Below are 56,431 nucleotides of genomic sequence, written 5' to 3' on the forward strand. Positions count from 1 at the left end.
CATGACCAACTTCCTGCGCACCGCCAAGACCGCCATCGACGGCCAGGCTCCGGCCCTGCGTACCTGGACCAAGGACGTCAAGGCTGCCATGGAGCAGCTGCGCATTGACGCCGACTTCGCCCAGCGCAACGTCAACGAGGGCTTCTCCGGCGGTGAGAAGAAGCGCGTGGAGATCCTGCAGCTGGAACTCTTCAAGCCGAAGTTCGCCGTCCTGGACGAGACCGACTCGGGCCTGGACGTTGACGCACTCAAGGTTGTCTCCGAGGGTGTCAACCGCGCTCACGCCCAGGGCAACATGGGTACCCTGCTGATCACCCACTACACCCGAATCCTTCGCTACATCAAGCCTGACTTCGTACACGTGTTCGTGGACGGCCAGGTTGTTGAAGAGGGCGGTCCGGAGCTGGCCGACCGCCTTGAAGAAGAAGGCTACGACCGCTACGCCAAGGGCGCCGGTTCCGCCGTCGCCGCCCCCGTTGCGGCACCGGCCCAGTAAACAAAGGACACCTGCCATGACCGAAATCAACGCGGCCCGCACGAGCCTTGAGGACGTCGAAGAGGCGCTCAAGGACGTGATCGACCCCGAGCTCGGCGTCAACGTGGTGGACCTCGGCCTGCTCTACGGCCTGAAGTACTCCGACGACGACGGCGCGCTGCTGATCGACATGACCCTGACCACCGCCGCATGCCCGCTCACCGATGTGCTCGAGGAGCAGGTGGGCCAGGCCCTGGACGGCGTGGTGGATGACTGGCGCCTGAATTGGGTCTGGATGCCGCCATGGGGTCCGGAACGGATCACCGACGACGGCAAGGACCAGATGCGGGCCCTCGGCTTCAACATCTAAAACAGCCAAAGTACGACGACGGCCGGTTGCCTTCCCCGCGGAAGGCAACCGGCCGTCGTCGGCGTTTAAGCGTGGGAGCTAAAGGGCAGGCGCGCTGAACGTGTCGCACTGGTTGATGTCGCCGGTCTCGTACCCGGTGTAGAACCACCGCTGGCGCTGCTCGCTGGAGCCGTGGGTCCACGCTTCCGGGGTCACCCGTCCCGTGGCTGCCTCCTGGATCCGGTCATCGCCTACGGCGGACGCGGCGGACAGTGCGTCGTTGAGGTCCTGCTGGGTGAGGGCCTCCAGGAACGGCTGGCCGCCGGGTCCAGGCTGCGTTGAGGCGTGCTTCGCCCACAGCCCGGCGTAGCAGTCGGCCTGCAGTTCGACGCGAACCGCCCCGGACTCAGGGCCCTGCGGGTCCTGCTGCGCCTGGTCGAGGTTGCCCAGCACGTTCTGGATGTGGTGCCCGAACTCATGGGCCACCACGTACTCCTGCGCCAGCGGCCCGCCGGAGGAGCCGAAGCGGTTAACAAGTTCGGTGAAGAATCCGGGGTCGAAGTAGGCGGTGGTGTCGGCCGGGCAGTAGAAGGGGCCCACGGCGCTGGACGCAGTTCCGCAGCCGGTGTTGACAGCCTGATCGAAAATGACCGTCTCCGGCTGCGGGTACCGGACGTTGTACTGCTGCAGGTATGCCGGCCAGAAGGCGTTGAGGCTGTTTACCGTTCCGGTGATCCTGCAGTCGACACGTGCGTCGGCGTCGGCTCCGGTTTCGCAGGCGGGTGCCGTCCCCTCGGCCTGGGGCGGCTGCCCGGTGCCGGCCAGTCCTTCCAGCAACTGCGGGTTTACTCCCAGGAGCGCGGCGATGAGCAGGATGAGCCCGCCGCCGATGCCGCCGCCTACCTTCGCTCCGCGGCCCATGCCGCGTCTGTCCTGGACCTGTGATGGGTCCAGCTGCACGTTGTCATTGAAACTCATAGAGTCACATTACCCGCGGCCCCGCGGCTGAACCCGTGCCGGCCGGTAAAGTTGATCCGATGCCTTTCCTCAACCGTATCCAGCGCTGGGCCGAAGAACGGCCGCACGACACCGCCGTGGTGGTGGCCGGCCGCCGCCTGTCCTGGGCCGACCTCCGGCAGTCCGCAGCGGCGCTGGTACCGCATACGAAATCAGTAACGACGCTCTGCGAGGCCAATTCGGTGGAGTTTGCAGCACGGTTTGCTGCTGCGGTGGCGGGAGGGCGCCAGTGCGCCGTCCTCGACCCGGCGTGGCCAATCCAGCTGCAGGAGGACATCAGGCGGCGGGTTGAGGCCTCTGCGCAGCCGGCCGCGGTGTCCCCGGATGATGAGCTTGCCGACGGCGCGCCGGAGGCGGCCTTCCTGGTCGGCCTCACGTCCGGCACCACCTCCGTCCCAAAGGCCTTTACCCGGTCCCGGCGTTCCTGGCAGGAGTCATTCGAGGCTTCCATTGAATTCTTCGGGCTTCACCAGGACGACGTGACGCTGGCGCCGGGCCCGCTGGCCGCCAGCCTCAACCTCTACGCTTTGGCGGAATGCCTTTACGCCGGGTCCGAGTTCCAGACCCTTGAGAACTTCGACGTCGGCGACGTCCATGCGGCCATCACGCACGACCACGTGACCCGGCTGGTGCTGGTGCCAACCATGCTGAGGATGCTCAGCGAACGCGGACTGGCAGGCTGCGTGGACGCTTCAGGGGTCCGCACCATCATCTGTGCGGGCTCGAAGCTGGACGCGCGCACCCTCGAAGCTGCCCGCCGCTGGGCCCCCAACGCCACCATCTTCGAGTACTACGGCGCGTCCGAGCTCAGCTTTGTATCCGGGGCGGGCCTGCCGGCGCGGCAGCTGGCGGTGCTCGGCGGAACGGGGATCGGGCGCGCCTTTCCCGGCGTGAAGGTGCGGATTTTGGACGACTCGGGGCAGCCCCTGCCGGAGGGGGAAGCGGGGAACATCTGCGTCCGCAGCGCCATGGTCAGCAACGGCTACCTCTGGGGTGACGACGGTCAGGCCCTGAACTCCTTTGACGGCTGGTACACCGTGGGGGACCAGGGGTACCTCGCGGAGGGGGAGCTGCACATCCTGGGCCGCCGCTCGGACATGATCCTGACGTCCGGCAAGAACGTTTACCCGCACGAGGTTGAACTGGCACTGGCAGCTGTGCCCGGAGTGTCCGCTGCCGTTGCCGCCGGAATGCCTGACGACCTGCGCGGCCAGCGGGTGGTGGCCGGCGTGCTTCCCTCGCACGGTGCACTGACTGCAACCCAGCTACGGGCCGGACTTGAGGACATCCTTCCCCGGGACAAGAGGCCGCTTCAGTATTACCTGCTGTCGGAGCTTCCCGTCACGGAGCGCGGCAAGGTCAGCCGGAACCTGCTGCTGGAGTGGATTGGTTCCCGGGACCGGAGGGTAAGGGCCCTTGACGCCTGAGCTCCTCCCGGCCGGCCGGCAGCCCGTGATCATCGCCGCGCGGCGCACTCCTGTGTGCCGCACCAACGGCGTTTTGCGGAGCCTGCGGGCGCATGAACTGCTGGCGCCGGTGCTCCGGGAGTTGGTTGCTGTAGCCGGCCCCGAACCGGGAGCTGTGAGCGACGTGGTGATAGGCAACGCCGTGGGCGGCGGCGGCAACGTGGCGCGCCTTGCGCTGCTGGAAGCCGGGCTGCCGGTGACTGTTCCCGGGGTTACGGTGGACCGCCAGTGCGGCTCGGGCCTTGACGCCATCGTCCTCGCCTCCCGGCTGGTTGCCGCGGGCGGGGATCCCCTGTTTCTCGCCGGGGGAGTGGAGAGCACCAGCACGGCGCCCCTGCGTGCCCACCGCAATGACGGCGGCGTGCCGCAGTTCTACCGGCGCGCCCAGTTTGTGCCGCACAGCTTCGGTGACCCGGACATGGGCACCGCCGCGGAGACCGTGGCCCAGAAGTTCGGGATCAGCAGGGACAGGCAGGATGCCTTTGCCCTGCGCAGCCACCGCCTGGCCCTGGCCGCCGCCAAAGCGGGCCATTTCGACGACGAACTGGTTCCGCTGGTGACGGGCGCCGGGACTGTTGCCGGCGACGACGGCCCGCGCCGTGGCCTAAACGCTGGGGTCATGGCGCGGTTTCCGCCCGCCTTCGTGGGCGGGGGAACTGTCACCGCGGGGAACTCCTGCTTCGACGCGGACGCCGCCTCCGCCGTCGTCATCACTTCCCTGCAGCGCGCGCTGGGCATGGGTGCTGCTGACTGCCTGCTGGTGCGGGGCGCCGGGACGGCGGGAGTGGAGCCGGAGGTGCTGGGGGTCGGCGCCGCCGCCGCGGCACGGGACGTACTGGCTTCAGCGGAGTTGCCGGCCGATGCCCTGGCTTTGGTGGAATTCAATGAGGCCTTCGCGTCGCAAACGCTTGCGTGCCTTGACGGGCTGGATATTGACGCGGAGCGGGTGAACCTTGACGGCGGGGCGCTGGCTTTGGGCCACGCCTACGGAGCGTCCGGGGCTGTCCTGGTGACCCGCCTGCTGGCCCAGGCGCGCCGGGCGGGGACTCCGGGAAGCCTGGCGCTGGCCATGATCAGCAGCGCTGGCGGCATGGGGACGGCGGCGCTGCTGGAATACCAGCGGTTGTAGGCCGCCGTTCAGTTTTCCGCTTCGCCGAGCCCACGGGCGGCGAGCGCCTCACCTGTCTGGCGGGCGAAGGCCACCGAGGTGATGAACACCGGCAGGACCAACGCGCGGGGGTTGCGCTCCAGGCCCCTTGCCCTGGCTGAGTCCCGAACGTCGGCGAAGGTCCCGGCGATGTAGGGGATGCTGCGCAGCATGATGCCGATGGTCAGGGCGAAGCGCTCCGGGTCCGCGCCGAACCTCTTGAAGGGCGCGGCGGTCTTGACCACGCCGTCGAGGAGCCGCTGCACCGGGGTGGTGGCAGTCAGCAGCGATGCGGCCACCACGCAGACCGTGATGTTCAGGACAATCCTGGCCGCTGTTGGTGCGCCCAGCATCCACCACTGGAAAACTCCGATGACCAGCAGGACGGCCGCCAGCGGTCGGATGGCACCCCACAGCTTCTTCAGTCCGGTGCCGCTGAGGAGGAAAAGGCCGCTAAGGGCAGCGAGTACTGCTGCTGACATGCGCCAGTCCACGATGATGAACGAGGCCAGGCCGCAGCCGAAGACCAGCAGGAATTTCAGGGCCAGCGGTGCCCGGTGGATGAGCGAAGTCCCGGGTACGTAGTTGGCGAGCAGGAAGCCGTGGCCCCTCATCGCCGCGGCCTGGTCTGTGCGCCGTCCAGGCACAGTGCCCGGTATGCTGCCACGGCATCTGCGGGGGCGCCGTCAAAGGCAACCTGTCCCTGTTCGATGACCAGCACCCGGTCCATGTCCAGGGCCAACTCCAGGTCGTGAGTGGACATGATGACCTGCTGCTCCAGCCCGGTGAGCGTTGCGCGCAGGAGTTCGCGGTTGCGGAGGTCCAAAAGGGTGGACGGTTCATCCAGCACCAGTACTTGTGGATCCACTGCAAGAACTGCTGCCAGGGCCATCAGTTGCCGCTCCCCGCCGGACAGTTCGTAGATGCTCTGGTCCGCCAGGTGCAGCAGCCCCAGCCGGTCCAAAGCTGCTTCTGCCTGCCTGCGCCGCTCGGCGCCGTTCTTGACGATGCGGCGCAGGGACAGCTCCACGTCCTCCCGCCCGGTGGGCATGACCAGCTGGGACAGGGGATCGGTGAAGACAAAGCCGACATTCCGCCGGACTTTCCGCACGGCACGGACGGTGTCCTCGCCGTCGACCGTAACCCTGCCCGCGGTGGGCTGGACCAGCCCGTTGACCAGGCGCAGCAGGGTGGACTTCCCGGAGCCGTTGGCGCCGATGACGCCGATCCGCTTCTCGGAGAGCTGCAGGTTGATTCCGTCCAGGAGGACCTTAGGCTCGGGGGAGTGGTCCGTTTCGACGGCGACTGTCACGTGGTCAAAGGTTACGGCCGGCATGGCGGGGTGCTCTAGGCCGTGGCAGCGGGCTTGGGGGTGCTGCGGCGGGCGCGGCGCACCAGGATGTCCGGGAAGGCGCGGTGGAGGGCGACGGCGATGAGGGCAGCGAGGATGTTCTTGACGATGTCACCGGGGTAGAAGACAAGGTCGCTCAGGAAGGCCTGGCCAAGGGTGGCCTTTGTGTTAAGGGCGATGCCGGCGACGCCCAGTGAGTGCACCACAAGGATGCTGGTGGCCATGGCGGAGAGAAAGAACCAGAGAGCGCGTGCTTTGGTGGTCCGGCGGATCACTATGGTGGCGAGCCATCCGACGATGCCGGCGGCGATGGGGAAGGCGATAATGTAGCCGGCGGAGGGGCCTGCCAGGATGCCGAGGCCGCTGCGGCCCTGGCTGAAGATGGGGAGGCCTGCGAGGCCCAGCAGGACGTAGAGGCCGACGGCGGCGAAGCCCCTGCCCGGGCCGAGGACCAGGCCGGTGAGCATGACGGTCAGGGTCTGGAAGGTGATGGGGACGCCGAAGCCGTTGACCGCGAGGCCGGGGACCAGCGCGGCGCCGGCCACGAGGGCGGCGAAGACGGCGATGAGGCCAAGATCGGTGGCGTTCCAGCGGCGGCGGCCGGTTGGGGATGTTTTCTTGACGGCGGTGTCGGTGTTGCTCATGGGGTGTCCTGTCGGGTTTGTACAAGTGGAATCTAGGGTAGTTCCGACGCTACAGCCGTGCGAGCCGGCCCATTTTGTAGGGCGCCTACTAATGCAGGCCCCCGTTGCTGAGGGTTGGATACAATCTGCATCAGATTCTCCGTTACAGCGCAGCGGGGTTTTGCTGCCGCCGGTTGTGCTTCTTTCAGGCGGGCTCGGTCCAGTTCGCGGTAAACGGCGCAATCTGATGGGCGTCACGCACCGAGCGGGCGAGGGGGTCCAGTTTGGTGACAACGAAGGTGTCCCCGGCCCGGGATGCGCGGCGGTACTCATCCAGCAGATTTGGCGTCCGGCGTTATCAGGGCCGTGGAGGTGCCGTTGCCGGTCATCAAGTGCCGCTCCAGTCCTACGCCGTCCTCGCCGAAGAGCCATGCCCGCCGCAGCTCAAACAGGATGGCAAGGACCCTCGCGAAGGACTCCGGATCGCGCAGCCGGTGCCCCGCACGCGTTTCCTCGGGGCCGACGCGCAGCCCCATGTCCGGGCCCCGCAAGGTGGCCGTGGCGAGTTCGTCGCTGTGTGCGTCCGCTGCGTACAGGGCGGCGCTGGCGCCCACCCTGGACCTGAGGTTTGCCAGGGCATCAGCTTTGCACGGCTCCATCACGGACAGGTCCAGGACAGACCCCTCCACGATGAAGAACAGCCCGTGCTCACGTGCGATGTCCCTGGTGGTGGCGGTTACTGCCGCCACTACGTCCGCCGCGGCTGGACGGGTGTGGATGGACACGGCCACAGGTTTCCGTGCAAGCCAGAAGCCCTTCTGAAATCCCGCCGCTTCCTTGAGCGCAACGCTGACTTTCTGCAGGACCGCTTCAGTTGCCCAGTGGCTGTACGTGTGCGAACTCCATGTCCGACTCAGCGCCTTGCGAGCCAATCAGGTGCACTTCGCCGGCAGCCGGGACACGGCGGCCAGGTCACGGAGGAAGCGCCCGGAGATGACGGCGGTATGGGTGTTGGGCAGCGGAGTCGGCCATGCTTTGGTTCAACGGCGTTGGCATTCGCACCCCTCAAAGCCGGAAAGGCAGTCGCAAGATGTCGGCGGCGACCGGGTGGTGCCCTCACCGATATCCCAAAAGGACCCCGGCGGGACGCTTGTCATGGTCCGCCCGGGCAGTTTCCCCTGAATGTCCCAATGATTGCCGCGGTGTTTGGTCCGCACGCGGAAAAGGACGACGGCGGCCCGTAATCGTCGTCGCCCTTTCGATGCCCTGGGCAGCGTCAATATGCGGATCCGGAGAGACGACCCTTAATTCCCAGCACCAGCGCTAAGTCACGGCATTAAACCGCAGCATCACTGCACGGAAACGGCGCCGCAACCTCTCGGGCCTAGGCTCGAAGCGAGGACGAGACTAGGAGGACCTGATCATGACGGCAGACAGGGACTGAATCTCGGTCATGCACGGAACTTTCACCAGGAACCCAGATTGAAGTTTGGCACCATGGACGGCTTATTTACCACGGGCGGGTCAGCGCGCCCATTCCATCCATGGCTATGTCTTGGATCATCGACGGACGAAACGGGACCCGCAAACTCCTCGACATCGAAGCACTGGACGTCATCCCGCTCCCCGGCCCACCCCTTGCAGCAGAGCAAGAGCGACGCCCCACGCCGGCGGCCTGATTCCCGCGGCGGCCCCCGACGTGGCCCACCATGCCAACAAAGCATCCAAGCGGAAGCAAATCACGGATGTGGGGAGCGTTTCTGCAGCCCTTCCGCTGGCGCAGAAGCGACCCACACTTTTGTGCACAAAGTTTGATTTCTTTATCGGCGGAAGTCAGGTCATGGTTTCTCTAATCTCACTGGCGGTACTTCTTGAGCCGCAGGATCTCAAACCCGCAGTCCTGTCCCCCCGGAGAATCAAAGCCGCGGACGTGCCGAGACTTGCAGATCTTTATCTGCATGCCTACGCCGACGGGACCTACAATCCGAACACAGAAAAAGCAGCCGACAGGATCAGGGCCATCTTCGAAGGTGCCCGCGGTGCCCCCATTCCCGAAGCATCCTTCTTAACGGCTGACGCAGACGGGAACATCATCGCAGCCATCGTCACCACGAACAGAGTACTCGGAGATCACGGGTCGGAAACCGCCTTCGTAGCAGAACTTTTCACCCACCCCGATCACCGCCGCAAGGGCCTCGCCGAACGACTCCTCAAGCACGCCATGCACGCCCTGCACCGTGCGGGACACAGAACCCTGGCCGTGACCGTAAATATCGACAACGCCGCCGCCCTCGCCCTCTACCTGTCCCGAGACTTTCGCCGCCTCACCCAACCTGCCGAAAACAACTAAGTCAGGTTTTTTCGATGGGGGACGCAAATCGGGGTTCATCTTTCGCCAGTTCCCTCCGGAGGGTGGGAGGGCCATTATTAGGAATACAGGGCCGTGTGATTTGTGTCGGAGGCTGCCATGATGTATGACCTGCCGTGCAGGACACGGATGGCAACTTGAGCATGCCGACGACGGGAAGGTTTACAGGCGGTGTCGGCGCTGCGACAAGGATGAGAACCAACGCGGCTAAGGTAAAGGAGGAGGATGATGGTTGATCCAGTGGGCGACATCATCGGGGACTATCGGGCGTTCACCGCCCAGCAGCGCGACCGCCTGCTCGTGCGAGGCATCGACATCGCGTCGTACGAGCTGAGCCACCTCGCCGTCCGCGTGCCTGAGTGGGACCAGTATGTCCACCTGCGGACCCTGCTCGAACGCCACGCCATCGCCAATATGGAGAACGTTTGGAATGGGCGACCGATGTCCATGCTCCTTCTCGCGGAGCCACTCCGCGTCCTCGATGACCAAGTGATCCCGCTCATCGAGCTCATCCCGCCCGTTCACCAGCGCGTTTACAAGATGGGCATGGAGCACTTCGGCGTGGTCGTCGGAGAGGAGGTCGACGCGTTCTCCCGCCGGCATCGCGATGCGCTGACCGGCCAGCAGTTCCAAAGTCAGTGGAACGAGCCGTATTACATCCTGTTTGAGGACTTTACTCACGTGAAGTTCCACCGGCGCCCGCTGCGCGCGGTGGTTGAATTGCAAGGCGGGACGTTCAACGGTATTCACCATGTTGACGGCTGGATCCCGCAGAGACTGATCACGGCGACTGGCCCGAACCCTCTCCCGCAGTGAATGGAGCCGGTGTTGGGAGGGCGGGGCGTTACTAGTCGCCCGTCGGGGAACCATCACAAACGACCGTTTCTGGGTGCTCATGTAGCGGCGGCGCGGTGCTCCGGATCTGGCTGCTGGTTCGGCCTGGCGCCGGACGGTAGTCGACACCGCGAATGCCGGACACGTGGTGGCATATCCGTGAGGGGGAGGGTTTTACGGTGGCGTGCGTGAACGATGGCGGCGATTTCGATGCGGCGACGCTCTGGTGCAGTCGCTGCGTGTCCGCGATGGGTCAACCGGGCTCGGCGCCCTGACGGCGCCCGAGGAGTTGGTCACCCCGCTGCGGGAAGCGCTACGCCGTGGAGGGCCTCCACAACGGGGGCGAGCTCTGGCTGTTCTCGCGCCTCGTTCAGTACGCGTTCGAGAGTCTGGTCGTGGATCGGTCGGGCCCGCTCATACAGCGTGCGTCCCGATGGGGTGAGCTCGGTGTAGATGCCTCGCCGGTCGTCGGCGCAGAGCACGCGATTGAGCAGTCCACGGGCTTCGAGGCGGTTCACCAGGCGCGTGGTCGCGCTCGGGCTGAGCGCGGTGGCGCGGGCGAGCTGCTGCATCCGCATGTGCCAGCCATCCTGGCGGTCAAGCGCGTCGAGCACCGTGTACTCCACGACCGAGAGGCCTGCGTCTGCCCCGAGACTGCGTTCAAGCTCTGATTCGATCAGCCCGTGCAGCGCGGCCAGCGTTCGCCAGCCCCGCGCTCGAATCTCGACAGCGTCGTCGGCGATACCCATGGTGAACCTCCTCAAGAATGCTTGCTTGCGCTTTCTAATTGCGCATGCAAGCATTTACCCAGCGCCGCAAAAGAACGCGTGTGCAACTACTTTCACTACTTTAGCAGGAAGGCTCAGTATGTCTATCGGTTTGATCGCCCTCGCCATCGCGAGCTTCGGGATCGGACTCACGGAGTTCGTCATTATGGGCTTGCTTCCCGAAGTCGCCACCGACTTCGGTGTCACGGAGGCCACGGCCGGCTGGCTGATTTCCGGTTATGCCCTGGCCGTGGTCGTCGGAGCGTTGTTCCTGACTGCCGCCACCACGCGCCTGCCCAGGAAGTACGTCTTGCTGGGTCTGCTCGTCCTGTTCATCGTCGGCAATGTGCTCACGGCGATGGCATTGGGGTACGGTCTGGCAATGATCGGACGCATCATCGCCGCCCTCTGCCACGGCGCGTTCTTCGGCATCGGCTCGGTCGTCGCTGCGAACCTGGTTGCGTCGGAGAAGAAGGCCGGCGCCATCGCCATCATGTTCACAGGCCTGACTGCTGCGAACGTACTCGGTGTGCCGTTCGGCACCTTCCTCGGCCAGCAGCTCGGATGGCGCTCGACCTTCTGGGCCATAACGGTTATCGGCGTGATCGCCTTCATCGGCGTTGCGGCGCTGGTGCCGAATCTGCACAGCTCGGAAGAAAAGATTAGCCTCCGCAGTGAACTGGGGGCGCTCCGCTCGGGGCAGGTCTGGCTGTCGCTGTCGGTCACTGTCCTCGCGTACGGCGGCATGTTCGGCGCCTTCACCTACATTGCCTACACTCTCACCGAGGTCAGCGGCTTCGCTACCACTGCCGTGCCGTGGCTGCTGGTGCTCTTCGGCGCCGGCCTGGTCGTGGGCAACTGGCTCGGCGGGCGCCTCGCCGACCGATCGATCGACGCCACGCTGATCTTCTTCATCGCCGCTCTCGTGGTCGTCCTGGCGCTGTTCGGCCTCCTGGCCGGTTCCGGCATCGCCACGATCGTGGCCCTGTTCCTGATGGGCGGGTTCGGGTTTGGAACGGTCCCGGGCCTGCAGAGCCGCATCATGAACTATGCAGGTCAGGCGCCCACCCTCGCGTCGGGTGCAAACATCGGCGCTTTCAACGTGGGCAACGCACTTGGCGCATGGGCAGGCGGCGTCGGCATCGCCGCGGGTCTGGGCTACACCTCTCCCATCTGGATCGGCGCGGTCATCACCGCTGCCGCCCTCGTCTTCATGGTGATAGCGGCCGCCACCGCCCGCACCCCCGCCGAGGATGCCGCGACCAGTGGCACGCAGCCGGTCACCACCCCCACCGCCGTGCGGTGATGGGCAGCGGCCAGGACTCGGCCCTCGCTCGTGCCCGCGGTGATTTCCGCGGGAGCGGCGAGGGGATGGCGCTCGGCATCGAACTGCCGCTCGACAACGACTTCGCCGATGAGCGACAGTCCGCTCGTGCGGCCGCCGCCAACCCGCATGACGCGTGCGGGATTCCTGATCTGGAGCGGCACCGTGAGCGCGCCGAGCTCGTCGACCGGCTCGGGTTCCGGGCCATCTGGATGCGCGAGGCGCCCTGTGGTTCCCGCAGACGTTCGGCGATGCCGGTCAGGTGTTCGATCCGGCTCTGACCGATGTCGAAAGAAAACACCTCGTAGACCTCTCCGTGGCCAAGCGCCGCACAATGCTCAATGACCTCGTGACTCCACTCCGGAAACTGGTCCAAGATCAGCTGTTGCACAATTTCCACGCTGATATCGAGCTCGTCGTGGTGCATCGTCATGTAAACGACACTACTGTGCTCTCCTGCCCGTAAGCCGGTGGCTCAAGGGACGCCGCTGCGCCCGATTGGGGATCCCCTTACGGGACAGCCCAAGCGGTGTCCTTGTTGGGCTGGCACCGGCACCCGGGACTCCGGAAAGATCAGCGGCAACAAACACCGACCCAGGCGCTACGACCGCAGGCTTCTCCGGGCCTTTTAACTTTCCGGGCTTTCCGCGCTGAGGTCCTGTTCCGCCTCGCGCGGCTATTACGACCGCAAGCGGGTGGAAGGAAAATCCCATATCCAGGCGATGCTGTCTCTTGCCCGGCGCCGGCTCAATGTCCTCTGAGCCATGCTCCGAGACGGCCCCACCTATACCTCCGCCCCCTCGACGGCACCGCCGCTGGCGGCCAGAAGTAGTCCAGCTTGCTCGCCCGCAGGAGGGCTTCCTGCTGGTTACTGGTTAAAGGGCGTTGAGCGGCAGCGGCTCCAGCCGACGAGGTGCGCTGTGTCTTCTGAGTGTCCTTCGCGCGGGCGTGCTTGGCTGCGGCCAGTTTTCTGCCAGAAACCCGTAGCACCGACCTCGATTGACAAGACCATACCGCAGCTGGCCTCGCTGGACAGTTCCGGGCTGCCAATCAAAAACAGCAGAAAGGGCGGCGGATGCAAAATTGCATCCGCCGCCCCTTGAGCTCCAGCGATTACCGTTGAGGAGGCAGTGCCAGAGTTGGCGACAGCAGCATCGCGGTAGCGGTGACCGCGACAGCGCCCTGAATCCTACTCATCTGTTTCTCCTTTGAAAGAGGGGCCGCAGCGCGCCACCATAAGAAAGGGCGGCGGGGATCGACGGGTGTCACCGGGAGGTGTAAGCGTTTCCAATCTTTGCGTCTAGTAGCCATTGCTGATGCTTCACACCGGATGCAGAAGCCGAGCAAGAGCCCGTAATATCACCTCTACGGGGCAATCTAGGACTATAGAAACGTTTACAATGACGTGAGTGATGCAAAGAGGTGCATGATTGCATGGCATTCTTGCAGTTGGGGTGACCACCTAACTGCCTGTTTCCTTCTACGCCGGAGTCGCTGTTCCAGTACCGTGAAGTCACGGGAAGCCACACCGACGGCCCCTGCGGCGGACCGTGACGCACCGAGATCAGGAAAGATGACTGTGACAGGCATAAAAGAAGTTGCTGCCCGCGCTGGCGTTTCAGTGGGAACCGCTTCCCGTGCGCTCAGTGGCAACGGCTCGGTGGCAGCCGGCACGCGTCAGCGGGTACTGACTGCCGCCCAGCAACTCAACTTCGTCCGTTCCTATAATGCCTCCAGCCTGGTGACAGGGCGCAGCCGCATCATTGGCGTTATCGTGCCGTCAGTCGACCGCTGGTATTTTGCCAAAGTGGTGGCAGGAATCGCCGAGGAACTTATTACCGTCGGATACGATCTGGCCCTGTACAACATTTTCGGTGACCGAGACAATCAAGATGCTGTACTCGAAGACTTCCTGATGCGACAGCGACTGGACGCAGTGGTCCCGGTTTCGCTTGAACTGAAGCCCGAAGAGTTGACGCGCATGCTCTCAATTCGCCGCCCCGTAGTGGGTATCGGCGGGCCGATGCCAGGCGTACCCACGATCGGGATGGACCATTTCGCTGCAGGGTCCCTTGCTACCGCACACCTTCTCGGACTAGGGCACGAGCGGATTGCCCATGTGAGCGGGGGCATCGATCCCTACCGGGATTTCAAACTTACCGACCAGCGCCAGGCAGGCTTCGAGAACGAGATGAAAAGAGCGGGGGCATCTGTTCGACCAGAATGGATCATAGCTTCCGACTTCACACTGCAGGATGCCTACAACAAGGCGCGAAGCCTCCTTGCTATGCCAGAGCGTCCCACCGCTGTCTTTGCCGCCTCCGACGAAATGGCGATCGGCGTCATACTTGCTGCACGCGACCTCGGTTTACAGGTGCCACATGACCTTTCTGTAGTCGGCATAGACGGACACGAGCTCGGCGAAACCTTCGGCCTGACCACCATCCAACAGTTCCCCCGGCAACAAGGACAACAAGCGGCACGAAAGCTTTTGCAAAAGCTAGCCAAGAAGACTGTGCCCTTCGCAGAGGGAAACGAAACCGGGGGCAATGATATGCCCACCACAGGAGAGTCCCTACCGCCGGACAGCCTCCACGAGCTACTAGACACCAAATTCGTTGTCCGTAACAGCACAGCTGTTCCACGGTCCAGGGCCCGGGACCTCGAGCGCCAGTAAGGCGTCATATGCAATAGGGATCCTGCAGCCCCGGAACTCTCACTAACCGGCCTCCATATTCCCTCTTGGTAGACCAGTGCACAGAACAGGAAGCGAAACTATGACAATTCAGCAACTTATGCGGGATGAAAAGTTGATAGCAGACTTTGTGGTCGCAACCCTTGAAGAGCGCGATTTTGAACTAGACAGAGCCCTCTCCGCAGCCCAATCTCTAGCCTCCATGGATGCCCGGCTAGGGGTTCTAGTGACTCGGCATGACTTCTGGAGGTTCTCGGTGGCACTTACCGCAGACGTTCCATACGGACAGATCCGAGAATGCGACTACGCCTGACCACGCAGGTCCAGAGTTGCCTGGTTGGCCTTCGCTGACCAGCCTGCAGAGATGAGGCCCCCGTCTGAGAAAAATACAGCTTTTCAAGACACTGCCACCGTGGGTCAGGACGCCAAGCTGCAGCTCGATGCACTCGTGAGCGCGGGGGGTTCAAATGCGTGATGTTTTCGCCGATGTTGCGTCCGGAAGCAGGACAGCGGTCGAGCGGCCCGGGATGAAGTAGCTTCTGGACTATGTGGAGCCAGGCGACACAGTCGTAGTACGGCGGATCGACCGGCTCGGCCGGTCACTGATAGATGTCCTTAGTAATATCGTGAATTTGCTTCGGGAACGTGGCGTCCAACTGAGGTCAGTCTCGGATGGCATCGACCCTGCGACAAGGTCGGGCCGGCTGACGTTGAACATGCTGGCGACCGTGGCGGAGTACGAGCGGGAGTTGATCGTCGAGCGAGTCAATGCCGGGATCGCCGCTGCACGAAAGGGCGGAACCAGGTTCGGCCGGCCGCTCTCGGATCCCGTCGTGATAGCTGACAAGCTTCGGGTCCTGCCCGAAGCGCGGGCCAAGGGCCGCACCGCGGAGGAGGCTGCACGCTCCTGACATTCTGCACATCGATCACGGCTCCGACTTCACCAACCACCACCTTGAACGCACCGCCGTCGCGCTGCATATCCGGACAACCCATTCCACCGTCGGCTGGCCACAGGGCCGCGGCAAGATCGGGCGCTTTTTCGGCACAAGCGCTTTTTCGGCACACTCAACACCGAGGTCCTTGCGGCCTTGCCGGGGTGCCTTGGTCCCGGAAGCCGCTCCTGCCTGCGAGAGCACTCGCTCCTTGGTTAGCGTCCTACGCCGGGAGCGTTCAGACTGTCCTAGTGAAGTGGACGCGCGTGAAGGACTGGCTGATCGGTGCCGGTGCAATGGTTCTCGTTCTGGGGACCTCGGTTGTGATCCTCTGGTGGGTGCTAAGCGACCCCGCCAGCGGGGGAGAGGCAAGGCCGGCGCCAACGGCGCGAGCAGAGCCCACACCGGGAAGACAACCTCCCGCCGACCTGCCCGAGGGTGCGGTGTGGCTCGCCGACCTTGCGCTCGACGCCGGCACAGTGTTGGCAGAGGGATCTCTCCTCCGCGACGTCCGGGCCGTTGGGCAGGACGTAACCACCGGCCCGGACGGGCTGCTGGCCGCGCGGCTCACCGTGGACGCGACCGTGCCCTTCGATGTTGTTGCGGGTGAGCTGGGTGACGGGGCCGTGGTCCGCGCCGCCGATGGCGGTCAGGCCACGGTGGTCCGCACCGTCGAGGCCCTGGGGCGCGAGCTCCGGGTCACCGCCACCGGTACTGTCGAGGTGGAGGACGGCAGTCTGGTTGTTGAGCCGCGCTCAATCGATATTGGCGGGCCAAACTTTCTCTCCCAAGCCAATGCCGCCCTTGTCCGCAACTTCGTCACCATCGAGCACGAGATCGATGGCCTGCCCGAGGGCCTCGTGCTGCAGGACGTCAAAGTCCAGGACGACGGCTTCCGTGCCAACCTCCAAGGCGAGAACGTCAGGCTCACCCCGTGAACCCGTCCTTCTCCGTCGTCATCCCTGCAAGGACGACGCAGGCCCCTGGGCCGGTGCCTCGAAGCACTCAAAGCCCAAACGGTCGCTCCGCTGGAAATCATCGTGGTGGACAACACTCGTCTGACGACAGTGCCCGCGTGGCCGGAGGGCAGGGTACCCGGTACTAAGCGAGACAGAAGCCGGGATCGCTGCCGCTGCTTCCACCGGCCACGACGCGGCCCTAGGTGGCGTGATAGTCCGCTGCGACGCGGACACGGTTCCCTGGGCGACTGGCTGGAAGGCATCGCCCACCGCTTCACCCTCGAATCCGACCTGGCGCTCCTGAGCGGGCCGGGTGACTTTTACGACGCCGGGCCGGTCCGAGCATGGCTCGCCGGACTCGGCTACATGCAGGCCTACTTCGTGTTCATGGGCGCCGCCATCAGCCACTGGCCGCCCTTCGGCTCGAACTGCGCCTTCCGGCGCGCGGACTGGGAAGGGGCCTGCCAGCGGATTCACCGCCACGACCCAGACGTGCACGACGACGCCGACCTCGGCTTCGGCCTCGGCCCCACCCAACGCACCGCTTACGACCACCGACTGCGGGTGGGCATTTCGGCCCGTTCCCTTGCAGGAGGGGCCGCCGGCCGCCGTCGGGCATCGTACCCGGGATGACCACCCGGGAAAGAATTACTGAGCGGCGGGCCCAAACCGTTCGGGATAGAGCAGCGGCAGCTGCAGCGTCAGCCACGGACTGAAGGCCCACGGGGCCGCAGCGACGGCAGCGGTGATCTTGAGTGGATCCACCCACTGCCACTCCATCACCTCGTCATCGCGGGGATTCAGAGGGGAAGCGGCGCGGGCAGTGTAAACAGGGCAGATCTCGTTCTCAACCACTCCCGAGGCATCAACCGCCCGATAGCGGAAGTCGGGCAGGCGGAGCTCCACGCGGTCCAGGCGAAGCCCAAGCTCGTACGCTGCCCGGCGTGTCACGGCATCTTCTGTTGCCTCGCCCGGGCAGGGGTGGCCGCAGAAGGAGTTGGTCCAGACGCCGGGCCACGTCCGCTTTGACAGGGCGCGGCGGGTGATGAGGAGGCGGCCTTCGTCGTCGTACACATGCGTCGAAAAGGCCAGATGCAGGGGCGTGGAGGTGGAGTGAACGGTCGCCTTGTCCTCGGTGCCGACAGGGGTTCCGTCGTCGGCCGCCAAGACAACCAGCTCTGCGCCGCGGTTCATTTCCCTCCAATGGTGAGCCCACTTTTACTTTACCTATGGACAAGGAGACCACATTGGCGGGTTCGACTGACAACCAGCTGGTGAACTATGTCCTGACCTCCTTTTTCGCCCGGTCAAAGGCCGGGCCGCAGCGATGCACCCCGACTACCATGACCCGTGGGAGCACCTTAAAGCCTCCACCGTGGGTGGGAAGCGCTTCCGCCCCCGTCTGGTCCGCAATGCCGCCATAACCAAGGGAAGCAGTCCTGAACGTGCTGCCGAACACACGGAAATGTCGGTTGGCGTGATTGCCGGTGATCGCGCGCTCTCAAACGCCCATCGACTCATGGGTGAGGTGGACGTTGACCTCCTCACCCGGCAGCGGCTGGGTGAGGTTCTGGACAAAAGCTGCTTTGCCTCCGCTGTCGGCGAACTGCTTGACGTGCTTGCCCCCTCGTCCCCAGGCCCCAGCCTGTTGCCGAGGTGCTCCCGTAGCGCAGCTGAAAACTGCCCTGTACTCCTTCGAGGCGCCGCTGCTGGCCGGCGCGGTCCTTGCCGGCACGGCCGCTGCATTGGCATCGCCTATCAGGTCGCCGACGACCTTACCGGTGTTTACGGCGATGAATCCCGGACCGGCAAAGCCGGCTGGGGCGACCTGCGCGAGGGCAAGCGCACCGCCTTCATCTCCCACGCGGCGGCCGAGCTGCAGTGGCCAAGGATCGCCGAGCTGCTGTCCGGCCCGGAGCTTACGGCGCGGCCGTCCGCTGACGTCTCTCGTTCCGTCTGCCGGCCGGCAGGGGAGCTGGCCCCGAGGTTGAATCAGTTGGCTTTCAGGTTGAGATCGCAGCGATACGGAGAGAAACGGGCTGTTGCCGCGGATATGGTGGCAGGCATGGAAGCAGTCTTGAAATTTGCGCGGCGCTGGGGTCCGCTGGTGGCGGCCTTGATCTTCTTTTCGTTATGGTGCGTGGCTGAGGCCGGCAGGATGGGTGAGTCCTGGCTGACCTGGTCCGGGCGGTGGCCGCTGGTGTTGATGACACTGGCTATTGCCACAGCCTCGTGGAAACCTTTGGTGTCCCTGGGGCTCACCGCAGCGCTTCTCTTCGGCCAGCTGAGTTTCTCCCTCCCGCCGATGGCTGCCAACCATTGGGCCATCTATCTGGGCTCCTTCATCGCTCTCGGGTTCATTCTTTGGACCGCAGCACCACGGATGCGTTACATCGCGGGCGGCGCGAATCTCGTCTTCGTGGCACTCATGACTGTCCTGATGCTCTCCTGGAGATACAGCGGAGGCGTCGGATGGTTCGTGCCAATGCATTTTGGTGACAGGCCAATGTTCATGAGGTACGGCTGGCAGCTGTTCGCACTGCTCCTGGTCATCGCAGCCGCCTGCGCCGCCGTTGGTCTTCTCCTGGCTCTGTATCAGGAGCGAGGCAGCCTGTCCCGGGCCCGGGAGCTGGCCCAAAGCAGTCTGAAGGAAACGGAGATCGACTTGATCGTCGAGCAGGAACGGACCCGCATCGCCCGCGATCTCCACGACGTCCTCGCCCATTCCCTGGCGGTCATCGCCGCCCAAGCTGATGGAACGCGCTACCTGAGCAAGGACCAGCCCAAGGCTGTCCTTAATGCCCTGGACACTATCGCGGTTTCCGCCCGCAGCGCGCTGTTGGACGCCCAGCGTGTGATCGAGGGAGTCCGTGACAACGGCATGGAAACACCGCAACCCCGCCTGAGCGACATCACCCCGCTGATTGAGAGCATGCGGCGGGGAAGTCTGGAGATTCACCCCAGTGAGTCGGGGACGCCACTGGAACTCTCCGGCGGCCAGCAAGTGGCGGTGTTCAGGATCGTCCAGGAGTGCCTGACTAATGCACTCAAACATGGCGGGCGCGGAACTGAGGTGCGGATCCACCTGGACTGGAGCGGACCGGGCCTGACCTTGCACGTGGCCTCGGCGATGCCGCGTGTCCCGGACGAAGGCGAAGGCAAAGCGACCTCATCCCGTGCCGGACGGGGACTGCCAGGGATGCGCGAACGTGCCCATATGGCAGGCGGCTGGCTAACTGCTGGCCCGGACGGCGGACAGTTCCGGGTGACGGTCTTCATCCCCTACGGAACCCTCGAAAGGGCAGCAGGCGACACGGCGGCACCTGAAGACGGGGCAGCTTCTGGCGGTATGCCGGTTGCAGGAGCTCAGCCGGTGCTGGCCGCGGCCGGCAGACCGGGGCCAGGGGCAGCTCCCTTGGAAGACAACTACCGTGGCTGACGCCGGGGCACGCATCACCGTTGCCTTGGTGGACGACCAGCCCTTGTTCCGCGCCGGACTGCGCATGCTGATAGAGAGCCAGGAGGACATGGAACTTTGCGGTGAGGCAGGCGACGGGGAGCCGGCGGTAGCCATGGCCATCGAGCGGAGTCCTGACGTCATGCTGATGGACCTGCGGATGCCGATGATGGACGGGGTGGAAGCGACCCGGCGGATCGTTCGGCATGCTGCGGCCGCTGGCACGGAGAAACCCAAAATCATTGCACTGACCACCTTTAACCGGGACCAGGCGGTGGTCCAGGCGGTGCAGGCGGGGGCCAGCGGGTATCTGCTCAAGAGCGCGGAACCCGAATTTCTGCTGGCAGCGATCCGCACCGTCCACTCCGGATACTCTGTAATCGCGCCAGGATCAGTCCACTCGCTCTTCGCACACGCTGCCCGGAATGCCCTGGCTTCCGGCCCGGACCTGTCCGTACTCGACGTCCTGTCCGTGCGGGAGCGGGATGTTTTTTTGCTGGCAGCCAAAGGCCTCAGCAACGGCGAAATGGCGGGGAGCCTGTTCGTCTCCGAAGCCACCATCAAAACCCACTTACGCAGCGTGTTGGACAAACTGCAACTCCGGACCCGGCTCCAGCTGGTCGCCTTCGCCCACGAGCGCCGTCTTCTGGGTAACTGAACCGCCAACGCTCTGGATTTGATCAAGAGCATTGATTTGCTGGTGGGGGAGGCCTAGCGTCATCTGCATGGGCATGGCTCCAGCACACCATCGAAGGACGGCCATGCGGCGGGGCCCGGAAGGTGAACGGATAGATGCAGCAGCGAAAGTTTCCTAGCAGGGGCGGACTATTTGCGGGAGGCCTAATCCTGGTCTTGTCGCTGCTCGCTCAGCCCAGCGAGCCGTACTGGACAACGGCACGGGATTTACTCATCACCTTCAGCGCCATTTTCACGGCAGTCAATGTGGTTGGGCTGCTGGAGCTTCGCCGGCAGCAAAAATAGCGGGGATGCGCCGACAGCTTGGCCAAGGCCAGCCTGAGTCCTGCGGCAAGCTGCTCCGCAGGTAAAAGTGCGTCAGCGTCACTGGTCCTAACCGGCGGGACCCTCCGCTTAAAGAAACGTCCCAGGAAGCCAGTTGATGGTTCCGATCCTGGTGTACACAAGGTCGAAGTCACCGACGACCGCGGTCCGGGCCTCCAGAACGTCGGTCTCGACCCAAGCGGCATCAAGTCCCAGCCGTTCCGCGAGGCCGGCGACTGTCGTTGCGTGTGCGGGAGGCCGCCTGGCGAAGAAGCTCAAGTGACAGTATGAATATGGTGCCCGGTTCGTAGGTCAGGGCAGCAGGAAGCCGCGCAGGGCGGCAACCCAGGAGTCGAAAGCGTCAAGATGGCTGTCGTGCGAGCCGTCCGCCAGGTCCACCCGTTGGACATCGCCGCCGCGCTCCCAGAACTCGGACCAGCAAACCGACCGTTATCCGCGGATGGTCCCAGCCGGTAGACTTGTATGGGCCGCTGTCCGGCCATCTCTGCTTCGGCTCCCTCCCAACATCGTGTGCGGGCTGCGGCGTTCCCTGTTGTGAAAGGCCTTACCTGCTGTGATTACTGTCCAGGATCTAGAACTGCGTGCCGGCGCCCGGCTCCTGATGGATCAGGTGAGTTTCCGCATCGATAAGGGAGACAAAATCGGCCTCGTGGGGCGCAACGGCGCCGGCAAGACCACCCTGACCCGCGTCCTGGCAGGGGAGGGCCTGCCCGCCGCCGGCAAGGTGACCCGCAGCGGCGAGATCGGCTACCTGCCCCAGGACCCGCGCACTCCGGACATGGAACAGTTGGCCCGCGACAGGATCCTGTCCGCCCGCGGCCTGGACGTCGTCGTCGGGAAGCTCAAGAAGGCCCAGGTGGACATGGCCAGCGATGATCCCGAAGTCCAGCGCAAAGCCATGGGCCGCTACGACCGCCTCGAAGCTGAGTTCCTCTCCGGCGGCGGCTATGCCGCCGAAGCTGAAGCCGCGGCCATTTCGTCCAACCTCGCGCTGCCGGACCGCATCCTCAACCAGCCGCTCAAGACCCTGTCCGGCGGCCAGCGCCGCCGTGTGGAACTGGCACGCATCCTCTACTCGGGCGCGGAAACCATGCTGCTCGACGAGCCGACCAACCACCTGGACGCCGACTCGATCTCCTGGCTCCGGGACTTCCTGAAGAGCCACCAGGGCGGACTGATCGTGATCAGCCACGACGTGGAACTGCTGGAAGCAACGGTTAATAAGGTCTACCACCTGGATGCGAACCGGGCGCAGATCGACTTTTACAACATGGGCTGGAAGCGCTACCTCCAGCAGCGGGAGACCGACGAACGCGCCCGCAAGCGCGAACGCGCCAACGCGGAGAAGAAGGCACAGGTCCTCATGGACCAGGCGAACAAGATGCGCGCCAAGGCCACCAAGGCCGTGGCTGCGCAGAACATGGCCAAGCGTGCCGAACGCCTCCTCAGCGGACTTGAAGCAGTCCGTGAAAACGACCGGGTGGCAGCGCTCCGGTTCCCGGAACCCTCGCCGTGCGGCAAGACCCCGCTCACCGCCGAGGGCCTCAGCAAGTCCTACGGCTCGCTGGAGATTTTTACCGACGTGGACCTGGCCATCGACCGCGGTTCCAAGGTGGTTATCCTGGGCCTCAACGGTGCCGGCAAGACCACCCTGCTGCGCATGCTGGCCGGCGTGGACAAGCCCGACACCGGTGACATCGTTCCAGGCCACGGTCTCAAGGTGGGCTACTACGCCCAGGAACACGAAACCCTGGACCACGACCGCACTGTCCTGGAAAACATGCGCTCCGCCGCGCCGGACATGAAGGACGCAGAGGTGCGCGGCATTCTGGGCTCGTTCCTGTTCTCCGGTGACGACGTGGACAAGCCAGCCGGCGTGCTCTCCGGCGGTGAGAAGACCCGCCTCGCCCTGGCCACCATAGTGGCGTCCAGCGCCAATGTCCTGCTCCTGGACGAACCCACCAACAACCTGGACCCCGCCAGCCGCGCAGAAATTCTCGGCGCCCTGCGGAACTACACCGGCGCCGTCGTCCTGGTCAGCCACGACGAAGGCGCCGTCGAAGCCCTCAACCCCGAGCGCGTCGTCCTGCTGCCCGACGGGGTTGAGGACCACTGGAACGAAGACTACCTGGACCTGATCACGCTGGCTTAGCGGCAACTCACGACGCCGGCGGGTTGCCTTCGCGCCCTTGGCCGCGCGATTTGCCGCTTGCTGGCTCGTTCCTCGCCTCTGACGCAGGCTACACAAATCACCCTGCCACGGGCGCTGGTGCCCGCTCAGACTTCTGCTCGTCAAAGCGAGGAACGAGCAGCGCGCGCGAAATCAAGCACGTTGCGCCGCGAACGCAACCAAGGCAGCCGACGAACGCACACGGGCGACGACCGGGCCGCCGTCGTATTCCGTCACGCCTCAGTACCCCTGCGCGTCCAGGAGGGCGTCTTCCTCTTCCTCGGACGTCGCCTTCCTGCGCTTCCGCGGGGCGGGCGGACGACGGCGTGCTGCCGCGGCAGCTGGGTGGACCGCACCCTCTGCCGGCTCGTCGTCGTCCTCGGCATCGATCTCGGCGTTGCGCGCCTGCTGCCGCGCAGCGTATCCGAACCCCACGAACATCAGGACGCCGAAGGCGAACCACTGCAGCGAGTAGGACAGGTGCGTTCCCTCCTCGGTGGAGGGCTTCGGGAAGGGGAACGGCATCTCGGCCGCCGGCGGCGTTTCCGATGCGAGCTGGCCGTACGCCCCGGTCAGCAGGGGGTACCCGAGCTGTGCCGAGTAGGCGGCGAGGTCGATGGACGCCAGCTGCCCTTCGGGTGCGCTCCGCTGCAGTTCGGGTTCGGGGTGCTTCAAACGTACGACGGCGGTCACCTCGCCTGCGGGCGGTTCCGGCACCGAATCCGGGCTGCCTGGGTTCTTGTTGCCGATGGGGAGCCAGCCGCGGTCAATGACCACGGTTTCGCCGGTGGTCACGCGGAACGGGACCACCACTTCGTAGCCCGGCTGGCCATTCAAGGGGCGGTTCCGGACAACGCGCTGGCCGTCCACCAGATACGAGCCTTTCAGCTCCACCTGCGTCCACTCCATGCCCGGGTCCAGCCGGTCGAACTGCTCCCGGGCGTCAGTGAAGGCGATGGGTGTTGCCGAGTAGTTGGTGACCACGCGGTTGATCTCCGCCAGCGTCTCCGCGCGCCGGTCCATCTGCCAGCGCCCCAGGAACACGCAGGCGGACGCGAAGATGGCAGCCAGCAGGAGATAACCCAGCCACTTGCTGGAAAAGAGGAAACGGTACATTCAGCTGTCCTGCTCCAGGACACCCGCCGCGCGGTCCTCAAGGGGCAGCGTTTCCTTCCACAGCCCGCGGGTCTGGAGGTAATCCTCCAGCCACTCACGGTGGTCGGCGCAGGCCAGCCAGATCTTGCGGCGCTCGGGGGAGTGGATCTTCGGATTGTTCCAGAGGACCTGCCAGGACGCCCGGGCACGGCAAGCTTTGCGGGAGCAGACCGCCGCGTCCTCAGCCATCGCTGGGTCGGTGCCCGCAGCGAAGTCAAAAATGCTCAAGATGCCCTCCGCTCCTGGCCCGGTGTTTCGTCGTCGTCCTCAATTACCAGTTCGCCCTGAAGAATCTCGCTGCCGACTTCCTCCTCGGCGGAAGGAGCCGGGGGACTCTCAATCTCCGCCAGGGGCGCAGAATCCAGCAGGGCGTCGCTGTGTCCCTCAGCCTTGTCGTTCCCATTGGCTATGACCACCGCAATCCAGGGCAGGAAAACCGCTCCTGCCACGGCGATGATTTTGAACCACCCGTCCACCACGAAGATCAGCACCAGGCACACCATGCGGATTCCCATGGCCAGCGCGTACTTGATCATGCGCTGGCGCATATCCTCGGAATGCGCTCCCGCAGCATCCGTGATGCTGTGGACTTCCGGATCGCCCGAGAATCGGCCGGGTTCTCCAGGCGCGGATTGTCCCGCATGGTTTTCAAGGGTCACGGTGATTGATCACGCTCCAAAGGCTTACGTCAATTCTCTCACCATCGGCAGTGGCACCCAAACCCGGCCGGGCCCTGCGGCTAAGATCGAAGTCAGCCAAATCACCCTTTCCTACCGCGGCTGCAGCACGCCGCAGAATTCCGGAGCCTTTTACATGACTGAAGCAGCCACCGCACCCCGCAGCGTCCTGGTTACCGGCGGCAACCGCGGCATCGGCCTGGCCATCGCCGAAGCGTTCCTTGCCAACGGTGACAAGGTGGCGGTGACCTACCGCAGCGAGTCCAAGCTGCCGGAGGGAATTCTGGGCGTCAAGGCTGACGTCACGGACGAGGGCTCCGTGGACGCGGCCTTCAAGGAGGTGGAAGCTGCCCACGGCCCGGTGGAGGTGCTGGTGGCCAACGCCGGTATCACCAAGGACACGCTGCTGCTGCGCATGAGCGAGGACGACTTCACATCCGTGATCGACACCAACCTGACCGGCGCCTTCCGTGTCATCAAGCGCGCCTCCAAAGGCATGATCCGCCTGCGCAAAGGCCGCGTTGTCCTGATCTCCTCCGTGTCCGGCCTCTACGGTGCCCCCGGCCAGATCAACTACTCAGCGTCAAAGGCAGGCCTGGTGGGCATCGCCCGGTCCCTGACCCGCGAACTCGGTTCCCGTGGAATCACGGCCAACGTGGTGGCCCCCGGCTTCATCAACACGGACATGACTGCCGAACTGCCCGAAGCCACGCAGAAGGATTACCTGAACAGCATCCCGGCCGGCCGTTTCGCTGAAGCTTCCGAGGTTGCCAACGTGGTCCGCTGGATCGCCAGTGACGAGGCAGCCTACATCTCCGGCGCCGTCATCCCCGTTGACGGCGGCCTGGGCATGGGGCACTGACCCCGCCGGCAAACTAGCAGGGGGCCGCTTCTTTGTGTAGGTCACACAAGGGAAATGCCCAACGCCGCTGGCATGATGGACTGCAGACCATCAGCGATTTAGACGTTTCAGACAAAAGGAGCCCGCATGGGACTGCTGGATAACAAGACCGCCATTGTGACAGGATCTTCGCGCGGTATCGGCGCAGAGGTGGCGAAGAACCTCGCCAAGGAGGGCGCCGCCGTCGTAGTCAACTACCGCCAGAAGGCTCCCCGCGCCAACAAGGTGGTACAGGGCATCGAGGCCGACGGCGGCCGGGCAGTGGCCGTGGGCGCCGACCTCACCAGCCAGGAAGGCGTGCAGGCCCTGGCCAGCGCCGCGATGGAAAACTTCGGTTCCTTGGACATCCTGGTGCTGAACGCCTCCGGCGGCATGGAGACCGGCATGGGCGAGGACTACGCCCTCAAGCTGAACCGCGACGCCCAGATCAACATGCTCAACGCCGCCGTGCCCCTGATGCAGGAAGGCTCCCGCGTGGTGTTCGTGACCAGCCACCAGGCACACTTCATCAACACGGTGCCCACCATGGAGGCCTACGAGCCGGTGGCACGCAGCAAGCGTGCCGGTGAGGACGCCCTGCGCGAACTCATTCCCAGCCTCGCCGAGAAGGGCATCACTCTCGTGGTCGTGTCCGGCGACATGATCGAGGGAACCGTCACCGCGACCCTGCTGGACCGCTCAACCCCGGGCGCCATCGAGGCACGCAGGGCCGAGGCAGGAAAGCTGTACTCCGTCGAGGAGTTCGCCGAGGTGGTATCCAGCATGGTCACCGCCGACGTCGAGTCCGGCCACACCGAGTACGCCGGCGGCGCAGACTATTTCGGTAAGGGCGCGGGCCAGCCGGCCAGCTAGGCTTCCACGCAGGATGGCAGTTCACGGCAGTGTTCCTTACGGAGACTGCCGTGGACTGTCATTTCGCGGTTGGAAAAGTCAGGGTCAGTCGCCTGAGATGTGCCGTACGGCGTCCAGGTACGGCATGTTGATGGCGGCGTCGGCCACTGCCCGCACGGCCGGCTTGGCATTGAACGCCACCCCGATCCCGGCAGCACCGAGCATGTCCAGGTCGTTGGCGCCGTCGCCTACGGCAATGGTGTGCTCCAGAGCGATTCCCTCGGCGGCCGCCCATTCCCGCAGGAACTTCTCCTTAGCGGCCCGGTCAACAACTGGGCCCAATACCTTGCCGGTCAGGACACCGTCGACGATTTCCAGTTCGTTGGCCTGCCAGTGGTCCAGGCCCAGCTCATCCGCAATCGGCTCCAGGATCTGGTTGAAGCCGCCGGACACTACGGCCACCACGTGGCCCGCCGCCTTGAAGGCGGCCACCAGGTCCGCCGCGCCCAGGCTCAGCTTCACTTCCTCACGCACGGAACGCACGACGTCGGCCGGAAGCCCCGCCAGCACCGCAACACGTGCGTGGAGGCTTTGGGTGAAGTCCAGCTCACCGCGCATGGCTGCCTCGGTGACGGCCGCGACTTCTTCGAACTTCCCGGCATATGCAGCAAGAAGTTCGATGACTTCCTGCTGAATCAGCGTGGAGTCGACGTCCATGATCAGCATTTTCCGCCCGGCGGAACGGAGCTCGGCGGGGACGAGCGCGGTGTCGAAGCCGCCGATGGATGCATGCGCGACCGCGCGGCGCAGGCCTGCGAGGCCGGCAGCAGTCGCGTCCGGGAGACTGATCTCTGCAACCTGTACCTGGTAACGGCTGTCACCGTGGCTGGTTTCGGACAGCAGTTCGGCGCCGTTCGCGTTGAGGACGGAACGCAGCTGCTCCAGCCCCGTCGGAGTGATATTCAGGCCGTAGCTGACCGCAGTCACGTTCGAAGTCATGCCTGCAATCTTAGTCAGCGGAGGAGGGGTCCCCTTAATTCATTGCGGGGGCCGACGCTGGAGGACTGGCCACCCCACCGCGCTAGACTGAAGCATGCTCGGTGCCCCCCGCCGTGTTCAGGCTTCGCTCGCAGTCCTGGCGGCCCTCCTCACTGGCTGTTCGCCTGTCGTGGGCCTGGACCAGGCTGCCACCGGGCCGGCGGCCATCAGCCAGATGAGTCCCGCGTCTTCTGCCCCGGATGCTTCCGGGGATGCCACGTCCGTCACGGCCACCGTTCGGACACAAATCCCGACGCCGGCTCCGACTCTCACCGCCACACCCGTTCCCTCGCCGCCGCCGGCACCCGCGCCACCTCCGGTACCGCAGCCCTTTGCCCTCAACCTCTACCAGGAGGGGGACTTCGTGCCGCAGTACACCTTCGACTGGTGCGTGGCGGCGAGCATACAAATGGCCCACAACCTCATCGACGACACCGGCGGCGCCACCTGGGCCGATCCCACCCAGCAAAGCGAACTGTGGGAGATGGCGAGGGCGCGGTCTTCCAACTCGTTCAACGGCGCCAACCCGCTGGGCTGGGCACAGGTGCTGACCGAGGCCGGCATGGGGCCATACAGGGTGGTTAGTATCCCGGACTATGGAGACGCACTCCGGACCGCGGCGCGCGCCATTTCCGAGACGGGCGGTCCGGTGGGGCTGGTCATGTGGAGGGGCCGCCATGCCTGGGTGATGAGCGGGTTCGAATCCGTCGGTAATCCTGCACAGTTCCCGGAGTTCTCGGTCACCGGCGTCCGCGTCCTGGATCCGCTGTACCCGCACGGCAGCGGGCAATGGGGCCCCTCACCAGCGCCCAACAGCCTCCTCACCCCGGAGGAGCTGGCAACGCAGTTCGTGGTCCGTGAACCGCGGCGCTGGAGCAGCGATCTGCCCGCCGGCTACCTGCTGGTGCTGCCTGTCGCGGGGGCATGACAGGGCTCTAAACGCCGGTTATCAGTCGGCCTCTTTTTTGTCCTAGTGTCTACTCCTATGAGTGATGTTCTGGAATTGGCTTCCGTCAGCGTTGTCCGAGGTAAAAAGACCCTGCTGGACAAGGTTGACTGGGAAGTCAATGAAGGCGAACGCTGGGTAATCCTCGGCCCCAACGGTGCCGGCAAAACGACGCTCCTGCAGATCGCCGCCGCCCGGCTTCACCCCAGCAGCGGCAAAGCCGGCATCCTTGACGAAACCCTGGGGCGCACCGACGTCTTCGAACTCCGCCCCCGCATCGGACTTTCCTCCGCCGCGCTGGCCACCCAGATTCCGGAGCAGGAGAACGTCCTCAACGTCGTGGTCACCGCCGCGTACGGCGTCACCGGCCGCTGGCGCGAGGGATACGAGCGCGACGACGAGCGGCGGGCTTTCCGCCTGCTCAATGACTGGGGCATGGGTCCCCTCCTGAACAGAACCTTCGCCACGCTGTCCGAGGGGGAGCGCAAGCGCGTTCAGATCGCCCGCGCCCTCATGACCGATCCCGAACTGCTGCTGCTGGACGAGCCGGCAGCCGGCCTGGACCTCGGGGGCCGCGAGGAACTGGTCCACAAACTCGGGGAACTTGCCCAGGACGAGGCAGCGCCTGCCATGGTCCTGGTGACGCACCACCTTGAGGAAGTCCCGCCGGGCTTCACCCACGCCATGCTGCTGCGCGACGGCGGCGTGGTTGCCGCAGGACCGATCACGGAGGTCCTGACAGCGGACAACCTGAGCAAGACGTTTGGGCTGGACCTTGACGTCACCGTCAACGCCGGCCGGTACACCGCCGTCGCCCGCCGCTAAAGCGGCAGCGCAGCACCTTGGATCTTCTCAGCAGCACTTTTGTGTCCGTTGCCGGGCTGTGGGCCGGCATGATCAACGCAGTAGTGGGTTCCGGCACCCTGGTGACGTTTCCCGTGCTCATCGCCCTGGGCGTCACTCCGGTGGTTGCGTCGATGAGCAACGCCATGGGGCTGGTGGCCGGCGGCGCGGCAGGTGCCTTCGGCTACCGCCGGGAACTCAAGGGCCGCGGCCGCCAGCTCATGCGGCTGCTGCCGGCATCGCTGCTGGGCGGCATTTCCGGCGCCTGGCTGCTCCTGCACCTGCCGGAAGAAGTCTTCCACTACGTCGCCCCCGTCCTCATTGTCCTGGCCCTCCTGATGGTGGTGTTCCAGCCCCGGCTGCAAACGTGGGTCCGTACCCGCGAGGAAAACCCGGAGCATGCCGTGCGCGACAAACGCCACGGAATCCTCCTGGTGGTGCTGGTGTACCTTGCCGGAGTTTACGGCGGCTACTTCGTGGCTGCCCAAGGCATCCTGCTGGTGGGCATCCTCGGCGTCTTCCTCACCGGCACCATCCAGAATGCCAACGCCATGAAGAACATCCTGGTCCTGGGCGTGAACCTGGTGGCAGCGGTGTCCTACATGCTCTTCGCCTTTGACCGGATCAACTGGCTGGTGGTGCTGCTGATCGCCGTCAGCTCCAGCATCGGCGGGGTCCTGGGAGCCAAGGTGGGCCGCCGGCTTTCACCAACAGTCCTGCGGTCGGTCATCCTGGTTTTGGGGCTCGTGGCCCTGGGCTTCATGATCGCCGATCTGCTGCAATAATCACCCGGTGACGATCCACTACCTCGAATCCGCTGCCGACCCGCGGGTGTCCGACTACACCAGGCTCACAGACGTCCACCTGCGCAAGCTCCGCGAACCCGCCGAAGGTATGTACATCGCCGAGTCATCCCGGGTGCTGCGCCGCGCCCTTGCCGCAGGGCACCAGCCCCGGTCCTTCTTCCTGGCCGAGAAATGGCTCGACGACCTCCAGGACATCCTCGGCGCCTACCCGGACGTACCCGCTTTCATCGGCAGCGCAGCCCTCCTGGAGGAGATCACCGGTTTCCACCTCCACCGCGGTGCAATGGCCGCCATGCAGCGTCCGGCCCCGGTGCCGCTTCCGGAACTGCTCGCCGGGGCCCGGCGGGTGGCCGTGCTGGAGGACATCGTGGACCACACCAACGTGGGTGCAATCTTCCGGTCCGCCGCCGCCCTGGACATCGACGCCGTCCTCGTCTCGCCCCGCTGCGGTGACCCGCTGTACCGCCGGAGCGTCAGGGTGAGCATGGGCACCGTCTTCCAGGTGCCGTGGGCAAGGCTCACCAGCTGGCCGCAGGACCTCCACCTGCTCAAGGACCACGGCTTTACTGTTGCAGCGCTGGAGCTGACCGAGGATGCGCAGGACGTGGACAAGGTTGCCGACCAGAATCCGGAGAAGCTTGCCCTGGTGCTCGGCACCGAGGGCGCCGGCATGAGCGCGGAGACTCTTGCCGCCGTCGACCTCGCCGTAAAGATTCCCATGCGCAGCGGCGTGGATTCGCTCAACGTGGCCGCGGCGTCGGCTGTCGCGTTTTGGGAGCTGCGAGTGCGGGACTAGGTCTCATCCCTGTTCGCGGGCACCGCTGTTATCCGCTATGATTGACAGCTGGCCGTCCTGCTTTTCGCGAAGCAGAATCCAGCCATCCCATTCATACCTGGCAACTGGCAAAATCCAGTTGCGCGAACAAAGGTCCCATTATGAAGTCTGAGATCCACCCGAAGTACCAAGCTGTCGTCTTCAACGACCTGGCTTCCGGCACGAAGTTCCTGACCCGCTCCACCGTGTCTTCCTCCAAGACCATCGAGTGGGAAGACGGCAACACCTACCCGGTTATCGACGTCGAAATCTCCTCCGAGTCCCACCCGTTCTACACGGGCAAGCAGCGCATCATGGACTCCGCGGGCCGCGTCGAGCGCTTCAACGCTCGCTTCAAGGGCTTCGGCGGCAAGAAGTAATTCACTTCCTCCAAAGGTTCTTTTGCGAGGGCCCGCACCGGAAACGGTGCGGGCCCTCCGCGTTTTTACACGCCGATACGTAGGACGGCGCAATCTGGGGCAGGATGGAAGGCATGACCGCCTTACAGTCTCCGCGCCATGATCCCGCCTCCCGCCGCCACGGTGAATACAAGGTGCCGGGCGGCAAGCTCGTGGTGGTGGACCTGGATGTGGTTGACGGCCGGCTGGCCAACGTAAGTCTCAGCGGGGACTTCTTCCTGGAGCCGGACGAGGCCCTCCTGGACATCAACCAGGCTCTGACGGGGCTGCCGGACACCACGACGGCGGGCGAGCTTGGCGCCGTCGTCAAGGCCTCGCTGCCGCCTGGCGCGGCCCTGTTCGGCTTCTCCGCGGACGCGGTTGCCGTCACCGTTCGCCGCGCCCTGGCAAGGGCAACGTCCTGGGCGGATCACGACTGGCACGTCATCCCGCCCACTGTCCTGCCCACCGAAATCAACGTGGCGCTGGACGAGGTGCTCACCGGGGAGGTGGGTGCAGGCCGCCGCAACCCCACCCTCCGCTTCTGGGACTGGCAGGAACCCTCAGTGGTCATCGGCAGTTTCCAGTCAGTCCGCAACGAGGTGGACCCCAACGGCGTGGAGAAGCACGGCATCACGGTGGTCCGGCGCATCAGTGGCGGGGGAGCGATGTTCATGGAAGCGGGCAACTGCATCACGTACTCCCTCTATCTTCCGCAGACCCTCGTGGACGGCATCAGCTTCGCCGACTCCTACCCTTTCCTTGACTCATGGGTGATGGCAGCGCTTGAGAAGCTGGGCATCAACGCCTTTTACGTGCCGCTGAACGACATCGCCACGGACCAGGGCAAGATCGGCGGGGCGGCACAGAAACGGCTGGCCAACGGGGGCATGCTGCACCACGTCACCATGAGCTACGACATCGACGCCGACAAGATGGTTGAAGTGCTGCGGATCGGCAAGGAAAAGCTCTCGGACAAGGGGACCCGCAGCGCCAAGAAGCGCGTCGACCCTTTGCGCCGCCAGACCGGACTCGCCCGCACTGCCATCATTGAGGCCATGACGGAAGTCTTCACCGACCGCTACGGCGCCAGCCCGTCACAAGTGAGCGAGGCGGAACTGGAAGCGGCCCGCGAGCGCGTTGCCGCCAAGTTCGGCACTGCGGAGTGGCTTCATCGCGTCCCCTGAGTCGGACGCTGCACGCCAACGCGCGTTCAGCCGCGGGTTCACTGCGCAGGGACTGCCCCTGCGCACGGACCAACAGATTCACTGCGCGGGGCGGTACGAAGAAGGCGTTGTCACCGAGCGGGTGAAGGGACGACGGCGGCCTGTGCCGTGAGTGCCCGCAGCAGGTGGCTGCGCTGCTCAATGATGATCCTGCGCAGTGCCCGGGGCGCGTCGGCGTTGGCCGCCAGCCACCCGTCTGTCCGGTTGATCACCGGGTGGTCCGCCGGTTCCGTGCACTCAGCGAGGTCCTGGGCGAGGGGATAGAGGCCTCGGACGATCCGGCTGGCGATCTCGATGCTGCGGGTCTCCCAGACCTCGCGCAGGCAGGCGAAGTACGGCTCGATGTACGGCTCCAGCAACCCGGCCGGAGCCGTGGTGAACCCGCTGATGGTGGCGGTCAGGAGCTGGTTGGAAAGTTCGTTGCCCTGCACTGCCGCTTTCCATGCCGCTGCCTTGACCTGCGGATCCGGCCTCGCAGCCAGGGCGGTGGCGTGCCCGGCCCGTCCCGAAGCGGTGATGTCCCCGGCCAGCTCAGCGTCCAGCTCTGCTTCCGTCGCCTCACCATTGGCCGCCAGGGCATGCCAGAAGTGCCAGCGAAGTTCCGCGTCCACCACCAGGCCTGCCACCGGCGCCGTACCCTCCAGCAGACCCTTGAGCCGGCGCAGGAGGGCGTCATCGTGCCTGCTGAGCGTGCCCAGGGTCCTCGCCCAGGCAAGCTGCTGGTCCGAGCCGGGCCGGGCCCGGTCCATTTCGGCTGCAGCGGTTGAGAGGAAGGAGGTACGCACAGCGTGGCGGCGAACCGCCGGTGTGTAGCGTTCGACGGCGGTGACGGCGTTGTCGAGGACGTTCAGCAGAACTCCGATCCCTGTTTCTGCCGGACCGAAGGCGGCGACCGCGTCCACATAGCGCGCGGCAGGGCTTTCGCCGTCGCGCGCGGAGTTCCACAGCGCTGTCCAGCAGAGAGCCCGGGCCATGGGATCGGCGATCCGGTCCAGCGAGGAACGCACGGTGGCTTCCGAGGCCGGGTCGAGCCGGACCTTTGCATAAGTGAGGTCCTCGTCGTTGAGGAGCAGGAGCGCGGGCCGGGGCTTTCCGGCGAGCTGGGGGAGCTCGGTGCGGTCTCCGACGATGTCCGTTTCGTAGCTGTCCGTCCGCACCAGGGCGCCGTCGTCATCGAAGTTGAAGGCTCCCACGCGCAGCCGGTGCGGGCGCAGCTCCTCCCGTCCCGTGACCGGATCCGTAGCCTGCTGGAGGATGGCCACCCCGCCCAGCACGCCGTCGTCGTCTGCTGCTTCGGGGGACATGAAGCCCAGGGACAGCGCGGAGATGCCGGAGGTCTGCAGCCACTGCTGCGCCCATCCGGCCAGGTCCCGTCCGGAGGCTGCGCTGAGTGCATCCAGCAGGTCCGCAAGGGAGGTGTTGCCGTACGCGTGCTTCCGGAAGTAGGCGCGGGAGCCGGCGATGAAGGCGTCAAAGCCAACATAGGCCACCAGTTGCTTCAGTACGGAGGCGCCCTTGGCGTAAGTGATGCCGTCAAAGTTCTGCTTGGCCGCCTCAAGGTCAGGGATGTCCGCCACGATCGGGTGGGTGGTGGGCAGTTGGTCCTGGACGTAGGCCCAGGCCTTGCGCTTGTTGGCGAAATTCACCCAGGCGGTGTCCCAGTCCGTCGCCCGGTCCACGCCCAGGGTCCCCATGTAGTCCGCGAACGATTCCTTCAGCCACAGGTCGTCCCACCACTGCATGGTCACCAGGTCGCCGAACCACATGTGCGCCATCTCATGCATCAGGGTGTTGGCCCGCCCCTGGTACTGCGCATCCGTGGCGCGCGACGTGAAGACGTAGCTTTCCGTGAACGTCACCAGGCCGGGGTTTTCCATGGCGCCCAGGTTGTACTCCGGCACGAACGCCTGGTCGTACTTGCCCCAGGGGTAGGGATAGTCAAAGAGCCGGTTGAAGAAGTCCAGCCCCTGTTTGGTCAGCCGGAACAGTTCTTCCGTGTCGAAGGAGTCCGCCATGGAGGCCCGGCAGTAGAGGGCGAGCGGGACGTCCAGGGAGGTGCCGTCGTCGAGCGTTGCCTGCCAGCGGTCCTCCGCCTTGAAGTAGGGCCCGGCCAGGACTGTGGTGATATAGGTTGACATCGGCTCGGTGGGGGCAAAGTCCCAGCGGGCAGTGGCGGGATCGCTGGTGAGCAGGGTCCGCCCTGTTTCAGCGCCGTTGGAGGCAGCCTGCCAGTGGGCGGGAGCCATCACGTGGAAGGTGTACACGGCCTTGAGGTCCGGCTGTTCGAAGTTGGCGAAGACCCGGCGGGCGTCGGCCGGCTCGTACTGCGTGTATAGGTAGCACTGGCCGTCCGCGGGATCCACGAACCGGTGCATGCCCTCGCCGGAGCGGCTGTACAGGGCCGTCCCGTTGACGGTCACCTGGTTCTCCGCCTGAAGGTTGTCCAGCCGGATCCTCGCTCCGTCCACCACGTCCTTCACCCGCAGTTCCCGGCCGTTGAGCAGGACGCTGTGCACAGTGCCGATGAAGTCCAGAAAGGTGGAACTGCCCGGCTCCGCGGTGAAGGTGATGATGCTGCGGGTCGGGTAACCGGCCCCGTCCGGATCTGCTGCCTGCCGCACATCCAGCGATACGTCATAGCTGGTGGTTTGGATCAATGCTGATCGTTCGGCGGCTTCATCGCGCTGCAGGTTCTCATGTGACACCCAGCTATCTAATCATGGGGCGGGTGCCCAGAATCATCCGGCGATCAGCAGGGCAGCCGCCAGTCCCAGAAGGGCTATCAGGAGCCACGACACGAGCGCTGCCAGGAGCGCCCGGGCGCCGGTGTGCAGGAGCGTGCGGACGCGCACCGCGGACCCCAGCCCGAACAGGGCCGCACCCAGCAGGATGTCCTGCGCCACGCCTCCTGCCTCCAACCAGCCGGTTGCCAGCCAGCCGGTGGAGCGCAGGCCCACCATGGCCACGAAGCCCAGGACAAACAGGGGCACCACCGGCGGCAGCTTGGCGTCCGTCCCGTCCGCCGTGCCCGCCGTCTGCGGTGCGAGCCGCTGGTGCGCGCCGGCCAGTGCTGCCACCGGTGCCAGGAGCAGCACCCGGGTCAGCTTGACCACGACGGCGATGCCCAGCGCCGCGGTCCCCGCAGTTTGCGCCGTGGCCACCACCTGGCCCACGTCGTGCACCGAGGCGCCCGTCCACGCGCCAAAAACCGGCGCGGTGAGCTGGAGGGGATGGACGAACAGGGGCAGCACGCCGATGGCCAGGGTTCCGCAGAGGGTCACCAGCGCCACCGGCAGGACGGTGTCCACGTGCCGGATGCGCCGTACTGCAGCCATGGCCCCGATCGCTGAGGCGCCGCAGATCGAAAACCCGGTCGCCACAAGGAGGGACGTCACCGGCGGCAGCCGGAACAGCCGCGATACAAGGTAGGTTCCGCCAAAGCTCACCGCCACCACGGCGACGATCAGGACCAGCGCCAGCCAGCCCAGCCCCAGCACATCCATGATGCTGACCTTCAGGCCGAGCAGGACGATGCCACCGCGCATCAGGTGTTTTCCGGCGAAGTCCAGTCCCGGCCTGGCCCTGCCGGCGGTCCACACTCCGGCCGCGGGCAGGTTGGCGGCCAGGATGCCCAGCACCACTGCCAGCGTCATGGCCGGCAGCACCGGTACGAGCCTGTGGACCAGGAAGGCCGCTGCCAGGGCAGCGGCGGCTGTCAGAAGGCCCGGGAGCAGCCTGACGGCATGTCCGGGAACGCCCCGGCCGGGCTCCTCGCGGAAGGTTCTGCTGACTGGCACCCACCTACTGTGCCGGAAAAGCCCCTCAATGCACGAATAGGCCTCCTCCCGCCAACACGCCACAATGGATGCTGGTTTATGAATTCGAAACAAAAAGATGGTTGGCTTGTGAACATGTCAGACCTTTTCCAGGATTACTCCGTGGCCGCGGGCCGGACCGGAGCGTACGACGAGATGTTCGCCCCGGGGCAGCAGGCCCGGGACTCGTACGGGCAGGTGGCGGAGGCCCTGCGCAAGCTCTCGCTGTCCGACGTCAGCGCACGCGCCGACTCGATGGCCCGCACCTTCCTGGACCGCGGCGTCACCTTCGACTTTGCGGGCGAGGAGCGTCCCTTTCCGCTGGACATTGTTCCCAGGGTCATTCCGGCTGCTGAATGGGATGTGCTGGAGCGCGGGGTAGCCCAGCGCGTGCGTGCGCTCGAAGCCTTCCTCAACGATGTGTACGACAAGATGACCGTGGTGTCCGACGGCGTGATCCCCCGGCAGTTGGTGACCACCAGTGCGCACTTCCACCGGCAGGTCCACGGCTTTGAACCGGCCGGGGGCGTCCGGGTGCACATCTCCGGCATCGACGTGGTCCGTGATGCCGCCGGAACCTTCCGGGTGCTGGAGGACAACGTCCGTGTCCCCTCCGGTGTAAGCTACGTGCTGGAAAACCGCCGCGCCATGGCCAAGGGCCTCCCGGAGGCCTTCGGGCAGCAGCTCATCCGGCCGGTGGAGGAGTACCCGCGCCGGCTGCTCTCAGCCCTGCGCAAAACCGCCCCTGCCGGCGTGGACGATCCCACCGTCGTCGTCCTCACTCCCGGCGTCTTCAACAGTGCTTACTTTGAGCACACCCTGCTGGCCGGCCTGATGGGTGTGGAACTGGTGGAGGGCCGCGACCTCATCTGCCGCGGCAACCGCGTATACATGCGCACCACCGCAGGCGAGCAGCGCGTGGACGTCATTTACAAGCGCATCGACGACGACTTCCTGGACCCGCTGCAGTTCCGTGCCGATTCCATGCTCGGCTGCCCCGGACTGGTCAATGCCGCGCGGGCCGGCGGGGTGACCATCGCCAACGCCGTGGGCAACGGCGTCGCGGACGACAAACTGGTCTACAGTTACGTCCCTGACCTGATCCGGTACTACCTGAGCGAGGAGCCCATCATCGCCAACGTGGACACGTACCGCCTGGAGGAGAAGGAAGCCCGCGAGTACACGCTGGACAACCTGTCCGAACTGGTGGTCAAACCCGTGGACGGCTCCGGCGGCAAGGGCCTGGTCATCGGACCGGACGCCTCCAAAGACGAACTGGACGCCCTGCGCCAGCGGGTCATCGCCGATCCCCGCGGGTGGATCGCCCAGCCGGTGCTGCAGCTGTCCACTGTGCCCACCCTGAGCGGTGACAAGTTCGGCCCCCGCCACGTGGACCTGCGGCCCTTCGCAGTGAACGACGGCGACAACGTCTGGGTGCTCCCCGGCGGCCTTACGCGCGTGGCGCTGAAGGAGGGCTCGCTGATTGTGAACTCCAGCCAGGGCGGCGGGTCAAAGGACACCTGGGTCCTTGCCGATTCCCCCCAGATGCCGGTGGAAACCGTTCCCCGCTCCGCTATTTCGGTACGGGAGCGCGTCTCGGTCTGGCCCGTGGAGAGCAACTGGCGGGACCGCCAGTCGGAGCAGCAGCAGTGACCCGTCCCGCCGTCGACCATCTGTTTTGTGAAGTTTCGGGCGCGCAGGAGGTAGCCGCGAATGCTTAGCCGTATTGCTGAGTCCCTTTTCTGGATTGGCCGGTATGTGGAGCGTGCGGACGGCACGGCCCGCATCCTGGACGTCCACCTGGAACGGCTCAACCACCTGCCCATGGAGGAACGCAGGAGCGTGGCCCAGGAGCTCCTGGCCGTCATGGGTGCCCGGCCGCAGAACGACGACTTCGGGCTTCCCGAGCTGCTCCATGCCCTGGCCTACGACAAAACCAGCGCCACCTCCATTGCCGGCTCGCTGGGCGCCGCCCGGGAGAACGCCCGGCGGGCCCGGGAGACTGTCTCCTCCGGTCTCTGGGAAAGCCTGAACACCACGTACTACGGGCTGAGCCAGCACCGCAAGGATGTGGTGGGCACCTACCGGTTCTGCAACTGGACGCTGGAACGCACAGCCATGGTCAGCGGCCTGGCCGACACCACCGTGAGCCACGACGAAAGCTGGCTCTTCCTGGTCCTGGGCCGTTCGCTGGAACGGGCTGACATGACGGCCAGGATGCTGTCCACCCGGGACGTGCTGTCCGCCGGCATGTCCTGGGTCAACATGCTCCGCTGCGCCGGCGCCTACGAATCCTTCCTGCGCACCCGCCGCGCCGCCTTCGGGGACCAGCACGCTGCCGAGTTCCTGCTGCTGGACCGGCTGTTCCCGCGCTCCATCGTCTACGCTCTGCGGGACGCCGACGAGTGCCTGGCCAAGCTGGATCCCTCCGCCCAGCGGGTGGGGTTCATCAATGACGCACGCCGGATCGTGGGCCAGGCCCGCACCTTCCTGGAGTTCCACCGGACGGACGACCTCATGTCCGAACTTCCGGAACACATGGAACGGGTGCAAAAGGCAGTGTCCCAGGCTTCCGACGCCATTTCACGCAAGTACTTCAATCAGGCGGACGAGCTGGCCTGGGTGGGAGAGGTTTCATGACCCGGCTGAGCATCATCCACAGAACCGCGTACAAGTACAACAAGCGGGTCACTCTGTCCTACAACGAGGCCAGGATGACGCCGTTGACGGATTCCCAGCAGGTGGTGCTGGAGTCGGTGGTCAAGGTTTCGCCGTCGCAGGGGGCCGTGAGCACCTACCGTGACTACTGGGGAACCAGGGTCACGGCCTTCGACATGCAGATGCCCCACGACCACCTCGAAGTCGTCTCCAACATCACGGTGGAGGTGCACCGCGCGGAGAAGATCCCCGTAGAGTCCGACATTGTGGGCTGGGATGTCCTAGCCTCGCCGGAGACGCTCAACACGTTCAGTGACTGGCTGCCCCAGTCGCGGCTCAGCGGACCCGGCGAGGAAGTTCTGGGCATCATCCCGCACGTGGTGTCCGGGAAGAACCCCCATGAGGCAGCCATGGCAGTGTTTGAGTGGATGCGCGGGGAAATGAGCTACATGTCCGGCTCCACTGCCGTGACCACCAACGCCGAAGAAGCCTGGACCCAGCGCAAGGGTGTCTGCCAGGACCTGGCCCACCTCGCCATCGGCGCGCTGCGGAGTTGCGGCATCCCGGCGCGGTACGTCTCCGGCTACCTGCACCCCCGCTTCAGTGCGGGGGTCGGTGAAACCGTGGCCGGGCAGTCGCATGCGTGGCTGGAGTGGTGGGACGGCAACTGGCGCAGCTGGGACCCCACCAACCACAAGCCGGCCGGGGATTTCCACGTCACGGTGGCCCGCGGCCGGGACTACCGCGATGTCTCTCCGCTCAAGGGCATCCTGTCCGGCGGCGGCGGATCCGCGCTGAACGTCAGCGTGGAGATCACGCAGCTCGCCTAGCCGCTGTTCCTGCGCCCGCCGCTTTGGCCCCCGTTACTCCGGACCGGTCCTGACGGCGCCGCTGGGCTGGGTCCACCAGGTCAGCGGTTCCGTCACCTTGAAGCGGCAGCCGGTGACGCTGTCGGGGGTGATGCGGACGAACACGTCCTTCTTGCCTGCCTGCAGGGCAAGAGGCAGAGCTGCGTGGTTTTCAGGATGTGCTGCGTGCCGGTGAACTTCAGCCGATGGTTCGGCGCCCATGCCGCGGGCTTGCCCTCACCAGGGACTTGGTTTGTAGTCCTTGAGGAACACCCCGTACTGGTCCTCGCCGTTCTCGCCCATGACGATCGGATCGTAGACCCGGGCGGCCCCGTCCACCAGGTCCAGGGGTGCGTGGAAGCCTTCCTCCATAAGCCTGACCTTGGTGAAGTGCGGCCGCTCATCAGTGATCCAGCCCGTGTCCACTGCGGTCATGAGGATGCCGTCAGTCTCCAGCATCTCCTGGGCGCTGGTGCGCGTCATCATGTTGAGCGCTGCCTTGGCCATGTTGGTGTGCGGATGGCCGGGTCCCTTGTAAGCGCGGGAGAACTGGCCTTCCATGGCAGAGACGTTCACGATGTACTTCCGCCGGGCAGTGGAGCGCTTCATGGCACCGCGCAGCCGGCTCACCAGGAGGAACGGCGCCGTCACGTTGCACAGCTGGACTTCGAGCATTTCCAGCGGGTCCACCTCGTCAACCACCTGGGTCCAGCTGTTGATGGTGGCCAGGTCCGGGACCAGCCCGCCGGCGTCAATGGCGGTGCCGGATGCGATGCGTTCCAGCGAAGCGGAACCTGTGGAAAGAGCCAGCGACGTGATGGCGTCCCCGGCGAGGACCGGGTGCTCCGTGACGCTGCCGGCCAAAGCCAAGGGGTGCCTGTCGTGCGCATGGCCGAACGTCAGCAGCTCAGGGCCGCCGTTGGCCTGCTCCAGGGCGGCCGGAAGCGGCTCGTCCTCCGCGTCCACCAGGGGCTTGTAGGCGTTCCCTGAGCGACGGACGGTCTGGGCTGCGTTGTTGATGATGATGTCCAGCGGGCCGGCCTCGTTGAGCGAGTCCGTGAGGGCCATGACCTGGGCGGGGTCCCGCAGGTCAATGCCCACGATCCGGAGCCGGTGCAGCCAGTCGGCGCTGTCCTCCATGGCGGCGAACCGGCGGGCGGCGTCCTTAGGGAACCGTGTGGTGATGGTGGTGTGCGCGCCGTCCCGGAGCAGGCGGAGGGCGATGTACATCCCGATTTTCGCGCGGCCCCCGGTGAGCAGCGCGCGGCGGCCGGTGAGGTCGGTCCGGGCGTCCCGCTTGCCGTGGCTGAAGGCTGCGCACTCGGGGCACAGCTGGTGGTAGAAAGCATCCACCTGGGTGTAGTGCTGTTTGCAGATGTAGCAGGGGCGGGACCGGATAAGGTGTCCGGCCACCTTGCCGGTGACGGACGGCGCCAGCTTATTGCCGCGGGTCTCGTCGTCAATGCGGTCCGGGGCGGCGGTGGCCGTCATGGCCAGCACGGCCCTGTCCGCCTCCGAGATCAGGTCACGCTTGGTGACCCGGCGGTGCCTCTTGACTGCCTTGAACATCTTGCCGGTAGCGCGCCGCACCGAGATGTAGTCCGGGTGCTCCTCGTCATAGGCGTGGATCGTATTCAGGACCTTGAGGCAGGCCTGAATTTCCTCGGGGGTCAGATCGGGGGAGCTCATTGGACCAATTTTACAGGCCGCCGGTGCAGGATTAAGCCCGCTGGCGGTGCCTGCAAGACCGCCGGCGCGGGCTGACAGAACTAGGAGACCCGGGCCCCGCTGGCGGAGTCCGCAGCAGCCGCAGCGTGCGTTTCAGCTACCTTGTCCACGGATTCCCGCAGCTCCGGGTACTGTTCCGCTGCAGCCTTGACGGCATTCGGGACGAGGTGCAGGTTCTTGGCGGCGAGCTGGCGTTCCTCATCGCCCGGTTCCGGGACTTCCTGGCCCTTGGAAAGCACGGTGATGCCGGAATCCGTGACCTTGAAGCCGCGTGCCCGGTCCAGGTCGGCGTCCAGCCCGATGGCGGCGCCGGCCGGCACCTTGACGTTCTTGTCGATGATGGCCCGGTTGATCACGGCACCTTCGCCCACCTGCACCTTGTCCATCAGGACCGAGTCGATCACCCGGCTGCTGGTTGCCACGTAGACGTCATTGGATAGGACCGAGCCTTCCACCACGCCGCCGGAGATCACCACGCCGCTGGACACGATCGAGTCCAGCGCCGTTCCCACCGTGTTGTTCAGGCCGCGGACAAACTTGGCCGGCGGGGAAATGCTCTGCCGGGTGTAGATGGGCCATTCGGAGTTGTACAGGTTGAAGACCGGCAGCGGGGAGATCAGGTCCATGTGGGCGTCGTAGAAGGAGTCGATGGTGCCCACGTCCCGCCAGTAGGTGCGGTCGCGTTCCGTGGAACCGGGAATCTCGTTCAGCGTGAAGTCATAGACGCCCGCCTCACCCTGATTGACGAAGTAGGGGATGATGTCCCCGCCCATGTCGTGCTTGGTGTCCAGGCGTTCGGCGTCCACGTGCAGTGCTGCCACCAGGGCGTCGGCGTCAAAGACGTAGTTGCCCATGGAGGCGAGGAACTGCGAGGGATCGGCTGCCAGGCCGGGCGTGGTGGCAGGCTTTTCCACGAAGGCGGCAATCTTCTGGGGATCGTTCTGGTCCACCTCGATGACGCCGAACTGGTTGGCCATGTGGAGCGGCTGGCGCACGGCAGCCACGGTGGCCTTGGCGCCGCTGTTCACGTGCTGCGCCACCATCTGGGCAAAATCCATCCGGTATACGTGGTCAGCGCCCACCACCACCACGATGTCCGGGTTGGCGTCATGGATCAGGTTCAGTGACTGGTAGATGGCGTTGGCGCTGCCCAGGAACCAGCTCTTGCCCACGCGCTGCTGCGCGGGCACCGAGGCGACATAGTTGCCCAGCTGGGTGGACATGCGCCAGGTCTCGGAGATGTGGCGGTCAAGGCTGTGGGATTTGTACTGCGTCAGGACCACGATCTGCAGGTAGCGCGAATTCACCAGGTTGGACAGCGCGAAGTCAATCAGGCGGTAGCTTCCGGCGAAGGGTACAGCAGGTTTGGCCCGGTCTGCCGTCAGTGGCATCAGTCTGTTTCCCTCGCCACCTGCGAGGACAATGGCCAGGACTTTTTTGTTCAACGGCATGATGGTCGCTCCTGTACGCCTTCGTAACTCCCCAAGACAGTCCGGCATGCCCGGACTCCTTCACACTAGAACACTTAAGCGTGAGGGACTACCTTGGGTCTTGTGCGAATAGACATTGTGACCAAAGAGTTCCCGCCGGAGATCTACGGTGGCGCCGGAGTCCACGTAGCAGAATTGAGCAGGGTGCTTAGTAAGCATGTTGACCTGCAGGTTCGTGCTTTCGGTGCTCCCCGGGACACCGATTACCACGGCGCCACCGTGACCTCCTACCAGGTTCCGGAGGACCTGGACGGGGCTAACGCGGCAGTGCAGACCCTTGGGGTGGACCTTCGGATTGTCCCGGACGTCGAAGGGGCGGACCTTGTCCATTCGCACACCTGGTACGCCAACATGGCAGGCCACCTCGCCTCCCTGCTTCACGGCATCCCCCATGTGCTGAGCGCCCACAGCCTGGAGCCGCTGCGCCCCTGGAAGGCGGAGCAGCTCGGCGGTGGCTACGCTCTGTCCTCCTGGGTGGAGAAAACCGCCTATGAGGCTGCCGCCGCGATCATCGCCGTGTCAGAGGGGATGCGCCAGGACATCCTGCGCAGCTACCCCAACGTGGACCCCGCAAAGGTCCGGGTGGTCCACAACGGCATCGACGTGCAGCTTTGGCAGCGTGATGAAAACGACGACGCCGTCCGTGCCCTGGGCATCGATCCGGCGAAGCCGAGCGTCGTCTTTGTGGGCAGGAACACGCGCCAGAAGGGCGTCCCCTACCTTCTCCGGGCGGCGGCGAAGTTGCCCGCCGACGTCCAGCTGGTCCTGTGCCTGGGTGCAGCGGACACGCCCGAACTGGCTGCCGAGACTGCGCGCCTCATCGAGGACCTGCAGCGCGAGCGCACCGGTGTGGTGCTCATCGAACGCATGCTGCCCCGCAACGAGCTCATCCAGGTCCTCAGCCACGCCACCGCCTTCGCCTGCCCTTCGATCTATGAGCCGCTGGGCATTGTGAACCTGGAGGCCATGGCCTGCGGAGCCGCAGTGGTGGCCAGCGCCACCGGCGGTATTCCCGAGGTGGTGGACCACGGACAGACCGGACTTCTCGTGGACCTTGAACAGGTCACGGACGGCACCGGGACGCCCCTCGATCCGGAGAAGTTCGTCACCGAATTCGCCGCCGCCCTTACGGAGGTGGTTTCAGATCCCGAGCGGGCCAGCGCCATGGGCCAGGCCGGCCGCCTGCGCGCAGAGAAGCACTTCTCTTGGGAATCCATTACCGAAACCACCCTCGAGGTTTACCGGTCGGTGCTGCCGGCTTCCAGCTGACCGTCCCTTACCGTAATACGACGACGGCGCCGCTTCCCTCGCGAGGGGAACGGCGCCGCCGTCGTTAAGGCAGTTGGGGACGTCAGCCGCGCTTGCCCGGCGCAGTCCTGGCCAGCAGGAACTTCTCCTCCACCGGAGCCGCCCCGCTGGCACGCTGGCTGCGGAAGTAGGCGCGCGCCTCGTCCTGCCGCTCCTTTTCTGCGCCGGTGGCGATCGCGGCCCGCACATGGTCCGGGCTGTAGCCGAAGGCCTCCACGAGGTCCAGCGCATGCGGACGGATCTTCACCAGCAGCCGGTTGATGTACTCGCCAACGGTGCGGGCCCGCTGCATGGAGAGCCGGCCGTTCATGAGGTACCAGGAGAGGTTCTTCTCGATCAGCGACAGGCCGAAAAGGTCCCGCAGCCAGGTGAGTACCGTCCTGGTGCCGGGGTCCCTAACGTCGCGGAGTGCCTCGGTGAAGGCCTCCCACTGCAGCAGCTCGGCGTGCGCCTGGGCGGCGTCAATGAGTTCGTTCTGGTGCCGGTTGAACAGGGCGGCCCCCTTTTCCTGGGAGAGGCGGTTGCTGCCCCTGAGCGAGCCTGCTGCTTCCGCCACCATCGTCTGCACCCGGTCGGTGAGGAGCGCGCGCTGGCCTTCCTCGTCACGCAGGGCAATGGCGGCCCTTTGGACCGATCCGGTGTCCGCCATGAACTGGGCCACCTGGCGGAGGCCGGTGCGGTGGATCGCGGCGCCGGTTGCCTGGCCCACCACGTAGCGGGCGAGCACTCCGAAGTCCACGTTCCGGAACTCCTTGGCGTAATCGGCAAGGAGGCGTTTGGCCACCAGTTGCAGCAGCACTGTGTTGTCGCCCTCGAACGTGGCATAGACGTCCAGGTCCGCCCGCAGGGACGCAAAGCGGTTCTCGATCAGGAACCCGGCGCCGCCGCAGGCCTCGCGGCATTCCTGCAGGGTGTCCAGCGCGTGCCAGGTGCTGAGGGGCTTGAGCGCGGCGGCGAGGGTTTCGAGGTCCTGGCGGTCCCCGTCGGTGTCGTGCGCTCCGGAGAAGACGTCGTCAAACTTCTGTAGCAGCTGTTCGTGCGCGAAACCGGCGGCGTAAGTAGTGGCCAGCCGGGTGAACAGGCGCCGCTGGTGCCGCTGGTAGTCAAGCAGGACTTCCTCTTCGGTGTGGGAGGAGGCGTTGAACTGGCGGCGCTCGGCGGCGTAGCGGATGGCGGCCTGCAGTGCCATCTTCGATGCAGCCACGGCGGCGCCGTCCAGTGACACCCGGCCCTGCACGAGGGTTCCGAGCATTGTGAAAAACCGACGGCCGGGGCTGGCGATGGGGGAGGTGTACGTTCCGTCCGGAGCCACATCACCGTAACGGTTCAGGAGGTTCGTGCGCGGAATGCGGACCTGGGTGAAGTGCAGGCGGCCGTTGTCGAGGCCGTTCAGTCCCCCCTTGATGCCGTCGTCCTCGCCCCCGATGCCCGGCAGGAACTCCTTCGTGGCCGGGTCCCGCAGGTCCACGTAAAAGGCGTGGACACCATGGTTGACCCCGCGTGTCACCAGCTGGGCGAACACCACCGCCCCGAGTCCGTCGATGGCGGCGTTGCCGATGTAGTCCTTCCAGGCCGCACGAAACGGGGTGTGCACCACGAATTCCTCCGTTTGGGGATCGTAGGTGGCCGTCGTGGCGATGCTTGCCACGTCGGAGCCATGTCCCGTTTCGGTCATGGCAAAACATCCCGGGATGTCCAGGTTCATGATGCCGGGGAGCCACTTGGCGTGGTGTACCGCGGTGCCCAGGTGCATGACCGCGGAACCGAAGAGGCCCCATTGCACCCCGGCTTTGATCTGGAGTGAGGGATCGGCCACCACGAGTTCCTCGAACCCGGCGATGTTTCCGCCATGGTCGTCGGAACCGCCCAGCGCTGCCGGGAAGGCACGGTGGACTGCCTCATTTTCCACAAGGTACTTCAGCTGGCCGAACACCCTGTTCCGGTGCTCACTGTGAGTCAGGCCTTCGACCTTGTGCAGCTCGGGACGTGCTGCCAGGTCACGGGCCTGGAGCCGGACCGCTGACCACTTGCCCAGCAGCTGCCGGCCCAATGCCTCGACGTCGACGGCGGGGTTGGGCCGGGTGGGCTCGGAGCGGGTGGGGCCGGTTGCGGGTTTGCCGGGGGCTGCGGCGCCCTGCCCCTTGCCGGCGGGGCGGTCCACTACTTCAGTCATGTCAATGTCCTTCGTTGGTGCTGACAGGTGGCTTGGTGGTGCTGGAAGGGCTCAATTCGGGGGCTATGCCGACGCACAGCCACGCTGTGATTTGGCGTGCCATCGCTTCCTGGCCGGGTTTGTCGGGGGAATCGGGGGTGCCAAGCCACTGTTCGCCGGCGTTGCGCACCAGGCCGATCGCGGCCTTGGGCCAGTAGCCGATGACAGCCTGTTTGCCGTCACCCAGGTGCATCCTCATAGGGGCGGCAATCATCTCCGCCACGGCATCGAAGAAATGGCCCAGCGCGCCTGAAACTGACGCCGATGGCGCCGCGCCCTCGGCGTCGCCGCTGCCGGAGCGGGTGACGAAGGTGTAGACGTTCGGGCTGGTGTCCGCCATCTGCAGGTAGGCCGAGACCATGGCCAGCAGCCCTTCGCGCGGCGTCTGTGCACTTTGTGCCGCTTCCTGGATCCGGCGCTGCATCTGGCTCAGGACCACTTCACCCACCGCCTGCTGGAGCCCGGCCTTGTCCCCGAAGTAGCGGTAAAACACGGATTTTGACGTTCCGGCGGCGGCTGCGATCTCCTCCATGGAGGCATCGCTGCCCAGGGCGTGGACCGCCCTGCGTGCGGACTTGATCAGCTCCCTCCGCCGCTCTTCCCTATGGCTTTGCCAACGCGAGGAGCGGCCGTCAGGGCTGGCGGCTGGCGAAGGCGCAGCTATGTCGGGCGGGGGGAGGTTCACGATACCCAGCGTATCAGGTACGCTGGGTATCGGTAACCACACGTAACCCGAGGAGTCAGCCATGTCCATTGAGGGACAGCCCACCGCCGGACCCGAAGAACAGGGCACCCGTCCTGCCAGCACCCCTTCCACGCGCAGGGCAGTCATCGTTGGGGGCAACCGGATCCCCTTCGCCCGCGCCGGCGGGGCCTACGCGAAGTCGTCCAACCTGGACATGCTGACCGCCGCGCTGGACGGGCTCATTGCCCGGTTCGGCCTGCAGGACGAGCGCATCGGGGAAGTGGCTGCCGGTGCGGTGCTGAAGCACTCCAGGGATTTCAACCTGACACGCGAGGCCGTGCTGGGTTCGGCGCTTTCTGCAGAGACTCCCGCCTATGACCTCCAGCAGGCGTGTGCCACCGGCCTTGAGACCGTGGTGGGGCTGGCCAACAAGATCAAGCTGGGGCAGATAGAGTCCGCAATCGCAGGCGGGGTCGATTCTGCTTCAGATGCCCCTGTGGTGGTCAGCGAAGGCCTGCGGGAAGTGATCCTCGACCTCAACCGCGCCAAGACCCTTCCGCAGCGGCTGCAGGTCCTCAGCCGCCTGCGGCCCAAGGACCTTGCCCCGCTGGCGCCCGGCACCGCCGAGCCCAGGACGGGCCTTTCCATGGGTGAGCACCAGGCCCTGACCACAGCGCAGTGGAAAATCTCGCGACAGGCCCAGGATGAACTGGCCTACAACAGCCACCGGAATTTGGCGTCCGCCTACGAATCGGGCTTCTTCGATGACCTCATCACCCCGTACAGGGGGCTGTCCCGGGACGGAAACCTCCGTCCCGACACCTCGCCGGAAAAACTGGCCGGCCTCAAGCCGGTGTTCGGCAGGAACCTCGGCGCTGATGCCACCATGACTGCCGGCAACTCGACGCCGCTGACCGACGGCGCCTCCACTGTCCTGTTGGCATCCGATGCCTGGGCGGATGCCCACGACCTGCCCAAGCTTGCGGCTGTGGTGGATGCCGAGGCAGCCGCTGTGGACTTCGTGCATGGCAAGGACGGACTGCTGATGGCTCCCGTGTTCGCCGTTCCTCGCCTGCTGGCCCGGCAGAACCTCACCCTTGCGGACATCGACTTCTTTGAGATCCACGAAGCCTTCGCTGCCACGGTCCTCAGCACTCTCGCCGCGTGGGAGGACGAGGAGTTCGGCCGCAGCCGCCTGGGTCTGGAGGGTGCCTTCGGTAAAGTCGACCCGGCGCGACTGAATGTCAACGGCTCATCGCTGGCTGCGGGCCATCCCTTCGCGGCCACCGGCGGCCGCATCGTTGCCTCGCTGGCCAAACAGCTTCATGCCAAGGGCAGCACCGATGGCCGGCCCGCCCGCGGACTGGTTTCCGTCTGCGCAGCTGGCGGCCAGGGCGTCGTCGCAATTCTCGAATCACTGTAGGGGACACGGATGGCAGACAAGTACGCACAACTGGTGAACCAAGGCCTTGGCCGCAACGTTGCAAAGAAACTGGGCCTTCCCCAGCCAGCGGTCCTGCGCCGGTACCAGCCCGGGGAACCGTTGATCACCGGACCCATACTGGTACAGGGAAGCACCGCGGGAGCAGATACCCTGGCCACCCAACTGCTCGCCTGGGACCTGGACGTCAGGCGGCACCCGGTGCCCCGCGAAAAACTCGGCGCCATCATCCTGGTGCTCGATGAGCTGGAGCGCCCCGAAGACCTGGAAGAGCCCGTCCTTGTGGTGGGGGCCTCCCTGCGCGACCTCGCCCGCGGCGGAAGAGTAATCACTGTGTCCCGTCCGGCCTCTGAAACGGATTCCCCGGCCGCGGCTGCTGCCCGGCAGGGTTTGGACGGGTTCCTGCGTTCACTGGCGAAAGAACTTCGCGCCGGTGCAACCGGAAACGGCGTCCTTTTGGCAGAAGGTGTCCAGATTGCCAGCCCCAGCGCACTGGCCGCCGTCCGGTTCTTCCTGTCCGGCCGCTCAGCCTTCGTTGATGGGCAGTTCCTGAAGATCTCCAGCCCATCGGGCGAGCTTCCCCGCGACCCCGAAAAACCCTTGGCCGGCAAAGCTGCGGTAGTGACCGGGGCTGCACGGGGCATTGGCGCTCACATCGCCCGGACGCTCCACCGCGACGGCGCCGCTGTAGTCCTGGTGGACCTCCCGGTCGCCGGCGAGCACCTGGCGGCGGTGGCCAACGAGGTGAAGGGCACCGCCCTCCAACTGGACATCACCAGAAAGGACGCCGGCCAGAGGATCCTTGAGCATGCAGTGCAGCGGCACGGGCGGCTGGACATTGTGGTCCACAACGCCGGCATCACCCGGGACAAACTGCTTGCGAACATGGACCAGTCGCGCTGGAGCGCTGTGATCGGCATCAACCTCGCAGCGCAGCTCCGGATCAATGAAGCACTCCTCGCTTCCGAGCACTTCCGGGGAGCACCGCGTATTGTTTCCGTTGCCTCCACCAGCGGCATCGCCGGCAACCGGGGGCAAACCAACTATGCGGCGTCCAAGGGGGGAGTGATGGGAATGGTCCGGGCCAGCGCACCGTTGCTCGCTGCTGTCGGCGGAACCATCAACGCCGTGGCGCCGGGCTTCATTGAGACGGAAATGACGGAGCGCATCCCGTTCGCACTGCGTGAGATCGCCCGCCGCGCCAATTCCCTCCAGCAGGGCGGCCGGCCCGCCGACGTCGCCGAAGCCATCGCTTTCCTGGCAAGCGATGCAGCCGCCGGCATCAACGGTGAGGTGCTGCGGGTCTGCGGACAGAACATGGTAGGCGCGTGACGCCGGCCCAGCCGGTGATCCTGGGGGAGATGCCGTCGCTGTCGAAGCTCTACGTGAACGCCGCTGCCCAGGCGGCCCGCCGGAGGCTGCTGGGTACAAATGATGGATCGGGCCTTCCTGCCGAGAGCCATGAAGTCCGCGGGGTCACCGTGGACGTCGCCACCCTGACCGCCTACCAGCATCTCATCGGCGAGACGGCCAGCGACGTGCTGCCTGCGGGGTTCATCCACGCGCAGGCCTTCCCCTTGGCCATGAGTGTGATGAACAGGGACGATTTCCCGCTGCCCCTGCTCGGCATGATCCATCTCCGCAACGCTGTTCAGCAGCTGGTCCCGGTCCTCTTCTCGGACACCCTTGATGTCACTGCCAGGGTGGAGAACCTTCGCGGGCACCGTGCGGGCAGCCAAGTGGATGTCGTGGCGGAGGTGCGGAAGGCGGGCTCGGCCGACATCTGCTGGCGCGGGGTATCCACATACCTCGCCAAGGGTGTTTTCCTGCCAGGCATCGACAAGCCATCCCCTGCCGCTGCCCGGGCCGAGTTCAAGGCGCCCCACCCTACTGCCCTCTGGCAGCTTGGGGTTGATACCGGCCGCGCCTACGCCGCAGTTTCCGGTGACTTCAACCCGATTCACCTCAGCGTGCTCTCCGCCAAGGCGCTGGGTATGCGCCGGTCCATAGCCCACGGCATGTACCTTGCCGCCAGGGCGCTCGCCGACGTCGGCTCCTCCCGTGATGACTCTTTCACCTGGGAGGTTGACTTCGACGCGCCGGTGTTCCTTCCCTGCAGGGTTGCCCTGGAGATCAACACGGTGCAGGACGAGGCCGGCGGCGGATGGAGGCGTTCCGATTTCGTCGCCTGGAACCCGAGGTCCGGCCGCCGCCACTTCAGCGGATCGGTCAGCGCACTTTAACTGGTTTCCCGGACAGCACGCAGGATCCTGTGGAGGCTCAGGAGGACGGATTCGGACGCCAGGACCATACCCTGGTCAGCCTGCCGCCCGGCGGTGGCGGCAACGCACGCCTCCACCGCCGCCTTGGCCGTTTCGAGCTGTCCCTCCTGTGCTTCCCGGTCAACATCGCGGAAGGAGCGTAAAAGGTCCCCTGTGGCAGTCAGTGCATCTGCCAGCGGTCCGCTTTCCGGATGCGGCACGCTGTACGGCAGGTCGCTGCCCCAGATGACGGCGGACAGCACATCAGTGATGTCCTGGATGTGGAAGGTGACACGCTCCAGCTCGCGCAGGTTCCGGTAGTCCCGGTCGATGTCGCGGGGATGCAGCTTTCGCCTGGGGTTCGCCCTGCGGCTGGCGTCGGCTTCCTTCACGAGGTGCCGGACTGCGCGGGCGGCTTCGGCAAGCTCATCGGAACGGCTGGTCCAGTCCTCGTGCTTCGGCGGCCACTCTTCCTTGAGCGCGGCCCCCATGTCTGTAAGCTGCGTGCCGAGGGCACGCCGCAGCTCATCCAGACTGGACGCTGCGGCGCTCAGGTGCAGCGGCGGAAAAACCAGGAAGTTCACGGCTATCCCAACGCCAACCCCGACGCCCATCTGCAGCAGGTAACCGAAGGAAAAGTCGTCAGGATTACTGCCGCCCACCAGCAAAACCAGCAGCGCCGCCGTCGGAATCCAATCGCTTCCTGAACCGATCCAGGGCAGGCCGCCGAGGAGCACCCCCAGGCCCATGAACACTGCCACGGCCAGGGGAGACGGGTCGGCGATGCTGACCAGTACGATGCCCAGGCCGATGCCCAGGGCGAGGCCGGCAAGGGCCTGCAAACCCTGGCGCATGGAGCCGGCAACATTGTGGTACATCGCCACCAGCGCGCCGAGGGGAGCGTAGTAGGGATAGTTGGCGGCGGCGCCCGGCATGAGCGGCGCGATGAAGAAAGCGAGGCCGGCAGCGAGCGCCGCCTTGGCCGCCAATTGGAGCCTCTGGGCGGCGAACGCTGACGAGAGTCCCGCCACCGCCTGGTTGATAAAACGGGTCCCCCTTGCCCACCGGATATTCGGACGTGCTGTAGTTTTACCCATCCGCCCCACGGTATGGGCCCGCCGGTGCATGCAACAACACTGCTGGTCAGGGCCTCGCCGCGGGCACTGGAAAGGCCTTCAGGACGCTCTAGCTGCCGAGCGGCGGACTTCGGCGGCAAGCCGGTGGGCCTTGCCGGGCGTGCGCCCGTCCTCCGCCCGCTGGGGGATGTAGCCAAACCCGAGGCCGTACACAGGGTCCGCGAAGCCCAGCGCGGCATTCGCGCCCTCGTGGCCGAACGCCCGGTGGCTGCCGAAGTTCCGTGACGGGTGCGGTTTCATGAAGACGACGGCGAACGCGTTGTCCAGCCCTGAGGAGCGGTCCAGGCCCCACACCTGTTCCCGGGACATCAGGTCAACGGTGGCAGGCTTGAGGAAGGGGGTTCCGCCCTCCGCTCCTGTGGTGCTTGCCGCGTAAAGGCGGGCCAGCCCGTCGGCTGTGCCCACGCCGCCTGCTGCCGACATCCCTGCTGCGCGGACGGCACGGATGTTGGGAAGTTCCATGATGGTGCTAACCGGGGCGTTGCTGTTCAGCCCTTCGAGGCTCAGGGGGTCCACCCAGGGCTGCTCCCGGATGCCCGCATAGATAACGTCCCGGTACCGGGCTTCCTCTTCCTCGGGCAACCCGAGGAAGAAGTCAACTCCGTACGGGGCACGGATCCGCCGTTCGTAGGCCTCCTGCAGCGTTTCGCCCGAGACGCGGCGGCACAGCTCCTCCATGATGATGCCGATGGTAAGCGCGTGGTAGCCGAACTGGCGGCCGGGCTGCCAGGCGGGGACCGCCGCGGCAAGCCGGGCCGCGGCGGCCGGGCTGGTGAATTCCTCCAGGCCGAAGCCGCCTTCGACGCCCATGACCCCGGCCTGGTGGGACAACGCCTGCCGGACCAGCAGCTGGTCCTTCCCGTGCACCCCGAACTCTGGCCAGTAATGCGCCACGGTCTGGTCGAGGTCCAGCAGACCGTCCTGCACCAGCAGCGCAACCACCATGGCGGCCACGCCCTTGGAGCAGGAGTAGGCGCCTGTCAGGCTGTCCGGTGCCATCTCCGGACCGCCTGACAGCCGCACCACCTGGACGCCATCCTGGTAGGCGGCCAGCTGTGCGCTGTACTGCCGGTCCTCCCGCAGGAATGATGTGAACAGATTCTGGACGTTCTCGTAGCCGGGCGCTACAAAGCCTTCGGGTGCACTCATACGGCCCAGTCTAGCCAGAAAGCGCTTACTATCCCTCGGCTTTGGCTCCGTGCCCTGGCGCCACTTCCTCGCCCTTCCGGACCGGACCCGGCGGTGTTCCGTCTCCAAAGGGCCGCCCCCCTAGAGATTCCCTGCCGTGGGGCTCCAGCCAGCCGCCGAGGTCCGGTCCGGCAGGGACGATCCCGGTGGGGTTGATGTCCTCGTGCACGATGTAGTAGTGCTGCTTGATCTGCACGAAGTCCGTGGTGTCTCCGAAGCCCGGAGTCTGGAACAGGTCCCGGGAATAACCCCACAGGGCGGGCATTTCCGAGAGCTTCTGGCGGTTGCACTTGAAGTGTCCGTGGTAAACCGCGTCGAAACGGACAAGCGTGGTGAACAGCCGCACGTCCGCTTCCGTGATGGTGTCACCCACCAGGTAGCGCTGGCCGGAAAGCCGCTCTTCAAGCCAGTCCATGGCGGCCCACAGCCGGAAGTAGGCGGCGTCGTAAGCCTCCTGGGAACCGGCAAAGCCGCAGCGGTACACCCCGTTGTTGACCTCGGTGAACACGCGTTTGTTGACCTTGTCTATCTCTTCCCGAAGGTTCTCCGGGTAGAGCTCCGGAGCCCCCGGGCGGTGGAACTCCTTCCACTCGCTGGAGAAGTCCAAAGTGATCTGTGGAAAGTTGTTCGTGACCACGGCACCGCTTGCAACGTCCACGATCGCCGGAACCGTGATGCCGCGCGGGTAATCCGGGAAGCGCCTGAAGTAGGCCTCCTGCAGGCGTTCGATGCCCAGCACCGGATCCACGCCGCCCAGATCAAGGTCAAAGGTCCAGGAGCGGGCGTCGTGCGTTGGTCCGGGCTGGCCCAGGGAGATGGCGTCCTCCAGACCCAGGAGGCGCCGGACTATGACGGTCCTGTTCGCCCAGGGGCAGGCGCGGGCGGCGATCAGCCGGTAGCGTCCCGGCTCCACCGGCCAGCCGGGCTCCCCATTTGGGCCGGGGGCGGCGTCCCTGGTGATGCGGTCCTCGATGTAGTTGGTGTCGCGGTTGAATTCCGCCCCTCCGGTGACGTAGGCGCCGCGGGTGCTGTGCTCTGTGCTCTTTCCCTCGGAGGTCTGCTTAATGCTGTCGGTGTCCTGGCTCATGGGACCAGCCTATGCGCCCCTGGACAGGACCGCTGAGATGGGTTGCCACGCCCAAAGCCAGGAGCCGGCGACCAGGGCGGCGAAGAGGACAATCCAGACTGCGGAGGGCACTGCTGTGGCCCGCCACAGCAGGTAGGCGTCCGAACCCGCCAGCCGTTCCCTCCGCCGGAGGTGCACATGCGCCAGCTTCATGAGGTCCCGCACGGCAGCTACCAGCAGGGCCAGGCCGAGGATGACGGCAACGTGGCCAAGGAAGGCCTCCGGTACCAGGAGCACCAGGAGCAGGGTGCAGGCAATTGCCGCGGATGTGATGAGAATGCCGGCGAGGTTTCGAAGAAACAGCAGCGATGCAGCGAGGGCAAGCGCGCCCCCGGCGATGGCTGCCGGCCCCCACCCGCTGAAGCCGCACCAGACAAAGGTGGCACCCACGATCGAAGGGACGGGGTAGCCCCAAAAGCAGGACCAGGCGGATGCCAGCCTGCTGTGGCTGTAGGTGGTGGTGGTGCCGGAATGGTCCAGCCGGAGCCGAATGCCGGAGAGCCGTTGACCGCTCAGCACTGCGGCCACGGCGTGCCCCATCTCATGCGTGGCAGTGGCCAGCAGGCCGAAATACCGCCAGGAACGGCGTGGCACGGACAGGCCGGCGGCGATCACCAGCGTCACTACCAGTTCCGTGAAGGTCACGCCGGGAGCGTCTGCCCGGGCGAAGGCGTCCGACAGTTTGTCCCACAGGTCCCCTGGCAGGGTCATCGTGCCCTCCTGCCGCGCCGGTCGTTATGTGCCATGGCCCCACGCTACCGGGGCCGGCCGGGTACAGGTTTAAAACCGAAAGGCACGCCCAAGGTCAGGCGCGCCTCTGGATCCACGGGACCGCGGATGTTTCCGCAGCCCCTTGACTGTTAATTTAGCCTTCGCACTCGATGCAGTAGCTGTGCCCATCCTTCTGGCGCGCAATCTGCGACCGGTGCCGGACCAGGAAACAGGAATAGCAGGTAAACTCATCCTCTGCCTGGGGAATGACCTGCACCACGAGCTCTTCGGCCACAAATTCGCCTCCGGGCACGCCGGCGCCGTCGAGCCCGTCCGCCTCATCCAGCTCAAGCACAACGCTGCGTGCGTCGGGAGCATTAGCAGACTGGAGCTGCTCGAGGGAGTTGTCCTGCGACTCCTTGACGTCGGAGCGCAGTTCATCGTAATCGGTTGCCACTTTAGGTGCTTCTCTTTTCTTTCGTTCGCCTGTCGCGTATGAAACGTACAGCATACTCCGGCTATTCCCCAATAGCCGGAGAGTATATTGGCCATCCCTTGGGTAAAGGTCCAAGGGAGGCAGCCTGCGGTTCTTCACCGCAGTGAGGCTGCATGGGCAGCTGAGGGCGCCGGAGACGGCGCCACTCGGCACTATTCGAAGGGATGCATGTGGAGCAGCTCACGGCAGAGTTCGGCGGTTCACGTCAGGTAGGTATTGGTGTTGGTCCTGTCCTGGAGAAGTTTCAGGAGGTATCGAGGATCGTCGTCCTGCGGGGCGGAGGCCTGGGAGACTTGATTTTCGCCATCCCCGCCATGGCCGCGCTGAAGGCTGCCTACCCGGGGGCGACTCTCACGTTGCTGGGCACTCCCGCCCATAAGGCACTTCTGGCCGCGACGGAGAGTCCCGTGGACGAGGTGTGCGTCCTGCCTTTTGCTGCAGGCGTCCGCCCCGGGGAGGAAGACGCTGCAGAACTTGACGCGTTCTTTGCGGACATGCGCGGGCGGCGCTTCGACCTGGCCGTCCAGGTCCATGGCGGGGGCCGGTACTCGAACCCTTTCCTTCTTCGCCTGGGGGCGCGCCACACTGTCGGGACCCGAACGGCGGACGCCGCGAGTCTGGAACGGACCGTTCCCTATATCTACTACCAGCATGAGCCGTTGAGGGCGCTGGAAGTTGCGGGGTTGGCCGGCGCCTTCCCTGTTGACCTGGAGGCCCGTCTGGCGCCTGCGGACGG

At 65.5% G+C, this 56,431-nt stretch carries 53 protein-coding genes and 6 pseudogenes (2 of these 59 only partly in view); 34 read left to right on the forward strand and 25 right to left on the reverse strand.

What is annotated here, in order from left to right; genetic code table 11:
• Positions 1–496 carry the 3' portion of a Fe-S cluster assembly ATPase SufC gene (gene sufC / locus FDW81_RS10270; protein ID WP_138134082.1) on the forward strand. It extends 299 nt beyond the left edge of the window, so 496 of the gene's 795 nt are visible here — the last part of the coding sequence; the start codon falls outside the window, past its left edge; its stop codon occupies positions 494–496.
• Positions 497–512: 16 nt separating this feature from the next.
• Complete coding sequence (locus tag FDW81_RS10275) at positions 513–845, forward strand: metal-sulfur cluster assembly factor (RefSeq protein WP_138134083.1); 333 nt, start codon at positions 513–515, stop codon at positions 843–845.
• A 78-nt stretch (positions 846–923) separates the two neighbouring features.
• On the opposite strand, the gene FDW81_RS10280 is transcribed toward FDW81_RS10275, so the two are convergent.
• Positions 924–1,802: a neutral zinc metallopeptidase gene (locus FDW81_RS10280; protein WP_138134084.1), complete on the reverse strand. Its 879-nt coding sequence runs from the start codon at positions 1,800–1,802 to the stop codon at positions 924–926.
• Between the two features lie 59 nt (positions 1,803–1,861).
• On the opposite strand from FDW81_RS10280, the gene FDW81_RS10285 reads away from it, so the two are divergent.
• Positions 1,862–3,268 carry a class I adenylate-forming enzyme family protein gene (locus FDW81_RS10285; protein ID WP_138134085.1) on the forward strand — a complete coding sequence of 469 codons (1,407 nt, stop codon included), beginning with the start codon at positions 1,862–1,864 and terminating at the stop codon, positions 3,266–3,268.
• Entirely contained in the window at positions 3,258–4,436 is a 1,179-nt protein-coding gene (locus tag FDW81_RS10290; protein WP_138134086.1) for a thiolase family protein, read from the forward strand. Before FDW81_RS10285 ends, FDW81_RS10290 begins: the two co-directional genes overlap by 11 nt.
• Before the next feature lie 8 nt (positions 4,437–4,444).
• On the opposite strand, the gene FDW81_RS10295 is transcribed toward FDW81_RS10290, so the two are convergent.
• The 5 genes and pseudogenes from FDW81_RS10295 to FDW81_RS18710 all read right to left on the reverse strand — a co-directional run.
• The gene (locus FDW81_RS10295) at positions 4,445–5,068 is read right to left on the reverse strand and encodes an energy-coupling factor transporter transmembrane protein EcfT (protein WP_138134087.1); all 624 of its coding nucleotides are present in this window, start codon (positions 5,066–5,068) and stop codon (positions 4,445–4,447) included.
• Positions 5,065–5,790 (reverse strand): energy-coupling factor ABC transporter ATP-binding protein, encoded by a 726-nt coding sequence (locus FDW81_RS10300; protein WP_138134088.1) that lies wholly within the window; start codon positions 5,788–5,790, stop codon positions 5,065–5,067. Before FDW81_RS10300 ends, FDW81_RS10295 begins: the two co-directional genes overlap by 4 nt.
• Before the next feature lie 11 nt (positions 5,791–5,801).
• Entirely contained in the window at positions 5,802–6,449 is a 648-nt protein-coding gene (locus tag FDW81_RS10305) for a biotin transporter BioY (protein WP_138134089.1), read from the reverse strand.
• A gap of 217 nt (positions 6,450–6,666) precedes the next feature.
• Positions 6,667–6,747, reverse strand: a pseudogene (locus FDW81_RS18455) (recombinase); the annotation flags it as partial.
• A pseudogene (locus FDW81_RS18710) lies at positions 6,720–7,447 on the reverse strand (trehalase-like domain-containing protein); the annotation flags it as partial. The pseudogenes FDW81_RS18710 and FDW81_RS18455, both read right to left, overlap by 28 nt.
• A gap of 821 nt (positions 7,448–8,268) precedes the next feature.
• Between FDW81_RS18710 and FDW81_RS10320 the strand changes: the two are divergent.
• Both FDW81_RS10320 and FDW81_RS10325 read left to right on the forward strand, forming a co-directional pair.
• A complete protein-coding gene (locus FDW81_RS10320; RefSeq protein ID WP_138134090.1) occupies positions 8,269–8,778 on the forward strand; it encodes a GNAT family N-acetyltransferase in 510 nt (169 codons plus the stop codon).
• A gap of 243 nt (positions 8,779–9,021) precedes the next feature.
• Entirely contained in the window at positions 9,022–9,612 is a 591-nt protein-coding gene (locus tag FDW81_RS10325) for a VOC family protein (protein ID WP_138134091.1), read from the forward strand.
• A gap of 311 nt (positions 9,613–9,923) precedes the next feature.
• On the opposite strand, the gene FDW81_RS10330 is transcribed toward FDW81_RS10325, so the two are convergent.
• Positions 9,924–10,379, reverse strand: a complete 456-nt coding sequence (locus FDW81_RS10330) for a MarR family winged helix-turn-helix transcriptional regulator (RefSeq protein WP_138134092.1) — start codon at positions 10,377–10,379, stop codon at positions 9,924–9,926.
• A 118-nt stretch (positions 10,380–10,497) separates the two neighbouring features.
• Here FDW81_RS10330 and FDW81_RS10335 point away from each other — a divergent pair, with 118 nt between their 5' ends.
• From FDW81_RS10335 to FDW81_RS10375, 8 genes and pseudogenes are all read left to right on the forward strand, one after another.
• Positions 10,498–11,703, forward strand: a complete 1,206-nt coding sequence (locus FDW81_RS10335; protein ID WP_138134093.1) for an MFS transporter — start codon at positions 10,498–10,500, stop codon at positions 11,701–11,703.
• A gap of 65 nt (positions 11,704–11,768) precedes the next feature.
• Positions 11,769–12,002: a hypothetical protein gene (locus tag FDW81_RS10340; RefSeq protein ID WP_138134094.1), complete on the forward strand. Its 234-nt coding sequence runs from the start codon at positions 11,769–11,771 to the stop codon at positions 12,000–12,002.
• 253 nt (positions 12,003–12,255) lie between these two features.
• Positions 12,256–12,482, forward strand: a pseudogene (locus tag FDW81_RS10345) (transposase); the annotation flags it as partial.
• An 812-nt stretch (positions 12,483–13,294) separates the two neighbouring features.
• Positions 13,295–14,398 (forward strand): LacI family DNA-binding transcriptional regulator, encoded by a 1,104-nt coding sequence (locus tag FDW81_RS10350; RefSeq protein WP_370278921.1) that lies wholly within the window; start codon positions 13,295–13,297, stop codon positions 14,396–14,398.
• 382 nt (positions 14,399–14,780) lie between these two features.
• Positions 14,781–15,327, forward strand: a pseudogene (locus FDW81_RS10360) (recombinase family protein).
• Positions 15,323–15,534 (forward strand): annotated as a pseudogene (locus FDW81_RS18460) (transposase); the annotation flags it as partial. The pseudogenes FDW81_RS10360 and FDW81_RS18460, both read left to right, overlap by 5 nt.
• Before the next feature lie 68 nt (positions 15,535–15,602).
• On the forward strand, positions 15,603–16,289 hold the full coding sequence (locus FDW81_RS10370; RefSeq protein WP_240720156.1) for an LmeA family phospholipid-binding protein: 687 nt from the start codon (positions 15,603–15,605) through the stop codon (positions 16,287–16,289).
• A 102-nt stretch (positions 16,290–16,391) separates the two neighbouring features.
• The gene (locus FDW81_RS10375) at positions 16,392–16,943 is read left to right on the forward strand and encodes a hypothetical protein (RefSeq protein WP_138134096.1); all 552 of its coding nucleotides are present in this window, start codon (positions 16,392–16,394) and stop codon (positions 16,941–16,943) included.
• 15 nt (positions 16,944–16,958) lie between these two features.
• On the opposite strand, the gene idi is transcribed toward FDW81_RS10375, so the two are convergent.
• A complete protein-coding gene (gene idi, locus FDW81_RS10380; protein WP_138134097.1) occupies positions 16,959–17,504 on the reverse strand; it encodes an isopentenyl-diphosphate Delta-isomerase in 546 nt (181 codons plus the stop codon).
• A 325-nt stretch (positions 17,505–17,829) separates the two neighbouring features.
• On the opposite strand from idi, the pseudogene FDW81_RS18715 reads away from it, so the two are divergent.
• From FDW81_RS18715 to FDW81_RS10390, 3 genes and pseudogenes are all read left to right on the forward strand, one after another.
• Positions 17,830–18,123: pseudogene (locus tag FDW81_RS18715) on the forward strand (polyprenyl synthetase family protein); the annotation flags it as partial.
• 252 nt (positions 18,124–18,375) lie between these two features.
• Entirely contained in the window at positions 18,376–19,749 is a 1,374-nt protein-coding gene (locus tag FDW81_RS10385; RefSeq protein ID WP_240720160.1) for a sensor histidine kinase, read from the forward strand.
• Complete coding sequence (locus tag FDW81_RS10390; protein WP_138134099.1) at positions 19,742–20,425, forward strand: response regulator transcription factor; 684 nt, start codon at positions 19,742–19,744, stop codon at positions 20,423–20,425. Before FDW81_RS10385 ends, FDW81_RS10390 begins: the two co-directional genes overlap by 8 nt.
• Before the next feature lie 431 nt (positions 20,426–20,856).
• Here FDW81_RS10390 and FDW81_RS10395 read toward each other — a convergent pair whose 3' ends face one another.
• Positions 20,857–21,045 carry a hypothetical protein gene (locus FDW81_RS10395; protein WP_240720161.1) on the reverse strand — a complete coding sequence of 63 codons (189 nt, stop codon included), beginning with the start codon at positions 21,043–21,045 and terminating at the stop codon, positions 20,857–20,859.
• Positions 21,046–21,340: 295 nt separating this feature from the next.
• Here FDW81_RS10395 and FDW81_RS10405 point away from each other — a divergent pair, with 295 nt between their 5' ends.
• Positions 21,341–22,939, forward strand: a complete 1,599-nt coding sequence (locus tag FDW81_RS10405; RefSeq protein ID WP_138134100.1) for an ABC-F family ATP-binding cassette domain-containing protein — start codon at positions 21,341–21,343, stop codon at positions 22,937–22,939.
• Positions 22,940–23,197: 258 nt separating this feature from the next.
• Here the strand turns inward: FDW81_RS10405 and FDW81_RS10410 are convergent, their stop codons facing one another.
• The 3 genes from FDW81_RS10410 to FDW81_RS10420 are packed head-to-tail and all read right to left on the reverse strand — an operon-like array spanning position 23,198 to position 24,771.
• Entirely contained in the window at positions 23,198–24,073 is an 876-nt protein-coding gene (locus FDW81_RS10410) for an SURF1 family protein (RefSeq protein ID WP_138134101.1), read from the reverse strand.
• Positions 24,074–24,340, reverse strand: a complete 267-nt coding sequence (locus FDW81_RS10415; protein WP_138134102.1) for a hypothetical protein — start codon at positions 24,338–24,340, stop codon at positions 24,074–24,076.
• Complete coding sequence (locus FDW81_RS10420; RefSeq protein WP_138134104.1) at positions 24,337–24,771, reverse strand: DUF3099 domain-containing protein; 435 nt, start codon at positions 24,769–24,771, stop codon at positions 24,337–24,339. The genes FDW81_RS10415 and FDW81_RS10420 overlap by 4 nt, the downstream gene beginning before the upstream one ends.
• Before the next feature lie 154 nt (positions 24,772–24,925).
• Here FDW81_RS10420 and FDW81_RS10425 point away from each other — a divergent pair, with 154 nt between their 5' ends.
• Positions 24,926–25,651 carry a beta-ketoacyl-ACP reductase gene (locus FDW81_RS10425; RefSeq protein ID WP_138134105.1) on the forward strand — a complete coding sequence of 242 codons (726 nt, stop codon included), beginning with the start codon at positions 24,926–24,928 and terminating at the stop codon, positions 25,649–25,651.
• Between the two features lie 126 nt (positions 25,652–25,777).
• Positions 25,778–26,542 carry an SDR family oxidoreductase gene (locus FDW81_RS10430; RefSeq protein WP_138134107.1) on the forward strand — a complete coding sequence of 255 codons (765 nt, stop codon included), beginning with the start codon at positions 25,778–25,780 and terminating at the stop codon, positions 26,540–26,542.
• Positions 26,543–26,626: 84 nt separating this feature from the next.
• Here the strand turns inward: FDW81_RS10430 and serB are convergent, their stop codons facing one another.
• Entirely contained in the window at positions 26,627–27,520 is an 894-nt protein-coding gene (serB, locus tag FDW81_RS10435) for a phosphoserine phosphatase SerB (protein WP_138134109.1), read from the reverse strand.
• 94 nt (positions 27,521–27,614) lie between these two features.
• On the opposite strand from serB, the gene FDW81_RS10440 reads away from it, so the two are divergent.
• The 6 genes from FDW81_RS10440 to FDW81_RS10465 all read left to right on the forward strand — a co-directional run bounded on the left by FDW81_RS10440 (position 27,615) and on the right by FDW81_RS10465 (position 32,553).
• Positions 27,615–28,487: a hypothetical protein gene (locus FDW81_RS10440; RefSeq protein WP_138134111.1), complete on the forward strand. Its 873-nt coding sequence runs from the start codon at positions 27,615–27,617 to the stop codon at positions 28,485–28,487.
• Positions 28,488–28,544: 57 nt separating this feature from the next.
• Positions 28,545–29,330, forward strand: coding sequence for an ABC transporter ATP-binding protein (locus tag FDW81_RS10445; protein WP_138134113.1), 786 nt, complete (start codon positions 28,545–28,547; stop codon positions 29,328–29,330).
• 17 nt (positions 29,331–29,347) lie between these two features.
• Entirely contained in the window at positions 29,348–30,133 is a 786-nt protein-coding gene (locus FDW81_RS10450; protein ID WP_138134115.1) for a sulfite exporter TauE/SafE family protein, read from the forward strand.
• Between the two features lie 7 nt (positions 30,134–30,140).
• Entirely contained in the window at positions 30,141–30,950 is an 810-nt protein-coding gene (locus tag FDW81_RS10455) for an RNA methyltransferase (RefSeq protein WP_138134117.1), read from the forward strand.
• A gap of 140 nt (positions 30,951–31,090) precedes the next feature.
• Complete coding sequence (locus FDW81_RS10460; protein ID WP_138134119.1) at positions 31,091–31,348, forward strand: type B 50S ribosomal protein L31; 258 nt, start codon at positions 31,091–31,093, stop codon at positions 31,346–31,348.
• 113 nt (positions 31,349–31,461) lie between these two features.
• Positions 31,462–32,553 carry a biotin/lipoate A/B protein ligase family protein gene (locus FDW81_RS10465; RefSeq protein WP_138134120.1) on the forward strand — a complete coding sequence of 364 codons (1,092 nt, stop codon included), beginning with the start codon at positions 31,462–31,464 and terminating at the stop codon, positions 32,551–32,553.
• Between the two features lie 110 nt (positions 32,554–32,663).
• Here the strand turns inward: FDW81_RS10465 and pepN are convergent, their stop codons facing one another.
• Positions 32,664–35,297, reverse strand: coding sequence for an aminopeptidase N (gene pepN / locus FDW81_RS10470; protein ID WP_138134122.1), 2,634 nt, complete (start codon positions 35,295–35,297; stop codon positions 32,664–32,666).
• A 33-nt stretch (positions 35,298–35,330) separates the two neighbouring features.
• Positions 35,331–36,389: a YeiH family protein gene (locus FDW81_RS10475; protein ID WP_138134124.1), complete on the reverse strand. Its 1,059-nt coding sequence runs from the start codon at positions 36,387–36,389 to the stop codon at positions 35,331–35,333.
• Positions 36,390–36,503: 114 nt separating this feature from the next.
• Here FDW81_RS10475 and FDW81_RS10480 point away from each other — a divergent pair, with 114 nt between their 5' ends.
• From FDW81_RS10480 to FDW81_RS10490, 3 genes are read left to right on the forward strand one after another with little or no spacing between them, the layout of a single operon-like run.
• Positions 36,504–38,060: a circularly permuted type 2 ATP-grasp protein gene (locus tag FDW81_RS10480; RefSeq protein ID WP_138134126.1), complete on the forward strand. Its 1,557-nt coding sequence runs from the start codon at positions 36,504–36,506 to the stop codon at positions 38,058–38,060.
• A 60-nt stretch (positions 38,061–38,120) separates the two neighbouring features.
• Positions 38,121–39,047: an alpha-E domain-containing protein gene (locus FDW81_RS10485; RefSeq protein ID WP_138134128.1), complete on the forward strand. Its 927-nt coding sequence runs from the start codon at positions 38,121–38,123 to the stop codon at positions 39,045–39,047.
• Entirely contained in the window at positions 39,044–39,895 is an 852-nt protein-coding gene (locus tag FDW81_RS10490) for a transglutaminase family protein (protein ID WP_138134130.1), read from the forward strand. Before FDW81_RS10485 ends, FDW81_RS10490 begins: the two co-directional genes overlap by 4 nt.
• 33 nt (positions 39,896–39,928) lie before the next feature.
• Here FDW81_RS10490 and FDW81_RS18720 read toward each other — a convergent pair whose 3' ends face one another.
• The 3 genes from FDW81_RS18720 to glgC all read right to left on the reverse strand — a co-directional run bounded on the left by FDW81_RS18720 (position 39,929) and on the right by glgC (position 43,092).
• Complete coding sequence (locus FDW81_RS18720; RefSeq protein WP_370278928.1) at positions 39,929–40,135, reverse strand: hypothetical protein; 207 nt, start codon at positions 40,133–40,135, stop codon at positions 39,929–39,931.
• Between the two features lie 15 nt (positions 40,136–40,150).
• On the reverse strand, positions 40,151–41,602 hold the full coding sequence (locus FDW81_RS10500; RefSeq protein ID WP_138134131.1) for an SDR family NAD(P)-dependent oxidoreductase: 1,452 nt from the start codon (positions 41,600–41,602) through the stop codon (positions 40,151–40,153).
• Between the two features lie 80 nt (positions 41,603–41,682).
• On the reverse strand, positions 41,683–43,092 hold the full coding sequence (gene glgC, locus FDW81_RS10505; protein ID WP_138134133.1) for a glucose-1-phosphate adenylyltransferase: 1,410 nt from the start codon (positions 43,090–43,092) through the stop codon (positions 41,683–41,685).
• A 102-nt stretch (positions 43,093–43,194) separates the two neighbouring features.
• Between glgC and glgA the strand changes: the two genes are divergently transcribed.
• Positions 43,195–44,400, forward strand: a complete 1,206-nt coding sequence (glgA, locus tag FDW81_RS10510; protein ID WP_138134135.1) for a glycogen synthase — start codon at positions 43,195–43,197, stop codon at positions 44,398–44,400.
• Positions 44,401–44,482: 82 nt separating this feature from the next.
• Here glgA and FDW81_RS10515 read toward each other — a convergent pair whose 3' ends face one another.
• Both FDW81_RS10515 and FDW81_RS10520 read right to left on the reverse strand, forming a co-directional pair.
• The gene (locus tag FDW81_RS10515) at positions 44,483–46,612 is read right to left on the reverse strand and encodes an acyl-CoA dehydrogenase (RefSeq protein WP_138134136.1); all 2,130 of its coding nucleotides are present in this window, start codon (positions 46,610–46,612) and stop codon (positions 44,483–44,485) included.
• A gap of 1 nt (position 46,613) precedes the next feature.
• Positions 46,614–47,336, reverse strand: a complete 723-nt coding sequence (locus FDW81_RS10520; RefSeq protein WP_370278931.1) for a TetR/AcrR family transcriptional regulator — start codon at positions 47,334–47,336, stop codon at positions 46,614–46,616.
• A gap of 61 nt (positions 47,337–47,397) precedes the next feature.
• On the opposite strand from FDW81_RS10520, the gene FDW81_RS10525 reads away from it, so the two are divergent.
• Genes FDW81_RS10525 through FDW81_RS10535 form a run of 3 tightly spaced genes read left to right on the forward strand, consistent with a single transcriptional unit; the run spans position 47,398 to position 51,020 of the window.
• Complete coding sequence (locus tag FDW81_RS10525; RefSeq protein WP_171027169.1) at positions 47,398–48,759, forward strand: acetyl-CoA C-acetyltransferase; 1,362 nt, start codon at positions 47,398–47,400, stop codon at positions 48,757–48,759.
• Between the two features lie 9 nt (positions 48,760–48,768).
• A complete protein-coding gene (locus FDW81_RS10530) occupies positions 48,769–50,109 on the forward strand; it encodes a 3-oxoacyl-ACP reductase (protein WP_138134138.1) in 1,341 nt (446 codons plus the stop codon).
• Positions 50,106–51,020 (forward strand): MaoC/PaaZ C-terminal domain-containing protein, encoded by a 915-nt coding sequence (locus tag FDW81_RS10535; RefSeq protein WP_138134140.1) that lies wholly within the window; start codon positions 50,106–50,108, stop codon positions 51,018–51,020. Before FDW81_RS10530 ends, FDW81_RS10535 begins: the two co-directional genes overlap by 4 nt.
• Here FDW81_RS10535 and FDW81_RS10540 read toward each other — a convergent pair.
• From FDW81_RS10540 to FDW81_RS10560, 5 genes are all read right to left on the reverse strand, one after another.
• A complete protein-coding gene (locus FDW81_RS10540) occupies positions 51,017–52,069 on the reverse strand; it encodes an aromatic acid exporter family protein (protein ID WP_171027176.1) in 1,053 nt (350 codons plus the stop codon). The genes FDW81_RS10535 and FDW81_RS10540 overlap by 4 nt on opposite strands.
• Before the next feature lie 144 nt (positions 52,070–52,213).
• Positions 52,214–53,323, reverse strand: a complete 1,110-nt coding sequence (locus FDW81_RS10545; RefSeq protein ID WP_138134142.1) for a serine hydrolase domain-containing protein — start codon at positions 53,321–53,323, stop codon at positions 52,214–52,216.
• Positions 53,324–53,351: 28 nt separating this feature from the next.
• Positions 53,352–54,449 (reverse strand): glutathione S-transferase family protein, encoded by a 1,098-nt coding sequence (locus FDW81_RS10550; protein WP_138134143.1) that lies wholly within the window; start codon positions 54,447–54,449, stop codon positions 53,352–53,354.
• Between the two features lie 9 nt (positions 54,450–54,458).
• The gene (locus FDW81_RS10555) at positions 54,459–55,199 is read right to left on the reverse strand and encodes a M50 family metallopeptidase (RefSeq protein WP_138134144.1); all 741 of its coding nucleotides are present in this window, start codon (positions 55,197–55,199) and stop codon (positions 54,459–54,461) included.
• A gap of 154 nt (positions 55,200–55,353) precedes the next feature.
• A complete protein-coding gene (locus tag FDW81_RS10560; protein ID WP_138134145.1) occupies positions 55,354–55,656 on the reverse strand; it encodes a DUF4193 domain-containing protein in 303 nt (100 codons plus the stop codon).
• Positions 55,657–55,859: 203 nt separating this feature from the next.
• Here FDW81_RS10560 and FDW81_RS10565 point away from each other — a divergent pair, with 203 nt between their 5' ends.
• A protein-coding gene (locus FDW81_RS10565; RefSeq protein ID WP_138134146.1) for a glycosyltransferase family 9 protein crosses the window boundary here: on the forward strand, positions 55,860–56,431 show its beginning. Its footprint extends 580 nt past the window's final position; the window shows 572 of its 1,152 coding nt (coding positions 1–572); it begins with the start codon at positions 55,860–55,862; its stop codon lies off the right edge, out of view.

The sequence above is a fragment of the Pseudarthrobacter sp. NamB4 genome (genome assembly GCF_005796185.1).
Taxonomy (GTDB): domain Bacteria; phylum Actinomycetota; class Actinomycetes; order Actinomycetales; family Micrococcaceae; genus Arthrobacter.

Bases quoted from the DNA above. Each gene is read 5' to 3' on its own strand.
- FDW81_RS10550 (WP_138134143.1), bottom strand. From the start codon at position 54,449: ATGAGCCAGGACACCGACAGCATTAAGCAGACCTCCGAGGGAAAGAGC.
- FDW81_RS10490 (WP_138134130.1), top strand. From the start codon at position 39,044: ATGACCCGGCTGAGCATCATCCACAGAACCGCGTACAAGTACAACAAG.
- FDW81_RS10350 (WP_370278921.1), top strand. From the start codon at position 13,295: ATGACTGTGACAGGCATAAAAGAAGTTGCTGCCCGCGCTGGCGTTTCA.
- FDW81_RS10465 (WP_138134120.1), top strand. From the start codon at position 31,462: ATGACCGCCTTACAGTCTCCGCGCCATGATCCCGCCTCCCGCCGCCAC.
- FDW81_RS10300 (WP_138134088.1), bottom strand. From the start codon at position 5,790: ATGCCGGCCGTAACCTTTGACCACGTGACAGTCGCCGTCGAAACGGAC.
- FDW81_RS10275 (WP_138134083.1), top strand. From the start codon at position 513: ATGACCGAAATCAACGCGGCCCGCACGAGCCTTGAGGACGTCGAAGAG.
- FDW81_RS10545 (WP_138134142.1), bottom strand. From the start codon at position 53,323: ATGAGTGCACCCGAAGGCTTTGTAGCGCCCGGCTACGAGAACGTCCAG.
- FDW81_RS10335 (WP_138134093.1), top strand. From the start codon at position 10,498: ATGTCTATCGGTTTGATCGCCCTCGCCATCGCGAGCTTCGGGATCGGA.
- FDW81_RS10515 (WP_138134136.1), bottom strand. From the start codon at position 46,612: ATGACTGAAGTAGTGGACCGCCCCGCCGGCAAGGGGCAGGGCGCCGCA.
- FDW81_RS10385 (WP_240720160.1), top strand. From the start codon at position 18,376: ATGGAAGCAGTCTTGAAATTTGCGCGGCGCTGGGGTCCGCTGGTGGCG.
- serB (WP_138134109.1), bottom strand. From the start codon at position 27,520: ATGACTTCGAACGTGACTGCGGTCAGCTACGGCCTGAATATCACTCCG.
- FDW81_RS10280 (WP_138134084.1), bottom strand. From the start codon at position 1,802: ATGAGTTTCAATGACAACGTGCAGCTGGACCCATCACAGGTCCAGGAC.
- idi (WP_138134097.1), bottom strand. From the start codon at position 17,504: ATGAACCGCGGCGCAGAGCTGGTTGTCTTGGCGGCCGACGACGGAACC.
- FDW81_RS10295 (WP_138134087.1), bottom strand. From the start codon at position 5,068: ATGAGGGGCCACGGCTTCCTGCTCGCCAACTACGTACCCGGGACTTCG.
- FDW81_RS10480 (WP_138134126.1), top strand. From the start codon at position 36,504: ATGTCAGACCTTTTCCAGGATTACTCCGTGGCCGCGGGCCGGACCGGA.
- FDW81_RS10330 (WP_138134092.1), bottom strand. From the start codon at position 10,379: ATGGGTATCGCCGACGACGCTGTCGAGATTCGAGCGCGGGGCTGGCGA.
- FDW81_RS10445 (WP_138134113.1), top strand. From the start codon at position 28,545: ATGAGTGATGTTCTGGAATTGGCTTCCGTCAGCGTTGTCCGAGGTAAA.
- FDW81_RS10285 (WP_138134085.1), top strand. From the start codon at position 1,862: ATGCCTTTCCTCAACCGTATCCAGCGCTGGGCCGAAGAACGGCCGCAC.
- FDW81_RS10325 (WP_138134091.1), top strand. From the start codon at position 9,022: ATGATGGTTGATCCAGTGGGCGACATCATCGGGGACTATCGGGCGTTC.
- FDW81_RS10555 (WP_138134144.1), bottom strand. From the start codon at position 55,199: ATGACCCTGCCAGGGGACCTGTGGGACAAACTGTCGGACGCCTTCGCC.
- FDW81_RS18720 (WP_370278928.1), bottom strand. From the start codon at position 40,135: ATGGGCGCCGAACCATCGGCTGAAGTTCACCGGCACGCAGCACATCCT.
- FDW81_RS10460 (WP_138134119.1), top strand. From the start codon at position 31,091: ATGAAGTCTGAGATCCACCCGAAGTACCAAGCTGTCGTCTTCAACGAC.
- FDW81_RS10500 (WP_138134131.1), bottom strand. From the start codon at position 41,602: ATGAGCTCCCCCGATCTGACCCCCGAGGAAATTCAGGCCTGCCTCAAG.
- FDW81_RS10440 (WP_138134111.1), top strand. From the start codon at position 27,615: ATGCTCGGTGCCCCCCGCCGTGTTCAGGCTTCGCTCGCAGTCCTGGCG.
- FDW81_RS10410 (WP_138134101.1), bottom strand. From the start codon at position 24,073: ATGTACCGTTTCCTCTTTTCCAGCAAGTGGCTGGGTTATCTCCTGCTG.
- FDW81_RS10485 (WP_138134128.1), top strand. From the start codon at position 38,121: ATGCTTAGCCGTATTGCTGAGTCCCTTTTCTGGATTGGCCGGTATGTG.
- FDW81_RS10430 (WP_138134107.1), top strand. From the start codon at position 25,778: ATGGGACTGCTGGATAACAAGACCGCCATTGTGACAGGATCTTCGCGC.
- FDW81_RS10525 (WP_171027169.1), top strand. From the start codon at position 47,398: ATGTCCATTGAGGGACAGCCCACCGCCGGACCCGAAGAACAGGGCACC.
- FDW81_RS10320 (WP_138134090.1), top strand. From the start codon at position 8,269: ATGGTTTCTCTAATCTCACTGGCGGTACTTCTTGAGCCGCAGGATCTC.
- glgC (WP_138134133.1), bottom strand. From the start codon at position 43,092: ATGCCGTTGAACAAAAAAGTCCTGGCCATTGTCCTCGCAGGTGGCGAG.
- FDW81_RS10530 (WP_138134138.1), top strand. From the start codon at position 48,769: ATGGCAGACAAGTACGCACAACTGGTGAACCAAGGCCTTGGCCGCAAC.
- FDW81_RS10340 (WP_138134094.1), top strand. From the start codon at position 11,769: ATGGCGCTCGGCATCGAACTGCCGCTCGACAACGACTTCGCCGATGAG.
- FDW81_RS10425 (WP_138134105.1), top strand. From the start codon at position 24,926: ATGACTGAAGCAGCCACCGCACCCCGCAGCGTCCTGGTTACCGGCGGC.
- FDW81_RS10305 (WP_138134089.1), bottom strand. From the start codon at position 6,449: ATGAGCAACACCGACACCGCCGTCAAGAAAACATCCCCAACCGGCCGC.